The organism is Paenibacillus sp. J22P90 (genome assembly GCF_059692195.1).
In genome coordinates this window covers 460,199-517,869 of the sequence record NZ_JCAUAY010000004.1, presented here as the reverse complement: position 1 = coordinate 517,869, position 57,671 = coordinate 460,199, and the positions used below count along the sequence as shown (strand labels likewise).

The 57,671-nt window shown below is 46.3% G+C and carries 56 protein-coding genes (2 of these 56 running past the window's edge); 44 read left to right on the top strand and 12 right to left on the bottom strand.

Annotated features, from left to right (window positions below; genetic code table 11):
• From AC58UX_RS16725 to AC58UX_RS16715, 3 genes are all read left to right on the top strand, one after another.
• A protein-coding gene (locus AC58UX_RS16725) for an alpha/beta hydrolase family protein (protein WP_497254628.1) crosses the window boundary here: on the top strand, nt 1–765 show its 3' portion. Its footprint begins 66 nt before the window's first position; the window shows 765 of its 831 coding nt (coding positions 67–831); the start codon falls outside the window, past its left edge; its stop codon occupies nt 763–765.
• Between the two features lie 21 nt (nt 766–786).
• Nucleotides 787–1,002, top strand: coding sequence for a YezD family protein (locus AC58UX_RS16720; RefSeq protein ID WP_497254626.1), 216 nt, complete (start codon nt 787–789; stop codon nt 1,000–1,002).
• Between the two features lie 113 nt (nt 1,003–1,115).
• The gene (locus AC58UX_RS16715) at nt 1,116–2,090 is read left to right on the top strand and encodes an alpha/beta fold hydrolase (RefSeq protein ID WP_497254624.1); all 975 of its coding nucleotides are present in this window, start codon (nt 1,116–1,118) and stop codon (nt 2,088–2,090) included.
• Nucleotides 2,091–2,180: 90 nt separating this feature from the next.
• Here the strand turns inward: AC58UX_RS16715 and AC58UX_RS16710 are convergent, their stop codons facing one another.
• Nucleotides 2,181–2,603: an ester cyclase gene (locus tag AC58UX_RS16710; RefSeq protein ID WP_497254622.1), complete on the bottom strand. Its 423-nt coding sequence runs from the start codon at nt 2,601–2,603 to the stop codon at nt 2,181–2,183.
• Nucleotides 2,604–2,772: 169 nt separating this feature from the next.
• Between AC58UX_RS16710 and AC58UX_RS16705 the strand changes: the two genes are divergently transcribed.
• A complete protein-coding gene (locus AC58UX_RS16705) occupies nt 2,773–3,342 on the top strand; it encodes a hypothetical protein (RefSeq protein WP_497254620.1) in 570 nt (189 codons plus the stop codon).
• Between the two features lie 143 nt (nt 3,343–3,485).
• Here AC58UX_RS16705 and AC58UX_RS16700 read toward each other — a convergent pair whose 3' ends face one another.
• Genes AC58UX_RS16700 through fadR form a run of 3 tightly spaced genes read right to left on the bottom strand, consistent with a single transcriptional unit; the run spans nt 3,486 to nt 5,895 of the window.
• Nucleotides 3,486–4,469 carry an electron transfer flavoprotein subunit alpha/FixB family protein gene (locus AC58UX_RS16700; RefSeq protein WP_497254618.1) on the bottom strand — a complete coding sequence of 328 codons (984 nt, stop codon included), beginning with the start codon at nt 4,467–4,469 and terminating at the stop codon, nt 3,486–3,488.
• Between the two features lie 35 nt (nt 4,470–4,504).
• Nucleotides 4,505–5,269, bottom strand: a complete 765-nt coding sequence (locus AC58UX_RS16695; RefSeq protein ID WP_497254616.1) for an electron transfer flavoprotein subunit beta/FixA family protein — start codon at nt 5,267–5,269, stop codon at nt 4,505–4,507.
• Nucleotides 5,270–5,307: 38 nt separating this feature from the next.
• Entirely contained in the window at nt 5,308–5,895 is a 588-nt protein-coding gene (gene fadR, locus AC58UX_RS16690; RefSeq protein WP_497254614.1) for a fatty acid metabolism transcriptional regulator FadR, read from the bottom strand.
• Between the two features lie 274 nt (nt 5,896–6,169).
• Between fadR and AC58UX_RS16685 the strand changes: the two genes are divergently transcribed.
• The 10 genes from AC58UX_RS16685 to AC58UX_RS16640 all read left to right on the top strand — a co-directional run bounded on the left by AC58UX_RS16685 (nt 6,170) and on the right by AC58UX_RS16640 (nt 20,924).
• Complete coding sequence (locus tag AC58UX_RS16685; protein ID WP_497254612.1) at nt 6,170–8,197, top strand: (Fe-S)-binding protein; 2,028 nt, start codon at nt 6,170–6,172, stop codon at nt 8,195–8,197.
• Nucleotides 8,198–8,269: 72 nt separating this feature from the next.
• Complete coding sequence (locus AC58UX_RS16680) at nt 8,270–10,663, top strand: 3-hydroxyacyl-CoA dehydrogenase/enoyl-CoA hydratase family protein (protein ID WP_497254610.1); 2,394 nt, start codon at nt 8,270–8,272, stop codon at nt 10,661–10,663.
• 268 nt (nt 10,664–10,931) lie between these two features.
• The gene (locus AC58UX_RS16675) at nt 10,932–12,119 is read left to right on the top strand and encodes an acetyl-CoA C-acyltransferase (protein ID WP_497254608.1); all 1,188 of its coding nucleotides are present in this window, start codon (nt 10,932–10,934) and stop codon (nt 12,117–12,119) included.
• Between the two features lie 102 nt (nt 12,120–12,221).
• Nucleotides 12,222–13,994 carry an acyl-CoA dehydrogenase FadE gene (locus AC58UX_RS16670; RefSeq protein WP_497254606.1) on the top strand — a complete coding sequence of 591 codons (1,773 nt, stop codon included), beginning with the start codon at nt 12,222–12,224 and terminating at the stop codon, nt 13,992–13,994.
• A gap of 36 nt (nt 13,995–14,030) precedes the next feature.
• A complete protein-coding gene (locus AC58UX_RS16665) occupies nt 14,031–15,701 on the top strand; it encodes a long-chain-fatty-acid--CoA ligase (protein WP_497254604.1) in 1,671 nt (556 codons plus the stop codon).
• Between the two features lie 52 nt (nt 15,702–15,753).
• Entirely contained in the window at nt 15,754–16,170 is a 417-nt protein-coding gene (locus tag AC58UX_RS16660; protein WP_497254602.1) for a PaaI family thioesterase, read from the top strand.
• Nucleotides 16,171–16,387: 217 nt separating this feature from the next.
• Nucleotides 16,388–17,989 (top strand): PucR family transcriptional regulator, encoded by a 1,602-nt coding sequence (locus tag AC58UX_RS16655; protein ID WP_497254600.1) that lies wholly within the window; start codon nt 16,388–16,390, stop codon nt 17,987–17,989.
• A gap of 144 nt (nt 17,990–18,133) precedes the next feature.
• Nucleotides 18,134–18,475, top strand: coding sequence for a bacillithiol system redox-active protein YtxJ (ytxJ, locus tag AC58UX_RS16650; RefSeq protein WP_497254598.1), 342 nt, complete (start codon nt 18,134–18,136; stop codon nt 18,473–18,475).
• A 166-nt stretch (nt 18,476–18,641) separates the two neighbouring features.
• Nucleotides 18,642–19,523: a DMT family transporter gene (locus AC58UX_RS16645; RefSeq protein ID WP_497254596.1), complete on the top strand. Its 882-nt coding sequence runs from the start codon at nt 18,642–18,644 to the stop codon at nt 19,521–19,523.
• 84 nt (nt 19,524–19,607) lie between these two features.
• A complete protein-coding gene (locus tag AC58UX_RS16640) occupies nt 19,608–20,924 on the top strand; it encodes an MDR family MFS transporter (RefSeq protein WP_497254594.1) in 1,317 nt (438 codons plus the stop codon).
• Here AC58UX_RS16640 and AC58UX_RS16635 read toward each other — a convergent pair.
• Entirely contained in the window at nt 20,858–22,021 is a 1,164-nt protein-coding gene (locus AC58UX_RS16635; protein ID WP_497254592.1) for a M20 family metallopeptidase, read from the bottom strand. The genes AC58UX_RS16640 and AC58UX_RS16635 overlap by 67 nt on opposite strands.
• Nucleotides 22,022–22,139: 118 nt before the next feature.
• Between AC58UX_RS16635 and AC58UX_RS16630 the strand changes: the two genes are divergently transcribed.
• The gene (locus AC58UX_RS16630) at nt 22,140–22,448 is read left to right on the top strand and encodes a hypothetical protein (RefSeq protein ID WP_497254590.1); all 309 of its coding nucleotides are present in this window, start codon (nt 22,140–22,142) and stop codon (nt 22,446–22,448) included.
• 69 nt (nt 22,449–22,517) lie between these two features.
• Nucleotides 22,518–23,171: a GDSL-type esterase/lipase family protein gene (locus AC58UX_RS16625; RefSeq protein ID WP_497254588.1), complete on the top strand. Its 654-nt coding sequence runs from the start codon at nt 22,518–22,520 to the stop codon at nt 23,169–23,171.
• Nucleotides 23,172–23,179: 8 nt separating this feature from the next.
• Here the strand turns inward: AC58UX_RS16625 and trhA are convergent, their stop codons facing one another.
• On the bottom strand, nt 23,180–23,806 hold the full coding sequence (gene trhA / locus AC58UX_RS16620; protein ID WP_497254586.1) for a PAQR family membrane homeostasis protein TrhA: 627 nt from the start codon (nt 23,804–23,806) through the stop codon (nt 23,180–23,182).
• Between the two features lie 58 nt (nt 23,807–23,864).
• Between trhA and AC58UX_RS16615 the strand changes: the two genes are divergently transcribed.
• The 3 genes from AC58UX_RS16615 to AC58UX_RS16605 all read left to right on the top strand — a co-directional run bounded on the left by AC58UX_RS16615 (nt 23,865) and on the right by AC58UX_RS16605 (nt 26,474).
• A complete protein-coding gene (locus AC58UX_RS16615) occupies nt 23,865–24,635 on the top strand; it encodes an SDR family NAD(P)-dependent oxidoreductase (protein WP_497254890.1) in 771 nt (256 codons plus the stop codon).
• A 130-nt stretch (nt 24,636–24,765) separates the two neighbouring features.
• The gene (locus AC58UX_RS16610; protein ID WP_497254584.1) at nt 24,766–25,614 is read left to right on the top strand and encodes a DegV family protein; all 849 of its coding nucleotides are present in this window, start codon (nt 24,766–24,768) and stop codon (nt 25,612–25,614) included.
• A 17-nt stretch (nt 25,615–25,631) separates the two neighbouring features.
• Nucleotides 25,632–26,474, top strand: coding sequence for a DegV family protein (locus tag AC58UX_RS16605; RefSeq protein ID WP_497254583.1), 843 nt, complete (start codon nt 25,632–25,634; stop codon nt 26,472–26,474).
• 293 nt (nt 26,475–26,767) lie between these two features.
• Here AC58UX_RS16605 and AC58UX_RS16600 read toward each other — a convergent pair whose 3' ends face one another.
• Complete coding sequence (locus AC58UX_RS16600; protein WP_497254581.1) at nt 26,768–28,930, bottom strand: HelD family protein; 2,163 nt, start codon at nt 28,928–28,930, stop codon at nt 26,768–26,770.
• A 187-nt stretch (nt 28,931–29,117) separates the two neighbouring features.
• Between AC58UX_RS16600 and AC58UX_RS16595 the strand changes: the two genes are divergently transcribed.
• The 6 genes from AC58UX_RS16595 (at nt 29,118) to ung (ending at nt 34,679) form a co-directional block, all read left to right on the top strand.
• Nucleotides 29,118–29,597 (top strand): glutathione peroxidase, encoded by a 480-nt coding sequence (locus AC58UX_RS16595; RefSeq protein ID WP_497254888.1) that lies wholly within the window; start codon nt 29,118–29,120, stop codon nt 29,595–29,597.
• Nucleotides 29,598–29,633: 36 nt separating this feature from the next.
• Complete coding sequence (locus AC58UX_RS16590) at nt 29,634–30,317, top strand: PIG-L deacetylase family protein (RefSeq protein WP_497254579.1); 684 nt, start codon at nt 29,634–29,636, stop codon at nt 30,315–30,317.
• 27 nt (nt 30,318–30,344) lie between these two features.
• Nucleotides 30,345–30,881, top strand: a complete 537-nt coding sequence (locus AC58UX_RS16585; protein WP_497254577.1) for an MOSC domain-containing protein — start codon at nt 30,345–30,347, stop codon at nt 30,879–30,881.
• 321 nt (nt 30,882–31,202) lie between these two features.
• Nucleotides 31,203–31,529, top strand: coding sequence for a DUF1904 family protein (locus tag AC58UX_RS16580; RefSeq protein WP_497254575.1), 327 nt, complete (start codon nt 31,203–31,205; stop codon nt 31,527–31,529).
• A 166-nt stretch (nt 31,530–31,695) separates the two neighbouring features.
• The gene (locus AC58UX_RS16575; RefSeq protein WP_497254573.1) at nt 31,696–33,963 is read left to right on the top strand and encodes a type IA DNA topoisomerase; all 2,268 of its coding nucleotides are present in this window, start codon (nt 31,696–31,698) and stop codon (nt 33,961–33,963) included.
• Nucleotides 33,960–34,679 carry a uracil-DNA glycosylase gene (ung, locus tag AC58UX_RS16570; protein ID WP_497254571.1) on the top strand — a complete coding sequence of 240 codons (720 nt, stop codon included), beginning with the start codon at nt 33,960–33,962 and terminating at the stop codon, nt 34,677–34,679. Before AC58UX_RS16575 ends, ung begins: the two co-directional genes overlap by 4 nt.
• A gap of 359 nt (nt 34,680–35,038) precedes the next feature.
• Here the strand turns inward: ung and AC58UX_RS16565 are convergent, their stop codons facing one another.
• Nucleotides 35,039–35,971, bottom strand: a complete 933-nt coding sequence (locus AC58UX_RS16565; protein ID WP_497254569.1) for a zinc dependent phospholipase C family protein — start codon at nt 35,969–35,971, stop codon at nt 35,039–35,041.
• 192 nt (nt 35,972–36,163) lie between these two features.
• Between AC58UX_RS16565 and AC58UX_RS16560 the strand changes: the two genes are divergently transcribed.
• Nucleotides 36,164–38,344, top strand: coding sequence for a PAS domain S-box protein (locus AC58UX_RS16560; RefSeq protein WP_497254567.1), 2,181 nt, complete (start codon nt 36,164–36,166; stop codon nt 38,342–38,344).
• Nucleotides 38,345–38,403: 59 nt separating this feature from the next.
• Here the strand turns inward: AC58UX_RS16560 and AC58UX_RS16555 are convergent, their stop codons facing one another.
• Nucleotides 38,404–38,634, bottom strand: a complete 231-nt coding sequence (locus AC58UX_RS16555) for a hypothetical protein (protein WP_497254565.1) — start codon at nt 38,632–38,634, stop codon at nt 38,404–38,406.
• 292 nt (nt 38,635–38,926) lie between these two features.
• Between AC58UX_RS16555 and AC58UX_RS16550 the strand changes: the two genes are divergently transcribed.
• The 11 genes from AC58UX_RS16550 (at nt 38,927) to AC58UX_RS16500 (ending at nt 48,450) form a co-directional block, all read left to right on the top strand.
• A complete protein-coding gene (locus tag AC58UX_RS16550; protein ID WP_497254563.1) occupies nt 38,927–39,583 on the top strand; it encodes a deoxynucleoside kinase in 657 nt (218 codons plus the stop codon).
• A gap of 91 nt (nt 39,584–39,674) precedes the next feature.
• Nucleotides 39,675–39,869, top strand: a complete 195-nt coding sequence (locus tag AC58UX_RS16545) for a hypothetical protein (RefSeq protein ID WP_497254561.1) — start codon at nt 39,675–39,677, stop codon at nt 39,867–39,869.
• Between the two features lie 129 nt (nt 39,870–39,998).
• Nucleotides 39,999–40,685, top strand: a complete 687-nt coding sequence (locus AC58UX_RS16540; RefSeq protein ID WP_497254559.1) for a copper homeostasis protein CutC — start codon at nt 39,999–40,001, stop codon at nt 40,683–40,685.
• A gap of 27 nt (nt 40,686–40,712) precedes the next feature.
• Entirely contained in the window at nt 40,713–41,693 is a 981-nt protein-coding gene (locus AC58UX_RS16535; protein WP_497254557.1) for an NAD-dependent epimerase/dehydratase family protein, read from the top strand.
• 86 nt (nt 41,694–41,779) lie between these two features.
• Nucleotides 41,780–42,088, top strand: a complete 309-nt coding sequence (locus tag AC58UX_RS16530; protein ID WP_497254555.1) for a DUF4870 domain-containing protein — start codon at nt 41,780–41,782, stop codon at nt 42,086–42,088.
• Nucleotides 42,089–42,366: 278 nt separating this feature from the next.
• Nucleotides 42,367–42,627 carry a hypothetical protein gene (locus AC58UX_RS16525; protein WP_497254553.1) on the top strand — a complete coding sequence of 87 codons (261 nt, stop codon included), beginning with the start codon at nt 42,367–42,369 and terminating at the stop codon, nt 42,625–42,627.
• A 232-nt stretch (nt 42,628–42,859) separates the two neighbouring features.
• Nucleotides 42,860–43,846, top strand: coding sequence for a ubiquinol oxidase subunit II (gene cyoA, locus AC58UX_RS16520; RefSeq protein WP_497254551.1), 987 nt, complete (start codon nt 42,860–42,862; stop codon nt 43,844–43,846).
• 36 nt (nt 43,847–43,882) lie between these two features.
• Nucleotides 43,883–45,853 carry a cbb3-type cytochrome c oxidase subunit I gene (locus tag AC58UX_RS16515; protein ID WP_497254549.1) on the top strand — a complete coding sequence of 657 codons (1,971 nt, stop codon included), beginning with the start codon at nt 43,883–43,885 and terminating at the stop codon, nt 45,851–45,853.
• Complete coding sequence (gene cyoC, locus AC58UX_RS16510) at nt 45,853–46,467, top strand: cytochrome o ubiquinol oxidase subunit III (RefSeq protein ID WP_497254886.1); 615 nt, start codon at nt 45,853–45,855, stop codon at nt 46,465–46,467. The genes AC58UX_RS16515 and cyoC overlap by 1 nt, the downstream gene beginning before the upstream one ends.
• Entirely contained in the window at nt 46,468–46,797 is a 330-nt protein-coding gene (cyoD, locus tag AC58UX_RS16505) for a cytochrome o ubiquinol oxidase subunit IV (protein ID WP_497254547.1), read from the top strand.
• Between the two features lie 171 nt (nt 46,798–46,968).
• On the top strand, nt 46,969–48,450 hold the full coding sequence (locus AC58UX_RS16500; RefSeq protein ID WP_497254545.1) for a L,D-transpeptidase family protein: 1,482 nt from the start codon (nt 46,969–46,971) through the stop codon (nt 48,448–48,450).
• Nucleotides 48,451–48,532: 82 nt separating this feature from the next.
• Here the strand turns inward: AC58UX_RS16500 and AC58UX_RS16495 are convergent, their stop codons facing one another.
• Complete coding sequence (locus tag AC58UX_RS16495) at nt 48,533–49,648, bottom strand: aminopeptidase (RefSeq protein WP_497254543.1); 1,116 nt, start codon at nt 49,646–49,648, stop codon at nt 48,533–48,535.
• A gap of 175 nt (nt 49,649–49,823) precedes the next feature.
• Here AC58UX_RS16495 and AC58UX_RS16490 point away from each other — a divergent pair, with 175 nt between their 5' ends.
• Nucleotides 49,824–50,366 (top strand): hypothetical protein, encoded by a 543-nt coding sequence (locus AC58UX_RS16490; RefSeq protein WP_497254541.1) that lies wholly within the window; start codon nt 49,824–49,826, stop codon nt 50,364–50,366.
• Complete coding sequence (locus tag AC58UX_RS16485) at nt 50,356–51,513, top strand: MFS transporter (RefSeq protein WP_497254539.1); 1,158 nt, start codon at nt 50,356–50,358, stop codon at nt 51,511–51,513. The genes AC58UX_RS16490 and AC58UX_RS16485 overlap by 11 nt, the downstream gene beginning before the upstream one ends.
• Nucleotides 51,514–51,565: 52 nt before the next feature.
• Here the strand turns inward: AC58UX_RS16485 and udk are convergent, their stop codons facing one another.
• Together udk and AC58UX_RS16475 are read right to left on the bottom strand one after the other, a co-directional pair.
• Nucleotides 51,566–52,201, bottom strand: a complete 636-nt coding sequence (gene udk, locus AC58UX_RS16480) for a uridine kinase (protein ID WP_497254537.1) — start codon at nt 52,199–52,201, stop codon at nt 51,566–51,568.
• A 112-nt stretch (nt 52,202–52,313) separates the two neighbouring features.
• On the bottom strand, nt 52,314–52,631 hold the full coding sequence (locus AC58UX_RS16475; protein ID WP_497254535.1) for a hypothetical protein: 318 nt from the start codon (nt 52,629–52,631) through the stop codon (nt 52,314–52,316).
• 322 nt (nt 52,632–52,953) lie between these two features.
• Here AC58UX_RS16475 and AC58UX_RS16470 point away from each other — a divergent pair, with 322 nt between their 5' ends.
• From AC58UX_RS16470 to AC58UX_RS16450, 5 genes are all read left to right on the top strand, one after another.
• Nucleotides 52,954–53,334: a hypothetical protein gene (locus AC58UX_RS16470; RefSeq protein ID WP_497254533.1), complete on the top strand. Its 381-nt coding sequence runs from the start codon at nt 52,954–52,956 to the stop codon at nt 53,332–53,334.
• Nucleotides 53,335–53,342: 8 nt separating this feature from the next.
• Complete coding sequence (locus AC58UX_RS16465) at nt 53,343–54,878, top strand: sensor histidine kinase (protein WP_497254531.1); 1,536 nt, start codon at nt 53,343–53,345, stop codon at nt 54,876–54,878.
• On the top strand, nt 54,875–56,446 hold the full coding sequence (locus AC58UX_RS16460) for a DUF3369 domain-containing protein (RefSeq protein ID WP_497254529.1): 1,572 nt from the start codon (nt 54,875–54,877) through the stop codon (nt 56,444–56,446). Before AC58UX_RS16465 ends, AC58UX_RS16460 begins: the two co-directional genes overlap by 4 nt.
• Before the next feature lie 77 nt (nt 56,447–56,523).
• Nucleotides 56,524–56,664, top strand: a complete 141-nt coding sequence (locus AC58UX_RS16455) for a hypothetical protein (protein WP_497254527.1) — start codon at nt 56,524–56,526, stop codon at nt 56,662–56,664.
• Between the two features lie 274 nt (nt 56,665–56,938).
• Nucleotides 56,939–57,671, top strand: partial view of a patatin-like phospholipase family protein gene (locus AC58UX_RS16450; RefSeq protein ID WP_497254525.1) — the 5' portion only. Its footprint extends 119 nt past the window's final position; the window shows 733 of its 852 coding nt (coding positions 1–733); it begins with the start codon at nt 56,939–56,941; the stop codon falls past the right edge of the window.

Sequence of the window (57,671 nt, the reverse complement as noted above, 5' to 3'; positions counted from 1 at the left end):
CAGCAAACCTCTGCGGTTCAAGCCGATTGTCAGCGTTGGCCCTTAATCATCATTTGTCATGGGTTTATTGGGAGTCGAATCGGGGTTGACCGGCTTTTTGTAAAGGCAGCTCGTTCTTTCAGTGCGCAAGGTTATTTTGTACTTCGTTTTGACTATGGCGGCTGCGGTGAAAGTACAGGAGATTATGGTGCTGGCGGGCTAGATGCTCTCATCGAACAGACTCGCCGAGTCATTGATTATGGGGTTTCCATTGATTGTGTGGATCTGAGCAGAGTGATTCTATTGGGACATAGCTTAGGCGGAGCCGCGGCAGTCTTAACTGCAGCCAAAGATCATCGTGTGAAAACACTCGTATTATGGTCAGCTGTAGCACATCCACACAATGATATTGTACGAATTGTCGGCAAAAACGAATATGAGAAGCTGCCTCAGGGTGGCTCCATCGATCATCATGGCTATCAACTGACAAGTCGATTCTTCGATTCTTTATCTCAGCATCAACCGTTTGAGCAATTACGTAAATTTACTGGCGATGTACTTGTCGTTCATGGTACCGCTGACGAACTCATTCCAGTTGATTATGCGCCATTATATCAGAAGATGTTTTGGCTTCGAAAAGAAGGTCAATGTGACCTGGAACTGATTTTTCAGGCTAACCATACGTACTCGACGACGCCATCAACGACAGAATTGCTGCAGAAAACAGGGGATTGGCTGAACTATACGTATAAACGTAACAAAGAGTGGAACGATTGGACAATTTAATTTGGACTAGGAGGCATGACGATGGCAAAACCACTGGAGCTAGATGAGATATGGGTAGAGCGTATTAGGCAAATTTTAGATGGATTAGAATATGGATCTGTGCAAATCGTTGTTCACGATGGCAAGATTACACAGATTGATAAGACAGAAAGAAGACGATTCGAGACGGCTGCTGCCCCGCAAGCGCAAGCTACGTTACAAGCTGTGAAATCATCGAAATCAAAAAGTAAAGCATAACCTAGCAATAGCACTTATACCTGGCCCTCATTCCTTTGGAATGGGGGCTGTTTTCATACGACAGAAGACGTATACTAAAGAAGAATACATACGGAGTTTGGAAGGAGAGTCTTATGCGTAAAGGGCACTTTATTTGGGATGATGCGCAGGGAATCCATCACTATGTATACGAGTGGCTTCCTTCGGAAGACGTGAAAGTGAAAGGGATCGTGCAAATTGCTCACGGAATGGCAGAAACGGCTGCCAGATATGAGCGTTTGGCGGTTGAATTAACGAAGAATGGATACGCCGTCTATGCCAATGATCATCTGGGACATGGCCAAACTGCAGGATCCTTGGAAGCTCTGGGCAAGTTTGGCAAGAATAGCTTTCACGCCATGGCTGCTGCGATGGGGCAGACTACGTTGCAGATACGTAAGCGATTTGAAGATGTGGATAACAGGCAGGATCGCCTGCCGCTATTTGTGCTGGGGCATAGTATGGGATCCTTTTTAACGCAGTACTATATGGTTTCTCATATTGGGCAATATCCTGAGGATGTTCAGGGGATTATGTTGTCAGGCTCCAATGGCAAAGAAGGAGCAATGTTAAACGCGGGGATCGCCATTGCGAGCATGGAAGCCGCTTTGCGTGGCGATCATTTCCGGAGCTTGCTGCTGACTGCGCTCTCTTTTGGTAGCTTTAACACGAAATTTAAACCCAATCGTACGCCATTTGACTGGTTGAGTCGAGACGAACGTGAAGTGGATGCATATATAAATGATCCCTATTGCGGGAGGGTTTTTACATCAGGGTACTTTAGAGATTTCTTCAGGGGACTGAAGGAAATTCATCAACCTCAACATCTGGGTCGCATTCGAAGGGATGTTCCGATCTATATTTTCTCGGGCGAAGATGATCCCGTGGGTGGACAAGGCAAGGGTGTACGCAGGCTAATTAAAACCTATGAGCAGTTAGGCATTCAGGACATTAGCTACAAGCTTTATCCTGGTGGCAGGCATGAGATGTTGAACGAAATTAACCGGGATGAGGTTATGGGGGATATTGTGGCGAGGTTAGATAGTTGGATTTTGGGGAGTAGAGTGTAGGAAGTAGAGAGAAGAACGAAGAGCGAAGAGAGCTGTTCCTGCTGGCTGTGATGCTGGTTTGGAGCAGCTCTTTTGGTGTTTTGGCAAAACCTAAGCGTTTCGTTCAAGCTGCGCACGAATGCCTTCGCGATCGATTTGAATCCAGTATTCGACGATATGTTCATGCTCTACACGATAAACGGCGCTTGCGATTTCAATTATCGTTTTGCCTGTTGGCGGGTAGCCATCGACTTCCCCGATATGCGTGCCGGTCTGCTTCCAGCGAACATAAACGCGGTCTTCTTGAGCGATGATCTCCTGCACTTCTACTTGAAATGCGCCGTAAGAGGCGATCATCTCTCGCACATGATCGGCGTAGTTTGCTGGCGTGCGGTGAACGGTGGTTTCATTTTCTGCCGTCATTTGATGAGCTAGAACCTGATCTGCCATATAGTCATGGGCCGCATCGGGCTGCTGACCAGAACGAACGAGTTGGAAGAACTGTTGAACGATTTCTGTTGGTGATAATGGCATCTGGGCTGCTCCTTCTTAGGAAAGAATGGGATATGAGTAGAAAAAGTATAGGGGATAGTAGGGAAAAGTTCAAGCGGTACATATTAAACCTTGAAACATTTGGTAACTCGGGAACGTTTAAGATTTGTGTGAGTTGTTATGTTAGCGGAGTTAGAAGGGGGGAGATAGGGTGAAAAGAGTAATAAGTTTGATGCTGATGACGGTTCTAACATTAAGCTTTGTGACGATCTTCAAGTCTTCGACAGCCTATGCTTGTTCTTGTGCAGCTCCTCAAGCTGTTGAGGCACAATTTAAACGGTCGGAAGCCGTTTTTGCTGGTCGTCTCCTTGACGTAAAAGAGCAAAGAAATTTATACGGAAGTATGACGAAAGCTGCGCTGTTCGAAGTAAGCCGTATATGGAAAGGTGGCGATGAATCACAATTCATTATTCATACAGGAAGTGGTGGCGGGGATTGTGGGATTGATTTTCAAAAAGGCAAAGAATACTTGGTTTATGCTCAACTATCTACCATGTATGGGGACAAAGAGCTTCTGGTCACGATCATTTGCGATCGGACGGTTGCTTTAGACCAAGCGCAGGAGGACCTAGCTGTATTAGGGGAGGGGAAAATCCCAACCAAAAAAGTGAATCTCGAAGGAGAACTGATGAAGAGAGATCCGTATATTTGGGTTGCTGTTGTTGGGATTGCTGCTGTTGGAGTGGTAATTTTCTTGGTTCGACGAAAATGGAGGAAGTAATCATTGAGTGGGACGAGACGCTACTCTAGCGCACAATTTATGTGCGCAAGCATGCGCCTGTCGACGCGTACGCTGCTCTAGCGCACTAAAACGAAGGAGCTTAACGCATATAAGCGCTAAGCTCCTTTACATTAAATATGACCCTACGCCAGCAGCTTCTTAAACTCCGCGGTCAGCAGCGGCACGACCTCGAACAGATCGCCGACAATGCCATAGTCGGCAACTTTAAAGATCGGCGCCTCCGCATCCTTGTTGATAGCGATGATGACGCGCGAAGAGCTCATCCCCGCCAAATGTTGAATGGCGCCGCTAATGCCGCACGCGATGTAAATTTCCGGCGTCACCACCTTGCCGGTCTGGCCGATCTGCATCGCGTATTCGCAGTACCCCGCGTCGCACGCTCCGCGGGAAGCCCCAACAGCGCCGCCTAACACGGCAGCCAGCTCTTCGAGCGGCTGGAACCCATCGGCGCTGCGCACGCCCCGTCCGCCGGAGACGACGATCTTGGCTTCAGCCAAGTCGATGGCGCCGGACGTTTTTTTCACGACCTCCCGGATGATGCTGCGCAGGGAGGGAGCGGGATAAGCAACATCGATGATCGCAGCTTGACGCGAAGCGTCAGGCGCGAGCGCCGCGATGTTGTTCGGTCTTACCGTGACGACCCAAGGCGCGGCAGGGTCGGTAAACGCTTTCTTCTCGACCGCTTTGCCAGCGTAGAGCGGTCGCGTAAACAAAACGTTATCGCCGCTGCGTTCAATGGCGGTAACGTCGGATATTTGACCTGCGGAGAGCGAAGCCGCAGCCAATGGGGCTAGATCTCGGCCCATTGCCGTGTGGCCGAAATAAACCGCGTTAGGTCCCGCGACAGCCGTCACTGCTAGCAATGCACTCAGATAAGCCTCTGAGCTGTAGCTCTCAAGCTGAGCATCTTCAACAACGTAGATGCTTTCTGCGCCATATGCGGCTAGCTCGCCAGCCAACTCTTTCGTGCCAACACCGCCGATCAAGACGGCATGAATCGTATCTCCATCTCCAGCAGAAAGCTGCGCTGAACGTAATGCTTCAAAGGATACTTGACGAAGCTTGCCACTGCGAGCTTCTGCAACTACAAGAAATTGTTTAGCCATCGTTATTGCCTCCCTAATCACGTTGTGGGGTAAAGTTAGATCACTTTGGATTCATTACGCAGTGCTTGAACGAGTTCGGTTACTTGGTTGCTAAGCTCGCCTTTGAGAATGCGGCCGGCTTGGCGTTCTGGCGGCAAAGTTAGAGCCGTGCGAGTGGTTTTGGCAAGAATAGCATCTGCACCCGGAATATCATCTAACGACAAGTGTTGGAAAGGTTTCTTCTTTGCTTTCATAATGCCAGGGAGCGATGGATATCTAGGTTCATTTAAGCCTTGTTGTGCGGTGAAAAGAGCAGGGAGAGGCACCTCGATTACCTCAATATCACCTTCAGCATCGCGATGAACTTCGGCACGGTCACCCGAGATTTCCAGCTTTGTAATAGAAGCAACATGAGGCAAGCCCAGCAACGCGGCCAAACGAATCGCAACTTGACCTGCACCATTATCCACGGAGAAGTTACCGCCAAGTAAGAGGTCAACCGATTGATCTCGCAAATAGGCCGCTAAAATTTCAGCAATTTCGTACTCATCCCCTAAAATCCGGTCATCCGTAATCAAAACAGCTTCATCCGCCCCCATAGCAAGCGCAGTCCGAAGTGCTTCCGCCGTGCGGTCAGGACCGATAGAGAGAAGCGTCACTTTGCCGCCATGCTCATCGCGCAGCTGAATCGCTTGCTCAACCGCATATTCGTCGTACGGATTGATCACGAACTTCGCGCCATCCTCTTGAACAACGCCATTTTGCAAGACGATTTTCTCCTCTGTATCAAACGTTTGCTTCAATAATACAAAAATGTCCATAGCCAAGCTCCCTCCTGAATATAAATGGAATAGAAACCTTATGACTCAATTCCTTTGATGAAAAAATCAAGCGTAGGGCCAACCTGAGCAGTTAACGAATATTTCTGGCCGGAAATCAGCCATGAAGTAACGACCTCATCCATACCGCCAAAAATCAAAAGTCGCACCAGCTTTACATCCAGATCGGAACGAAAGCTGCCGTCATTCTTTCCTTTTTCTAATATATTTTCAATGAGGATAATATATCTCTTAAGAGCAAGACCAATCTCTTTGCGGAGCTCCAAATCACTTTGACGAAGCTCAATTTGCGTAAGGTACGCCATGTGGATATTATTTTCGAGCTCGGTAAAATGAATTTCACAGATTTTGCGCAGCGCCTCTTTTGGGCTTGTGCTCTCGCGGACAGCCTGATTGAACTTGTCAACCAGCTCGCCTAATTTCTCTTGAAAAAGACAAGTTAAAATATCCTCCTTCTTCTTGAAGTAAAGATAAATGGTGCCGTCTGCAACGCCAGCTTCTTTGGCAATACGGGAAACTTGCGATTTATGAAACCCATTTTCCGCAAATACCTTCATAGCACCTTCGAGAATTGCGTAATACTTGTCTGGTTTTTTGCTACTTGTCAAGGAGATCACCTCGGTGTTAGAATACAGATATCGGTGAATGAATACTCATTCATTTTCGTAATTTCATCATAAAATACGCAGTACGCCTTGTCAACGACTTATTCCGCTTATAGAGCAAGTAGGGAGGTTTGTCGGCTTACTCTTCACAATGAAGCACGTTTCTACTCTTGTTTAAAAAGGGACTAATGAAATTTGCTTTTTTGCGATTACTGTATGTAAGCGCTAACAATTAAAATGAAAAGTGAAAAACAAATTCATAAAAGGAGGGTCCTCCATGACCGGTGCACTGATTCAGTTTCTCCTTTTTCTAGCGGTTACGGGTTTGGCGCTCTACGGGTTCGGTAGGGTTGTGTATCACCGATATTTATATATCCAATTGGGGAAATCGGTGAATCTGAAGAAGGAAGCGAGCTTAAGGCTCAAGGAGTTTGCGGTTCAAGTGTTTGGCCAGACGAAGTTATTGAAGGATAAAAAGAGCGGCATTATGCATATCGTGATCTTTTATGGCTTCATAATTTTACAGCTAGGCGCCTTGGACCTTATTTTAAAAGGATTAATTGACCGAGGGTTACCGATTCCTGGTTATGCGTATTTCACCCTTATGCAGGAAGTGACGGTCGGGTTGATCGTGTTGGCCATGGGATATGCGACCTATCGCCGCTACATCGAAAAGCTTAAACGCCTCAAACGGGGCTGGAAGCCAAGTATCGTTGTGTTTTTTATCATGTTCCTGATGTTGTCCGTTGTAATAAGCGGTGGTTTTGAACGGGTTCGTGAAGGTCTCCCGGCTTCAGGCTTCGCCCCGCTGACATCGGCATGGGCGGCGATGTTCGATGGCATGTCGACATCAGCGGCAACGGTGGGCTTCTATGCAGGATGGTGGATGCATCTGCTGATTTTGCTGGCTTTCCTCATTTATGTGCCGCAGTCCAAGCATTTTCACATCATTACCGCTCCGATCAACATTTTGCTGCGACGGACGGAGCCGACAGGCAAGCTGGCATCATTGAACTTGGAAGATGAAGATGCGGAAGAATTCGGCGTCGGGAAGATTGAGGATTTTACGCAAAAGCAGATGCTGGATTTCTACTCATGTGTAGAATGTGGACGCTGTACGAGCGTATGTCCCGCAAATACGACAGGCAAGCTGCTGTCCCCGATGCATCTCATTACGAAGCTGCGTGATCATTTAACGGAGAAAGGTGCGGCCATTACCTCGAAGTCCCCGTGGGTACCAGCTGTGGTGTTCGCTCCAGAATCGCAAGGGAACCCGCTAGAAGTTGATTTGATCGGCGGAGTCATCACCGAGGAAGAGCTGTGGGCTTGCACAACCTGCCGCAATTGCGAGGATCAATGTCCAGTAGCGAACGAGCATGTGGACAAAATCATTGATATGCGCAGGCACTTGGTGCTGACGCAAGGCAGTATGCCGCATGATGGGCAACGCGCGCTGCAAAACATCGAAAGACAAGGGAATCCTTGGGGGATTTCCCGCAATGATCGAGTGAAATGGGTCAAAGAGGTTGACCCAGAGGATGCGCTTGGCGTGCGAACGGTTAAGGAGAATCCTACTTTCGAGTATCTGTTCTTCTTAGGCTCCATGGGTGCCTATGATAATCGCAGTCGCAAAATTACACATGCATTTGTGAAATTAATGAAGGAGGCTGGTATTTCTTTTGCCATATTAGGAAATGAGGAGAAAAATTCCGGCGATACACCGCGTCGCATGGGGAATGAATTCCTGTTCCAGCAGCTATGTGCGGACAATATCGCTACTTTTCAAAAGTACAAAGTCACAAAGATCGTCACGACCTGCCCGCACACGTACCATACGTTCAAAAATGAGTATCCTGAATTTGGCTTAACGGCTCAGGTTTTTCACCATACGGAATTGTTGGACCTGTGGGTAAAAGAAGGGCGTTTGACTCCGCTACATGAAGTTCACGAGCGCATCACGTACCACGATTCCTGCTATTTAGGTCGTTATAACGAGGTGTACGAGGAGCCCCGAAATGTATTGCGTGCGATTCCTGGCGTGGAACTTGTGGAACAAGCGAGATCTCGTGAGAACAGCATGTGCTGTGGCGCAGGCGGCGGCATGATGTGGATGGAGGAAACGGTGGGAACTCGCGTGAATGTGGCGCGTACAGAGCAGCTTTTGAGTGTGAAGCCAACCGTGATCTCCTCGGCGTGTCCCTATTGTTTAACGATGGTTGAAGATGGCACCAAGTTGAAGGAAGTTGACGCTGGGGTAAAAGCACGTGATATCGCTGAAATTCTTGCGCAATCGGTATTTGGCTAGTTTCACTCGAAAACTTTAAGTGATGCTTACGAAGTTAGTTTTTCTATCGAAAAACTTTTAGGAGATGATCTCATGACAACGATTCGTACGGCAGCGGTAATCGGCTCAGGAGTAATGGGTTCCGGTATTGCTGCACATTTAGCCAACGTAGGTATTCCTGTTTTGCTGCTTGATCGTGTACCAGAGCAGTTAACGCCACAAGAGGAAGCGGCTGGACTCACGCTCGATCATCCTAAAGTACGTAATCGATTCGCAGTGGGGGCCATGGAAAAGCTTGTGAAAACAAACCCTGCACCCTTATATAGCGAAGCTTTTGCCTCACGGATTACACCTGGGAACATCGAGGACGATTGGGCGAAGCTGAGCCAAGTGGATTGGATTGTCGAAGTCATTATCGAAAATTTGCAGGCTAAACAAGCGCTTATCGCGCGGATCGAACAGGTGTGGAAGCCCGGTACGATCGTATCTTCGAATACGTCAGGGATTTCCATTAATGCCATGGTGGAGAATGCTGGGGCGGATTTCAAGAAACATTTCTTAGGAACGCATTTCTTTAATCCTCCGCGCTATATGAAATTGTTGGAAATCATTCCGAACGAGCAGACGAATCCTGCAATCGTTGCCTTTATGACTGATTTTTGTGAGAAAAAGCTTGGAAAAGGCGTCGTGCAAGCCAAAGATACTCCTAATTTTATTAGCAATCGAATTGGCACTTATGGGCTTCTTATTACATTGAGAGAAATGCTGGCAAAAGGGTATACGGTTGAAGAGGTAGATGCGGTCACAGGGCCTGCCATGGGGCGGCCGAAGAGTGCGACCTTCCGCACGCTGGATCTCGTGGGTCTCGATACATTCGTCCATGTGGCGAACAATGTGTTTGATCTTGTGACGGATCCGGTTGAAAAGGATGTTTTCGATACGCCGGCCATTTTGAAAGAGATGGTAGCTAAAGGTTGGATCGGCGAGAAGCAGGGTCAAGGCTTTTATAAGAAAGTGAAATCGGCCGAAGGCAAGGAAATTCAGGCATTGAATTTAGAGACGATGGCGTATGCAGCTAGTCGCAAAGTTAGCTCAGCCTCCTTGGAAGCCTCGAAGCAAGCGAAGGGGACAGTTGCAAAGATCAAAGCCTTGTTGGGTGCAAAGGATCGGTATTCTGAGCTGGCGTGGAACATTTTGAAACCCGTTCTGCTGTATGCGGCTGAGAAGCGGGACGAAATTGCAGACAACATCGTGGATATCGATAATGCGCTTAAGTGGGGCTTTAATTGGGAGTTAGGACCTTTTGAGACGTGGGATGCGATTGGTCTAAAACGTTCCGTAGAACGTATGGAGGCAGAAGGCAGCACGGTACCTACATGGGTAAAAGATTGGATTGCAGCTGGTCATGACAGCTTCTATGAGCGAAAAGAGGGTAGAACCTTTGCTATTTTGAACCAGGAGCTACGTGAGGTAGAATCCAGACCCGAGATCATCTCATTGGCTGCGCTCAAACAGCAAAACAAAATCATCCGCTCCAACAGCGGTGCGAACTTAATCGATATCGGTGACGGAGTTGCATGCTTAGAGTTTAATTCACCAAACAATGCAATCGGTGCGGATATCCTGACGATGATACAGCAAAGCGTCGATGAAGTTCGCGCTAACTATCGCGGGCTAGTCGTCGCCAATGAAGGGAAAAACTTTTGCGTCGGCGCCAATCTCATGCTGCTCTTAATGGAAGCACAGGACGGCGAATGGGATGAAGTTGACGGCATCATTCGATTGTTCCAGAACGCAATGCTGAAGCTGAAAAGACTAGATAAACCCGTCGTTGCGGCTCCTCATAAGATGACGCTCGGCGGTGGTGTAGAAGCTTGTATGCCGGCGGATCAAACGATTTTTTCGGCAGAGACGTATTACGGACTCGTTGAGACGGGAGTAGGCCTCATCCCTGCGGGAGGTGGCTGCAAGGAGTTTGCGCTGCTGGCAAGTCAGCAAGTGAAAGACCCGGAAGTTGATCTGCAGCCGTGGATCAATGCGGTATTCGAGACGGTCGCGATGGCTAAAGTGTCTACAAGCGGTCACGATACGAAACGTCTTGGCTTTATGCGAGCTCAGGATTCGGTTGTTGTGAATCCGGACCATCGGATATATGAAGCGAAGCAAGCTGTGCTGCGGATGGATGCAGCAGGCTATACACCTCCAGCACAAGAGAAAATCCGTGTCGTAGGCGAGAACGGGAAGGCGGTTATGCAAGTTGGGGCGTATTCGATGCTTAAGGGCGGCTATATCAGTACGCATGACCAACTGATCGCGAATAAGCTCGCGCATGTGTTAGCTGGAGGTAATGTGCCAGCCGGGACGATGGTAACCGAACAATATATGCTCGATTTGGAGCGCGAAGCTTTCTTGAGCTTATGCGGTGAGGTCAAAACGCAGCAGCGGATGCAGTATATGCTCTCGAAGGGGAAGGCTTTGAGGAACTAGGGGCTTCGAGCCCGAGATGCGGAACGTAGATCCCTTATTTGCGTGAAATTGGCGGTTACCGGGGAGTTACGGAACGTGAGGGCGCTAATTTGTTAAAAACAAAGGTTTCACCGTGATTTCATGGCAAATAGCGGAACGACGTTCCGCAACTTGCGCAGGATCAGGTGAAATCGCTGAAATAGCGGAACCAGGTTCCGCAACTAGCAGCAATCAGGTGGAAAAACAACGAATGGGATGTATACCCAATTACTCGAATGAGGTGAGTTCGATGAAGGAAGCCGTCATTGTATCCATAACACGCACCGCCGTTGGGCGCGCGAAAAAAGGCAGCTTCGCGCAAACACGCGCGGAAGATCTTGGTAAAGCCGTACTCGAAGAAGCCGTACGGCGTGTACCTGGGCTCGACAAAGGAGATGTCGAGGACATCATCATCGGGTGCGCGATGCCCGAAGGCGAGCAAGGGCTGAACTTCGCCCGCACGATGGCGCTATATGCGGGCTTTCCCGTGACCGTGCCTGCGATCACGGTCAATCGCTTCTGTTCCTCCGGCTTGCAAGCCATCGCATATGCGGCGGAGCGCATTATGCTCGGCCACGCCGAGGTGGTCATCGCCGGAGGCGTTGAGAGCATGAGCCACGTCCCGATGACGGGCTTCAAGCTCTCGCCGCATCCGCGGCTGGTCGAGACCATGCCCGAGGTGTACATGGGCATGGGGCACACGGCGGAAGCCGTCGCGACGCGCTTCGGCATCTCGCGCGAAGCGCAGGATGGCTTCGCGACGCGCAGCCATCAGAAAGCAGCGGCGGCCATCGCAGCGGGCCGCTTCACCGACGAGATCGTGCCGGTGAGCACGAGCGTGAAGGGCGTGGACGAACGAGGCAAAGCCTACGTTCGTGAGTATGTGTTCGCCACGGATGAGGGCGTTCGCCCCGATACATCCGTGGAAACCTTATCCAAGCTGAAGCCTGCGTTCAGCTTGGGGGGTTCTGTGACGGCGGGCAACGCGTCACAGACGTCGGACGGCGCAGCGGCGGCCGTGCTGATGAGCCGAGAGCGCGCGGAAGCGCTCGGGCTGAAGCCGATGGCGACGTTTCTGTCCTTTGCGCTTTCCGGCGTAGAGCCGGAAATTATGGGTGTTGGACCCGTCAAAGCGATTCCGAAGGCGCTGAAGATGGCCGGCATTACGCAAGAACAAGTCGATCTCTTCGAGATCAACGAAGCCTTCGCTTCTCAATGTGTTCATATTGTGCGTGAGCTTGGCATAGATGAAGAGAAAGTCAATGTAAACGGCGGGGCGATTGCCCTAGGTCATCCGCTCGGCTGCACAGGCGCGAAGCTCTCGACGAGCTTAATTTACGAGCTGCAGCGCCGAGGCGGCGGGTACGGTGTTGTGTCGATGTGTATCGGCGGCGGAATGGGAGCAGCTGGTGTGTTCCAGGTGCATGCAGCCGAATAAGGCGCGGAATTTCGGAATTCCAGTACTCCAGAAACGCTAGTAATCATCTCGTGAAGCATTCATTTTCATTATATGCATCCACATTTAAAGGAGAGTTGACTCATGACGAATAAAGTCGTTGGCGGAAGCTTTGTGATTTCAGATCTTGATTTTCATTCCATCGTAACACCCGATGATTTCACGGAAGAGCATCGCATGATTGCTGAAACAACGCGTGACTATGTGAATGGGGAAGTCATGCCGAATGATGAGCACTTAGAGAAGCTGGATTATGATTTGACTGTCAAATTGATGCGCAGCGCCGGTGACCTTGGGTTGCTTGGGGCAGATGTCCCTGAAATGTACGGCGGACTTGGCTTGGATAAAGTCAGCTCCACGATCATCAGCGAAAATTTAGCTCGCGCTTCCTCCTTTGCCTTATCGATTGGCGCGCATGTCGGTATCGGAACATTGCCGATTGTGTTCTTCGGAACACAGGAGCAGAAGAAAAAGTACTTACCTGACTTAGCGACTGGGGCTAAGATTGCAGCTTACTGTTTAACGGAGCCGACTTCGGGATCTGATGCGCTCGGTGCGAAAACAACGGCTCGACTTTCGGAGGACGGCAAGCACTACATTTTAAACGGCTCCAAACTTTATATCACAAATGCGGGTTTCGCTGATATCTTCATTGTGTATGCCAAGATCAATGGCACGGATTTCACAGCATTTATCGTAGAAAAAGGCGATCCCGGCTTTACAATGGGACCAGAAGAGAAAAAGATGGGGATCAAAGGCTCATCCACACGTCCACTCTTTTTCGAAGATGTGAAAGTTCCTGTTGAGAATTTGCTCGGGGAAATTGGCAAAGGTCACCTCATTGCTTTTAACATTTTAAACATCGGACGTTATAAATTAGCTGTCGGCTGCTTAGGTGCTTCCAAAGAAACCATTGAGCTTGCTGTGAAATATGCCAATACCCGTCAGCAATTCCAGACACCGATTTCAAGGTTTCCACTAATTGGTAAAAAACTGGCAGAAATGAATATTCAAACGTACATTCTTGAAAGTATGGTGTACCGGACGACGGGCCTTTTTGATCAAATTCTTAAGGATATGGATCACACGAGTCCAGATGCAGGTAAGATTTCTGCCAAAGGGATTTCTGAATATGCATTGGAGTGCTCCATTAATAAAGTATTTGCCTCTGAGGTTTTGGACTTTGTAGCAGACGAAGGCTTGCAAATTCACGGCGGTTATGGCTTTATCCAAGAGTATAAAGTAGAGCGTATTTATCGCGATTCGCGGATTAATCGTATTTTCGAAGGGACGAATGAAATTAATCGTTTGCTTATTCCCGGTACGCTGGTGAAGAAAGCAATGAAAGGTGAACTGCCTTTGCTGCAAAAGGCACAAGAACTGCAAGGTGAATTGCTCTCCTATATGCCAGGTCAAACATTTGAAGGCACGTTGGAGGAAGAAGCTCATCTCGTGAAGATGGCGAAAAAAGTATTCCTCATGGTCGGCGGGCTCGCGGTTCAAAAGTACGGCATGGCGCTGGAGAAAAATCAGGAGGTTCTGAGCTGTCTCGCGGATATTATGATTCAAATCTTCGCTGCGGAAAGTGGACTGCTGCGGACTCAAAAGCTGGTCAACAAGGTAGGAGAAGCGAAGGCGACAAACGCCATTCAGGTTACAACTGTATTTGTGCATGAAGCTTTTGATAAAATTGAGGCATATGCGAAAGAAGCGCTCAGTACGATGGAAGAAGGAGATGTGCTGCGGACTCAACTATCTATCCTCAAGAAGCTTTCTAGACGCAGCAGTATCAATACGGTGGGGTTGAAGCGCGACATCGCCGCACGTGTAATTCAGGGTGAGAAATTCATCGGATGAATCTCGATGTGAGTAACCTGAAGGGGATGGTTTTGTATGAGGGAGACAAAGCCTTGGCTGCGTCATTATCCAGCGGAAGTGGCGCCGACTTACGAGTACCCGAAACATAATCTAGCGCGGTTGTTGGTTGATTCAGCAAGTCAATTTCCCGAACGGTCTGCCTTGTATTTCTTGGGGAAAAAGCTTTCGTATCGTGAATTGCTTCAGGCATCATATCAATTTGCACACGTGTTGACAGATCTAGGGGTACGTCCAGGGGAACGGGTATCGATAATGCTGCCGAATTGCCCTTCGGCGATCATTGCGTATTTTGGCACGTTATTAATGGGTGGAATTGTCGTCATGACGAATCCACTGTATGTAGAGAGGGAGCTGATTCATCAGCTCTCTGATTCAGAAGCCACGGTGATCGTGACGTTGGATTTGCTGTTTGATCGTGTACAAAAGGCGAAATCACGCACATTTATCCGCCATGTCATCGTGACTTCCATTAAGGATTATTTACCGTTTCCGAAGAATTTGTTATATCCAATTAAAATGAAAAGGGATGGCGCCAAGCTGGATGTTACGTATGGTGATGGCGTGTTTGCTTTCAAGAAATTACTGCGAGCAGCTTCTGCTGCGCCTGTTTGTGTAGACGTTAATGCTGATGAGGATATTGCGCTGCTCCAATATACGGGAGGAACGACTGGGCTATCTAAAGGTGTGATGCTGACGCACAGCAACTTAATTGCCAATACGTATCAGACGAGTCATTGGTGCTATCAAGAGCAGCCTGGCGGGGATCGCTTCTTAGGTGCCATTCCTTGTTTCCATGTTTTTGGGTTGACCGTTCTGCTGAATCAAGCAATGCATCGAGCCGGGATGCTCATCCTCATTCCCAAGTTCGATATTGATATGATTCTGGATTCGATTCACAAATTAAAGCCTACGATTTTCCCGGGTGCACCTACCATGTATGTTGCAATCATCAATCATAAACGGGTGAAAGAAATTGATATCTCTTCGATCAATGTTTGTGTAAGCGGTTCAGCGCCGCTGCCACTGGAGGTTCAAGAGCGATTTGAAGCTTTGACCGGAGGTCGATTAATTGAGGGGTATGGACTGACAGAAGCTTCTCCGGTCACGCATGCCAATCCGATCTGGGGTTTCCGTAAAATTGGATCCATCGGCGTTCCTTTTCCGGATACGGTTACAAAAGTAGTGGATTCTGCCACAGGCGAGGAAATGCCGGTTGGTGAAATCGGTGAAATCATTATTAAAGGGCCGCAAATTATGAAGGGCTATTGGAAACGCGAGCAAGAAACCGCCATGACGATCAAGGATGGCTGGCTATACACAGGTGATATGGGACGTATGGATGAGGATGGCTTTTTCTCCATTGTGGACCGCAAGAAGGATCTAATTATTGCTGGCGGCTTTAATATTTATCCTCGGGATATTGAGGAGGTTCTGTTCGAGCATCCGTCAATCCTTGAGGCAGCCGTAGCCGGCGTTCCTGATGAATATCGTGGGGAAACTGTGAAAGCTTTTATCGTGTTAAAAGAAGGTATGACACTAACGGAGAAGGAGTTAGATGTCTGGTGTAGAGAGCGCTTAGCCGCTTATAAAGTACCTCGCAAGGTTGAATTCAGGCAATCTCTTCCGAAGACGATGATTGGAAAGGTGCTAAGACGTCAATTACTAGAGGAAGAAGTGAAGAAGTAAAGAGCTGATCTATCAGGCGTAGGGCAGCCCTTACAGAGAAGGAGGGAGTCCAATGGATGATGGAAATGATCGTATCATAAGGAAATTGCAACAGCTCGCTGCCTCAGCGGAATCCACCTTCTGGGGCTTTCTCGGATGTGAATTTGTTGATTTTAAGAACGGTGTCATCACGATTGCCCTGGAGGCTAAGTCTCAGCATTTGAATCCGATTGGCATGGTTCATGGCGGTGTGACTTCCTCCTTGCTGGATACCGCAATGGGGATTATAGCGATGATTGCTAGGCCGGAGGAGAAGGTCGTGACGACCAATCTGAATGTGCATTTCGTGTCTCCTCTCTATGCCGGTCGGCTGTTGGTAACGGCGGAGCTTGTTCATCAATCGCGTAAAATGATTACGGCACAAGGTCGCGTTGAGGACAGTGAAGGCAATTTGGGGACGATGGGGACAGGATCGTTTCGGGTGATATAAGCGGCTGGGCTTCTCAGAGGACCTTCATAACCACAAGGAAAGTGGTTGTGAGGGTTCTTTTTATTCTTTGGTGTCATATAATCTAACATTAATTATGAAAAACGTCATGAAAATTTCATAAATAGGCAGTTTGTGTTATATTATATAACACAAACTCATTGACTGAACCCATAAGGTCATCCTATAATCGATAAAAAGGCATAGGGGGGGGAGCACGATGCATCTTACCATTCGTGAAGCGTTGGCGATTTATCCTTTAACGGAAGCAAAATTGGTCGCCGGGAAACAAGGGGAATCCCGTATCGTTAAATCTGTTAACGTCATGGACGCGCCTGACATTGCGGACTGGACCAAATCAGGTGAAATGCTGTTCACGACAGCTTTCGCAATGAAAGATAGCCCGCAAGAAACCGTGAACCTCCTGCGCAAGTTAAATGACCGCGGAGCCGCTGGACTAGGGATTAAGCTGGGGAGATTTTGGACGGAGCTGCCGCAAATTGTGATGGACGAAGCCGATCGGTTACATTTTCCAATTATTGAAATGCCATTTCAGTTTACGTTTTCAGATCAGATGAATGCACTGTTTAATGCGGAATACCGCCGGAATACAGAATTGCTGCAAATGGTACTTGAGAAACAAAAGAAGCTGATGCAGTTTGGTTTGAAGCAGGATAATATGCAATCGATGTTTCAGCTCGTAAGTGAGATCTTAGGCTATCCCATGGCGGTCGTCGGTGCTAGAGGACAAAATTTATATAATACGAGTACGTGGAGTTCGGAGCAGCTAGCTCAGAATTGGCCGCGTAAACGTAAATCAGGCTGGGTCTACGCAGGGAAAGAACGAGCGTATCGTGTGGGTTTGCAGCAACAGGATGACGAGCCGTTAGGCCAGCTGTTAATTATCCCTGATGTGGTGCTGCTGTCGACGGTAGAGGAAGGTTTGTTCCAGCAAGCGGCCGATATCCTAACCTTTCACATGAGCTATACATTCCGTTCCCAAGTGGAAGCGTCAGCGGAGCGGGATATGCAGAATAACCTGATCCGTTATCTGGAAAAGGGGACGTCCCTGGAGGAATTTATGGCGCAGGCGGAAGCGAGGGGCTTATTCATTTTCACAGGCGCCTACCAATGTGTCATTGGGAAGAGTAGGAAAGACTCGTCGGCAGCAGAAGTTGCCCAAGAGAAGCTGAAAGATTTAAAACAATACATGGAGTCACACTCGAGGTCAAGCAACCTGCGTGGACATCATTTCATTCTGAAGGATCACATGTTCTCGATCTACTCAACGACACAAGCGGATGGCTTCCCGGAAGAGGAGTTGTCACAGCTTCTAAGTAAGTATGATGGCGATGCAGCTCGTGCAGCCGGTGGAGATAGCATGGTGTTCTACACCTCAGCACTGAAGGTGAAGCCAACGGCGCTTCGCGAAGCGTACTTGGAATGCGGCGAGACGGCCCGAATGGCAGAAAAGCTCTGTTTGCCAGACCGTGTGCTGCATTATGAAACGATCGAATTTGCTCATCTTTTTCAACATTTGTCTTCACCGGTGATGGAGGATTATTGTGCTAAGATTCTACGTCCTCTACTTGAAAAAGATCCTGAATACGCGCAAGAGATGATTCGTACACTTGAAGTGTTTATTCGCAACGATGGCCAAGTTAGTGAGGCGGCTAAGCAATTATTCATTCATCGGAATACGGTCACGTATCGTTTGGAGAAAATTAGTGATCTTTTACAGGTTGATTTCAAAAAAGTCAATGATTTATTGAAGCTAAAGGCTGTCTTCTTATTCCGTCAGTTCTTGCATGTGAGATCTTAGATGAACCTGAACCCGATGCGGCCTTTGAAGGCGCTGAGGGTTTTTTTGTTTGTTCTCGCGGTGCCGTCGCATCCAATAAGTTGCATAAGCCCATTAGTTCCCTTATAATTTTGATGAGATTGTAGTGAAAAGGAGATGTGAAACATGTCTGCATGGAAAGAGCTAACGACGTTATCTGAATGGCAGGAAGTGCTTGAACGTTCCACCGAAAAGCCTGCTGTCGTTCTAAAGCACAGTACAACTTGTCCAGTAAGTGCTAGCGCACTTGATGAATACGAGCAATACTTGTCCGGTACACACAATGAGGGTGTTGATTATTTCTTGGTGAAAGTGATCGAGTCGCGCCCGGTGTCCAATCAAATCGCAGAAGACCTAGGCATTAAGCATGCATCCCCGCAAATTCTTTATTTCAAAAATAAAGAGTCCATCTGGAATACATCCCACTGGTCTGTGACGAACAAACATATGTCCGCGGTATTGGACTAATTTACAGCCCTTCGTTTTGTCTACGTGATGTAGGTGAAACGGAGGGTTTTTTCATGCCGATCGATTTATTGAACGTTGTTTAAAAAAGATTGGCAAGCCGTACATCCTCCTATATACTTACTGGATGACAACAAGAAGGACATTTTCAATTAAGGAGTTACGTAACATGAATGCAATGAATAAAACAAAAATACCGATCCCGATCTTCCTTTTAATCGGCATTATTGCGATTTCTTTTTCCTCTATTTTTGTAAAATGGTCGGATGCGTCCGCTGCTGTTATCGCCATGTACAGGCTGTTTATAACGAATGTGTTGATGCTGCCGTTTCTATGGAATTATCGCAATGAATTTAAGAAAATCAAGCTGAGAGATTGGCTTCGCACCGCGCTGTCTGGTATTGCGCTTGGGTTGCATTTTCTATTCTGGATGGATTCGCTGCGCTATACGACTGTGGCGAGCTCAACGGCGATTCTGACGCTGGAGCCGATTTTTGTGCTTGTTGGCGCCTTCCTGCTGCACGGCGTTCGTACCAATCGTACGGCATTGCTTGCAATGTGTATCGCGATCGTGGGGGCCATTTGCATCGGATGGGGCGATTTTCAATTTTCAGGAGAAGCCCTTAAGGGAGATGTGTTGTCCTTCGTAGGTACCATCGCGGTTGCTTTACATATGCTGCTAGGTAAAAGCTTGCGAGAGCGCATTTCAGCTTACGTGTACAGCTTTCTCGTTTTCTTATTCGCGGGGTTAACGCTTGCGGTTACGAATGTTTACGAGGGTGAAGCGTTCAATGGTTATCCATTAAAGGAATGGGGCATCTTCTTCCTTTTGGCTTTTGTGTCAACGATATTCGGTCACTACGTCTTTAACTGGCTGCTGAAGTATATGAAAGCATCCTCCGTTTCGATGACAGTGCTTGGTGAGCCGCTGGGCGCGTCAATTTTAGCCTACTTCTTACTTGGTGAAACGATTACGACGATGCAACTGTTGGCAGGTTGTTTGTTGTTGGTTGGTGTCGCGATGTTCTTGCGCAGCAATGAGAAACATTAACGGTTTCTTGTTGTGTTTAATTGAACGAAGGTAAATAAAATAGGCTGCGAATCAATTGTTTTTGAGATGGGGGCAGGGGACGGCATGAGGTTTCGAGATTTTCATCGTAATGTCAAATTAAGAATCGGCTTATCCTTCTTATCAGGCACAGCCAATAATATGGTGCTTCCTTTTATGTCGATTTATTTTTCGGGGAAATTAGGGGACACGCTGGCCGGGTTGGTTGTTATTTTGGGTATTTTGGCCGGCGTCGTTGCCGGAATTATCGGCGGGTACTACTCCGATCGATTTGGTCGAAAAAAGCTCATGCTAGCCGCAGAAATCGGCTGGATGCTCTGTTTCCTGCTAATGGCAGCAGCGAATTCGCCTTGGTTTGAGTCAGCGGGTAGTACTTTCGTGTTGATGATTGTGGTCAGCATTTTCTGGGGAATCCATGGACCTGCGAATGAAGCCATGCTGCTGGATGCTACGGCGCCAGAGGAGCGTAAATTCATGTATGCCATCATGTACTGGATGAATAATTTATCCTTCGCTATCGCGGGTATGGCAGGTGCATTTTTATTTAAATCGTATTTGTTTGAATTGTTTATTGCCCTGTCTGTGATCGGTTTGATTACTGGAATCATTACATATGTCTTTATCCAGGATGATTATAAGCAACGAATAGTCGGAAAAGGCGAGACAACGAAAAAGAAAAGTCCTTCGATTTGGTCCAATTACGGCATGGTTCTGCGCGATAAGACGTTTCTGATTTTCACAATCGCTTCCTTATTGCTAGTTTCAGTCGAGTTTCATTTGGGCAACTATGTGGCTGTTCGGTTGGGGAAAGAGATGGTGGATACGCCACTCCTGCCATGGTTAGCGGATGCTTGGCGGATTGATGGTTTTAAAATGTTAGGATTCATGCGTACGGAGAATACGGTTCTCGTGGTTGTGCTCTCGGTCTTTATGGGGGTTCTGATGCGTAGGTATCCTGATCGGAAAGTGCTTTTTATCGGATACACCTGTTATATCGCTGGCTATAGTTATTTGGCTTACAGCAATCAACCTGGCTTACTCTTGCTTTCGATGCTCATTGCAACGGTTGGGGAGTTGATGTATGTCCCGATTAAACAAGCCTACCTCGGCAATATGGCACCTGACCATGCACGCAGCTCCTATATGGCCGTATACGGCATGGTATATAGAGGAGCTACGTTTCTAGGCGGTCTAGGTGTTATCCTTGGCGGCGTGCTGTCTTCGTGGCTGATGGCTACCTTGATCGCGCTCAGCGGCGTGATTGGGATGGCGATGTTTTATACCATCCTTGCACAGCTGGAAGAACGCAAAAACGGTTATTTTGCCGCAGCGAATTCTTCTTTTATGGAAGATAATAAGTCAGGTTTAGAGAGCACTTCATAAGCGGTGTAGGCTAGCGCCTTCGCTGTGAGGAGCATGCTGTCTAAAGCTGGCTCAGTCATCGCGAGATCACGGAATTCCTTTGTATGAAGCAGGTGTCGCTCATTAACCACCTTCACAAAAGGGTGAATGGTTGGGCATTGCGTCGAGACATTGCCAAGATCCAAGGAACCGTGGTCTTTGCCGATTTCGATTTCCTTCGGGTTGATGCCTAGCTCGAACAATTGCTCCGTAAACACATCGGATAAAGCTTCATTCGTACGGAGTTCGTCGTAGGAGTACTCGTAGAACGATGTTTTCAGCGTGCAACCCGTTTGAAGGGCAGCGCCTTCTGCGCAGCGAAGAACCTTTTGGACGAGTTCGTTCGTATAAGTGCGAGTAGCCGATCGAACGTAAAATTGGGCAACCGCGTAGTCCGGAATGATGTTAGGCGCTTTGCCGCCTTCGCTGATGATGCCGTGAATACGAGCATCTGTTTTGAGCTGCTGGCGCAGCGCATTGATGCTGTTGAATAGCTGCAATACCGCGTCCAGCGCATTGACTCCTTCGTACGGTTGGGCTGCGGCATGCGCGGAGCGACCGAAGAACTCATACTGGATGGCATCCATCGCCAGTGATTCGCCTGATTTTTCATAGGCATAATAAGGATGTGCCATGAGGGCAATGTCAACATCGCGGAACAGGCCAGCCGCAGCCATAGGGACTTTGGCGCCTTTGGTTTCTTCGGCAGGTGTGCCGTATACACGGATGCTGCCGCCAGTTTCGGCTAAGGCCGCTTTAAGGCCGATTGCAGCCCCGATACTCATCATGCAGATGAGATGATGGCCGCAGGCATGACCGAGCTCAGGAAGGGCATCGTACTCCGCCATGAACGCGACGACAGGACCTGGTTTGCCAGAGTCGTAAGTTGCGATAAACGCGGTAGGAATATCGAGTACACCTCGTTCGATCGTGAAGCCATGATACGTCAATTCTTCTGTTAAGCGAGCAAATGCAAGAAATTCTTCATGCCCTAGCTCTGGATTTTCCCCGATATATCGGGAGATGTCCTTAAATCTTGCAGCGTTGCTTTCTATGGTTTGAGAAATGGTTAATTTCATGGGATGTTAGCTCCTTTGTTGAATGGTTCTTATGTCCATTGTAGTATAAAGAAGCGAGAACTACCAATTGCAATGACGCAATGTAATAAATATGAGTAAGAAATCGGAGGGATCTACGATGATGAAATATGGGGCCGAGCATGTGGAGCACCGGTTTAGTTTATCTTTTCTTGAAGAGGAGAGCCGTGGTCAATGGCGGGATTTCTTCTTAGGCATCGAATTGGCAGAAGGGGAAGAGCTTCCTGCAGGCCTGATTGATCCTTCTATCCTAGTCATTTGCAATAAGATTGGGGAGATTGTGCAGATTGTGCTGCACGACGAAGGCTGTGATTGTGAATATCAATTCACCTATGCAGAGAAAGCGCAAATCGAAGATTATGTCAATCAGCTTGAAAGCGTAAAAAAAACGACGAATGAACCCCTGTAGGTATCCCTTCCCAAACTGGGCGGTGACGCATATAGTAATATACGTCATGCTTTAGGGGAGAGGATAGCGATGGAAAAAAGAATTCAATATTTGGCATTTGGTGATTCTTTAACCGTTGGATATGGTGCTGAGGAAGGTCGAGGCTTCGTTTCGTTGTATCGCCACAGGTTGGAATGTCTTCTAAATGTACCTGTTTCCTTGCGACATGCTGGCACCAATGGTGCAACGACTGCACAATTGCTGGAGACGATCGAATCTGATCCGGAGCTGCAGAAGGATATTCAAGAAGCGACGCTTATTACCATTACCGCAGGCGGGAATGATCTCATTCAAGCGGCGATTCCTTTCTTTTATGACGGCGACAATTCGGTGCTGAAAGCAGCGTTGCAAACGTATGAGTCCAACTATCGTAAGCTCATTGCACAAATTGAGAAGCTGCGGCAAGGTGTGCAAACCCCGTATTTACTAGCCTTGATTGGTTTGTACAATCCGTTACCGCAGATTCCAGATGCTGCCTATTGGGTGCAGCGGTTTAATTTGTTTTTGCGTAAATTAGAGCAGCCGCATATTCAAATCGTGCAGGTATATGATGCGTTTGTAGGTCAAGCGACGCGTTTTCTTTCTGAGGATGCCATCCATCCCAATGAACTAGGCTATGAAAAGGTAGCTAATCAATTAGAGGTAGCCGTATCCTTGCAGCAATTGCAGCAGTTGTTTCTATAAGATGAAACTTATCTCACATAACCGAAAATGGAAAAGAAATGACAGGCGCTGCCAGCCAGCACGAATAGGTGCCATATGGCATGGTGATAGGGAATGCGCCTCCATACATAAAATATCGAGCCAAGTGTGTAAAAAAGGCCGCCTACAACGAGCCAGACAATGCCGCCAAAGGGCAACTCGACGTAGAGTGGCTTAAACGCGATTACGATTAACCAACCCATGACGATATAACACAAGGTCGAGGCCAGAATAAATCTTTTTACGAAAAAAAGCTTCAAAACGATGCCAACGAGGGCTAAGCCCCAGATGACACCAAAGAATGACCAGCCTAATGTACCCCTTAACGTAACGAGCAGGTAGGGGGTATAGCTGCCAGCGATTAGCACATAAATAGCGGAGTGATCGAGGATTTCGAACACATCCTTTATTTTTGTCCGGGTAACACTATGCAGAAGTGTGGAACAAGTGTACAGAATGACAAGCGCTGCTCCAAAAATACTAAAGCTAACAATATGCCAGGCATTCCCGTATTTATAAGCTTGAACGACGAGCAATACTAGCGCTGCGATGCTTAAAAGAACACCAATACCGTGGGTGAGCGCATTAGCTCGCTCTTCTTTGATGGAATATTGCATATCAATCCCTTCTTTCTTTGTGAGAATGGAACTCCTATATAGAATGGACGATGAATCGATGTATTTACCCTCATTTCAACTAAACAATAAAATCGCGCTGGTGACCGGCGCCGGTAGAGGCATTGGACGAGCACTCGCTATTGGCTTAGCAGAGGCTGGGGCTGATGTCGCAATCTTCGCGCGCACAGCTTCGGATTTGGAAAATGTTGCGATGGAAATTCGCGCTTTAGGCAGACAAGCCTACCCGTTTACCGTGGATGTTACGAGTCGTGAACAAATTGAAGGCGCGGTTGCTGCTATTATTGAGCAGACTGGCCGCATTGACATTCTCATTAATAATGCTGGTATGAACATTCGTAGTCAAGCTTTGGCCGTCACAGATGAAGAGTGGGATACGATTATGCAAACGAACTTGAAATCCGCATTCTTGTGCTCTCAGATCGTTGGTCGGCATATGCAGCAGCGGGAGTACGGACGAATTATTAATATTGCGTCTGTTGCTGGGCAAGTGGCGTTGCGAACAGGCGTTGTGTATGCCGCGACGAAAGCGGCGATGATCCAGATGACCAAGGTACTTGCGTTGGAATGGGGAAAACATGGCATTCAGGTGAATGGTATCGGTCCCTGGTATTTCAAAACGCCTCTGACAGAGAAAATTCTTAGTCAGCAGGATTATTTAGCGGAAATTATTGCGCGTACCCCGCTTCGCCGCGTAGGTGAGTTAGAGGAATTAGTAGGTCCTGCCGTATTCTTGGCATCCGATGCGGCTAACTATATCACTGGCCAGACGCTTTTCGTAGACGGCGGTATGACAATTTACGGATTTTAGCGAAATTTGTCTAAAAATATAGGGTGGAGCTTTCCTAATAGTTCTAGTTCTATTATACTATTCACAAACATGGACAATTGATAGTGGGCTTATGCCCAAGGTAACATGTAGATAAGGTGGTTAGAACAAGATGTCTCGAGTTCGAATTTTTACAGATAGTACATGCGATTTGAATGAAGAACTTTTGCAACGCTGCCAAATTGAAGTTGTTCCGTTATATGTCGTATTTGATGAACAAACGTATCAGGATCGCGTAAATATAAATGCCAATCAACTGTTTGACTTGGTTGCACAGACGGGGAAACTGCCCAAAACAGCTGCGCCTTCGCCAATCGATTTTGAGCGTTCGTTTGCACCGAGCATCGAAGCGGGAGAGGACATCGTTTATATAGGCTTGTCCTCTGAGTTATCTTCGACGATTCAGAATGCGACGATCGCAGCGGGGAATTTTCCCGATGGTAGAATTAGGGTGATCGATTCTCGAAACCTATCAACCGGTATTGGCGTACTACTAGTTAAGGCAGCGCAAGCTGCAGCAGAAGGGCGTAGTCCATCGGAGATTCAAGCGATTGTGGAAGCTTTGATAAGCAAAGTAGAAGTTTCCTTCATTATTGACACCTTGGAATACTTGCATAAAGGCGGCAGATGTTCGAGCGTCCAGGCTTTTATTGGCAGTCTTTTGAAAATTAGACCGATTGTGCAAGTTATTGATGGTTCTATGCAATTAACGGACAAAGTTAGAGGCAAACGCGAGAAAGCATTGAAGCAACTTATGGACAATGCACTAGCTTTTAAAGATGACATGGACACGGATTTCATGTTTATCACACATGCTCAGGCACATGAGGAAGCTGCTTTTGTTAAAGAGCAATTTGAATTACTTACAAATGTGAAAAACGTATTTTTGACGGAAAACGGTTGCGTCGTTTCGAGCCACTGCGGACCCCAAACGTTAGGTATTGTTTTCGCCAAAAAATAAGAAATGAGTGGACCACCATGACGACAATCAAGATTATCACGGACAGCAGTTGCGACCTCCCAAGGACTATTGTAGATGAAATAGGAGTAGGGATCGTTCCCTTATCTGTACAATTCGGCGAGGAATGCATGCCGACAGATATGGAACTTGCCGAGTTCTATGCAAGAATGAAGCGGGAGAGCGCGTTGCCGAAGACTTCAAGTCCGTCGCCTGGGCATTTTCTAAGCGAGTACCAGAAGGCTGGTTCTGACCAGGATATTCTCGTGATTTGTCTCTCATCGGCGTTAAGCTCTACGTATCACCATGCGGTTATGGCAAAAGAAATGCTGCTTGAAGATGGCTATACTGGCCGAATCGAGGTCATTGACTCTAAAACAACCTCATTAGGATTAGGTGTTCTGGTGTATCGGGCGACGCAGATGGTTGCTAGCGGATTGCCATATGAAACTGTCGTGTCTACGATGCAGCAAGAAGTAAAGAACTCAGGGACCTTCTTCTTCCTAGACACATTGGAAAATGTTATAAAAGGCGGAAGACTCGACAGAGTGCGTGGCACTGTGGCTTCTGTTTTAAATATTAAGCTTCTCATGAAAGCTAGCGAAGAAGGCGCGATTGAAGTCGTTGAGAAGATTCGCGGCACTCAGCAAGCCTTGAAGCGGTTACTCTTGTTTCTTAGCGATAAGAAGCATGACTACGAGAAAGACGTGATCGCGATTGCACACAGCAACTGTGAAGCGAGGGCGCGCGAATTTATGGCCCAGCTGTTAGAAAAGCATCCGTTCCGCCATGTGCTGTTCTCCAATATGGGAACCGTGATTGGTACTTATGCGGGTGAGGGCGGCGTGTTGGTCGCTTACTAGTCGCAAATAAATGATAAAGACCGCTCTCTCCATTTTGGAGAAAGCGGTCTTTATTCGTATAACGTAGCAAAAATGCAAAAGAGCATCCTTTTCAGGGGGATTCACTCTGGCGTTTTAAATAGATGCAAAAAGGCATCTTTTTAGGTCGAAAAAGTCTAAAATAGGCTAAAAACTCCTAAATTGATGCCTTTTTGCAATAATATCAGCTGAAATCATGAAATTGCTAGATAAAACTTGCACTTTTGCATCTTTCAGCAGATGGAGAAAATGCTGGGCAGGCGCTGCATCCGATGTTACAGCGCAAACTCCGTCGTCGTAACCTCCGGTTGATCCAAAGTAACAAGCGGCGACATGTCGCCGGTGATGAGCAACCAGAGCTCATGCAGCGCACGTGTGCAACCCACATAGAGCAGCTTCGCATCCATGAGGGATGCTTCATAGTGCTCGGCTGTGACATCCATTAAGATAACAGCATCGAATTCTAAGCCTTTGGTCAAATACACTGGAACCACGGATATGCCACCACGATAAACACGCTGCTTCGAGGTGATCAGATTCGTCTCGATCCCGACGAGGGTCAAAGCCTCGTGCAGCTCTTGAGCTTGCTTCTCCGTTCGAGCAACGACTGCAATGGTACTTGAAGTACCTGATTGTAAGCTGCTGATCGCCTTCTGCAGGAGCGGCAGTCGCTCTTTCAACGACGTCTTCAGTACGCGAACTTTGTTGCCGCTGCGGAAGACGGGGACGGCCAGCAAAGGATTGCTAACGCCGCGCTGGAGCACGAGATTGGCAAACTGGATGATTTCCATCGTGGAACGATAGCTACGCTCCAATTCGAAATATCCAGTTTCCTCTTCTTTAAACAGACTGGAAAATTCTTTCCAGTCTTGAATCCCTTGATACGCATGAATCCCTTGCGATAAATCACCAAGTATCGTGAAGGAGCTATTACGCGTATACGCATCTAGCACCGCGACTTGGAAAGGAGAGAAGTCCTGCGCTTCATCGATGACAACATGATCGAACAATTGCTCCGACGAAACACCATGGAGTCGTGTATGGATATAGAGAAGGGGAGCAAGATCTTCTAGTTGAACTTCTTTCTTTTTAAAAAGCTTTGCAGATGCGGTCACGATGGATTCTGGCAACTGCTGGAGAAGCTCTGCCGGCAAGAAGTCGGGTCGACCTTTGTCTGTGAATAGCATTTTATAGAAGCTGAATGCCGTGTACTCTGGCCAAGCTGTCAGGTAGGTGCGAAGCTTTTGAGCTGATTTTTTCTTCAGCTCTTTCTTCAAACTTTGCTCCCAAACCTTCTCGAGCTGTATCTCCATCCAGCGCTTGATGCGCGCAACGACGCGTTCGCGACGCTTCACCATCGGGTAATGCTTGTTCTCGACGAAGAACCATTCACGAATGGTGGCAATAGGCAGCTTGACGCCTTCCCAAGGTGAGAAGTCCGCAGTAGGGACGTAGGATTTTTCTAGGCGATTTAGGCAGTCATCCAAGAGGTGCTTGAAAGCAATGGCTCCCTTAAATCGTCCTGGGGCTTGATCATCAACCGGCGGTCGTTTACTGCCGAGAGCGAACCAACGCTGCAGCGTGGCCTCTTGATCTGCAAGTTGCACCTCATGGTCGAGCACCTCTATGGCCCAATCCGTGAAGGTGCTTTGCTGAATATTGCCGACACCAAGCTCAGGCAATACGCCTGATATATAGTCCAAGAACATCGAGTTAGGCGCGAAAATAATCATGCGTTCCGCCCGGACCTGTTCGCGGTATTGATATAGTAGGAAAGCGAGTCGGTGAAGAGCTACGGTTGTTTTACCACTGCCTGCGACCCCTTGAATGATAAGTGCGGTATTCTTGGCGGCACGAATAATGCGATCTTGCTCTGCTTGAATCGTGGAGACGATATCGCGCAGTTTGTTATCTTTATTTTCGCCCAATCGGTAGAGCAGGAACTCATCCCCGACGGAGAGGGAGTCTTCATTTCGATCATATGTATCGACAACACGCTGGAGAATTTGTTTGCGCACAACAAGGTTTCGCTTCAAATAGACTAAGCCGTTGATTAGACCGTCCGGTGAATCGTAGGAAGTTTCGTCCAAGCCGCCCGTAAAGGAATAAAATAGGCTTGCAACCGGAGCGCGCCAATCAATCACAAGAAGTTGACCCGTTCTTTCGTCTTCCACGCCGGCTTTACCAATATAAAGCGGTACTGGTGAGCCAGTTCCTGTCTCTTCAAAATCAAGACGGCCGAAATATGGTTCGTCAATGGCTTTCGTTAAGTTGTGTCTGCCGTTCTCACGTAAAACTTCAAGCGCCTGCTCAGTTAAATCGGGACCGTAATAAACCGGAGTTGCTCGCAGCCGCTCCAGCTGTTTATCGATTTCCTTATTCGTCTGTTCGAGCCGATGAAGTTCTTCTTGATAGGCACTTTGAGTCTTTGTGTCCAAGATCAGTTACCTCCTAAGATTAGATGTTGTCTATAGATTTAACATAAACAGGTAAACACTATAACACACCTGACTAGAGATAGAAAGCGATTCTGGGAAAAATGATGACGATACCATTTGGGCTTCCGTGGAAAGGAATGGTATACTCAGGAGGTATGCATTTTATTTGATGGAGGCGAAGGAATTCATGTCGATTTATGATATCGAAGTCACAACAATTACAGGTGAAACACAAACCCTTTCTGCCTATAAAGGAAAGGCTTTGCTCATCGTGAATACGGCAAGTGCTTGCGGACTTACTCCTCATTATAAGGGTCTTCAAGCGTTGTATGAGCAATACCAAGATAAAGGCCTAGTCGTACTCGGTTTTCCATGTAATCAATTCGCTGGCCAAGAGCCAGGTACGAATGAAGAGATTCAAGCGTTTTGCGAGTTAAACTATAAAGTGACTTTCCCGTTATTTGATAAAATTGATGTTAAAGGCGAGCATGCTCACCCGCTGTACACGTACCTGCTTAGCCATACACCTGAGCCTTATCGCACGGGAGACATTGAGTGGAATTTCGTGAAATTTTTAGTTGATGGCAGTGGAATTGTCGTTAAACAATATGGCGCACGTACAGAGCCGGCGGTTATTGCTCCGGATATTGAAGCCATTTTGGCATAATTGGCATAGATGATTGAATTGAAGGGAGGACGTGCAATGGGGATTCGAAACGGGTTTGTGTATGCCCATCCAGATGATGAAACGTTCTTAAGCGGATGCCTCATTCGCCGTCTTGCTGACGAAGGGGAACCGCCAGTTCTGCTGCTAGCCACGCGTGGCGATGCGGGTAGACAAGGTTTAGAACGAGCGACGAATCGCGAAGAGCTGGCTGAATTAAGAGAGCAAGAAATGCAAGTCGCTGCTGAAATTCTGGGAATTTCTTCGGTTGAGCATTTGAAATATCCCGATGGTCGGCTAGACGAAGTTGACTTTCAGACGTTAGTTAACGGTGTGATTTCCTTTATTCAAAGGTATGAAATCGAGCATGTGTTTACGTTCGCGGAAGATGGAGGCAATGGTCATCGCGACCATATTGCGATTTCTAAAGCAACGACAGCTGCTGTACATAGTGGTAATTGTCCGAGTGTCAGGAAGCTGTATTATGCGGTATCACCATTAATGCGTGCCCAAGGTCATCAACCATCAATCATCGTGGATACAGAAGCGATGTGGCACGTCAAGGCCGCAGCACTTAAAGCGCATCACACGCAGCATGTCACGATCGGGAGACATTTTGGGAATTTGGTTGATTTTCCAGAAGAAAGACGCTGGGAAGCTTTTGTGCTAGGTTGGGAAGATGGCGTACATTGGCCGCTGGCGCAGTCTGCTGAGCGAGTGTAAGTTTTAAATGAAAGGCGGGGAGTAGAAATGCCCATTCGAGCGCGAGTTGAAGCGATCCTCATAGCGGATGATCCATCGACTTTTGTGACGAGAGAGCTTGAGCAAGTTGAGCTGAGTTTTGGCGGGATCGAGGGAGATCGCCATTTCGGTATTTTTGCCAAAGCAGATGTGCGTCAACCGATGTATAAACGTGGTCAGGAGATCATGAATCGACGACAGCTCAGTATTGTTTCAATAGAAGAGTTGCAAGGGATTGCCGAGCGTATTGGTGTGGATGAAATTAAGCCAGAGTGGCTAGGCGCGAATATCGTTGTTAGCGGTGTGCCAGAATTGACTAAGCTTCCAATGGGGATACGGATGATGCTCCCTAGTGGCGGCGGGTTAGTATGTGAAGGCGAGAATGAGCCTTGCTCGGGTCCGGGTCGGATCATTGCAACTCATTATAACGAGCCGATTTTAACCAAGTTATTTGTGCAAAAGGCGCAGCAAGCAAGAGGCATTGTCGCATATGTCGAGCGTCCTGGCGAGCTCAAGGTTGGCGATGTCGTAGAAATTTTAAATTAATTTTCGGATGTACCCCCTGAAACCGAAATGGCTTTACGAAAGAGCTTAGGGAGTAGGTTATTCATCGTTTCTAGGGGAGTGTCGGGATGTCTCTATGCAATTGTGATAAATGTGGACGTGTATTTCTAACGAAATGGGAAACCAGATGTACAAGCTGTTCGCAGCTCGTTCTGAACGATTCTCATAAAGTAAAGGATTTTGTCCGAGCCCATCCACGTGCGACATTGATTGAAATTTACCATCAAACAGGGGTTTCCCTGCAAACGATAAAAGAATTAATGAGAGCTTAACCGCCACCTGTACATAAAGGAGCTTTTCAGCATGCCGCATATGATTATAAGAGGAATAAGCGTTCCTCGCATCCAATCCATTAGTACGGCGCTAATTGCCGATTTAGCTGAAGTCTGTTCTTGCGGCATTGACAATTTTATGTTGGAGTGTCTGCCTACCGTCTCCATTTTTCAAGGGGAAATTTGTGAGACCTATCCATTTGTTGAGGTAGGCTGGTTCGAGCGCGGGCAGGAGATTCGAGATGCCTATGCGCAGGTTTTGACCAAGCATATCTTGTCACTCGGCGTACCTGAAGTGGAAATTGCTTTCAAGGTATATCGCGAGGATAGTTACTATTGGAATGGAAAGCTCGTTTAATAAAATAAATTTTTACCTCAGGAAGCCCAATTTAGGGCTTTTTTTCATGCCAAAAGTCGTATTTTGCGTGATCGATATTGCAGGCGCTTATAAAGTGGGATACACTGAATCGACAGAATCTGATTTCCAGCGGTGTAGGGAATCACATGTTAGGAGCGATTTGTGTTTGAAGACATTAATTATTGCGGAAAAACCCGACATGGGGCGAAACATAGCTGCCGCAATAGAGCCAAAAGCCAAAAATATGAGGTCTCACCTGGAAGGTGAGCAATATATCATCACATGGGCAATCGGTCATTTGATTGAGTTGGCTGAACCGGATCACTATGATGAAAAATATAAAAAGTGGAATATCAGTCATTTGCCAATCATTCCCTCCGAGTTTAAATTGATTCCTAATCCGCGTACCTATGATCAACTCAAGGTGATTGCGGAGTTAGCCAAGAAATGTAATCAACTCGTCAATGCTTGCGATGCGGGGCGGGAGGGGCAGCACATTTTCTCTCTTATTCAACGTCATCTTGGGCTAAATCAGCCTGTGAAGCGGCTATGGATTTCCGATTTAACATCTGAAACGATCCGTAATGGCTTTGCAACGTTAAAAGATGGTGCAGAATACGAGAATTTGACGCGTGCCGCGCGATCTCGCAGTGAAGCCGATTGGTTAATCGGGATGAATGGTTCACGTGCTTTTACAACAAAACATAATGTGCTGCTGTCCGTGGGACGCGTTCAAACGCCGGTGCTTGCGTTAATATATGATCGGCAGAAGCAAATCGAGGCTTTCTCTTCACTTAAGTTTTATGAGCTGGAGGGGCATTTCGCGCAAGGTGAAACACCTTACAGAGGGATGTGGCAGGGCGAGCGATTTACAGATGGCGAAAAGGCGGCTGCACTTGCTGCCAAAGTGAAAGGGAAGCAGGCGCGCATCCAGTCTTATGAAGTGAAAGAAACAAAAGAATTCCCATTTAAATTGTATGATTTGACCTTGCTGCAGCGTGAAGCAAACGGTAAATATGCGTTTTCCGCTAAGAAGACACTGGATACTGCGCAAGCGTTGTATGAGAAGCACAAAGTCATTTCATACCCAAGAACGAATTCCAACTATGTAACCGAGCAAAATATTCCGGACATGCATAAGGCGTTAAATGCCTTGCAGGGAACGGCTTATCATGAGCTTGTGCAAGGCGCCAATCGCAATCTTGTGCATGTGAATAATAAATTTATTTGTAATCCATCTAAGGTAGAGGATCACCATGCGATTTTGCCTACCAATAAGAAGGCATCGGGTTTAAGTCCAGACGAGCAAAAGCTGTATGATCTCATCGTCAGGAGATTTCTTTCCCAGTTCTACCCGCCAGCGGCCTACAAGGTTCACACGGTGATGACCGAAGTGGAGCAGGAGCTTTTTAAGACAACGGTGAAAGAGTTGCTGTCACTAGGCTGGAAAGTCATTTACGCTGACCAGAAGAAGGAAAAAGCGAAGGCGACCAAAGGGAAAGAAAAGGAAGACGCTGATGACGAGGAAGAAGTTGAGGTCAACGAGCCCTTTTCTATTGATGCCAACGGAGATGTGCTTTGTACGGATGCGATTGTCAAAGAGAAGGATACGCAGCCGCCTAAGCATTTTAATGAAGGTACCTTGCTGAAGGCGATGGAGAGCGCAGGAAAGCAGATTGAAGATGAAGAGCTGCGCGATGCGATGAAAGATTCCGGTTTAGGGACGCCAGCGACGCGAGCAGCGACGATTGAACGGTTGAAGAAGGTCGGGTACATCGACATGCAAGGGAAGAAAATCATTTTGACTCAGAAGGGCAGAATGGTTGTTGAATTAATTCGCGGAGCGGGAATCGAGCTGTTGACATCACCGGAAATGACGGGGCAATGGGAGCGCAGATTGAATGAAATTTCCCGTGGAACGGCGTCAGATGAACAGTTTATGCAAAATGTGAAAAAATTTGCGACACTGATCGTCGATAAGGTGCGTCGGCAAGCTAGAGCTTCGAAAACGGATTTCGAAGGTGAAAATGCTCCGGAACCGAGCGGTAAACGAGGCTCCGCTTCAGCGAAGTCGACTTCGCGCGGGGATGGCGCTGCAAAAGCTCCGGCAAAGAAGAAGGCTCCAGCTTCTGCTGCTACTGCGAAACCGGCAGGCGACGGAACGAGCACGTTCATTGCGACCTGTCCGCGACCCGGTTGCGGAGGCTCGCTTTTCATGGGCCGCAAGGGCTACGGCTGCTCGCATTATAAGGAAGGCTGCGGCTTCGTCATTTGGAAGGAAAGCTTCGGACGAAGCTTAACGGAAACGCAGGTGCAGGCACTCGTCCAAAAAGGGAAAACGACGAAGCTGAAGCTGGTTTTGCCTGATGGAACAGAGACGGACGGGAAGATTGTGTTAAAGGATGTCGCTACAGGTGCACTCGGCACCGAATGAGCGAATGGGGGAACGACCGTGTGAAGTCATTAACGAACGATTGGGCGAGTGTGTTGGCTGATGAATTTCAGGCACCGTACTTTGTAGAGCTGCAACAATTTTTGCAAGAGGAGTTTGTGCAGCATACGATTTATCCACCCGAGGATGAGGTGTTTAGTGCGCTGGCATTGACTTCATTTGCGAATACGAAGGTTGTTGTTCTGGGGCAAGATCCTTATCATGGCTGTGGGCAAGCTCATGGACTCAGTTTTTCAGTGAAGCCTGGGATGGCGATCCCTCCCTCTTTAAGGAACATGTATAAGGAATTGGCGTCAGATATCGGGTGCACTGTGCCTGATCATGGTTATTTGAAATCGTGGGCAGAACAAGGGGTTCTCTTGTTAAATACGGTGTTAACTGTCCGCGAGGCGCTGCCTAATTCCCATAAGGTAAAAGGGTGGGAGCGATTTACGGATCGCGTCATTCAAGTGTTAAGCGCAAGGGAGGAGCCAGTCATCTTCCTGCTGTGGGGAAGTCATGCACAGTCGAAAGCGACATTCATTGATACGTCGAGACATGTTATCATGACTTCTGCGCATCCAAGCCCTCTGTCGGCGTATCGCGGATTTTTTGGCAGTAGGCCGTTTTCGCAGGTGAACACCGTGTTGAATCGACTTGGCAGGAAAGAGATTGATTGGGAGATTCCATCGCAAATGAATAGCAAAAACCATGAATGAGAGCATTCATGGTTTTTTTGTTCATATAGGTGCTATGTGTAACTCGATTTTATCGAGTTACAGTACTGCTTTCGCCGTTTTTGCTACGCGTAAGTCGAATTTTTCGAATTACGTAGCTCCTTTTGCCATGTTCGCCAGGCGTAACTCGATATTTTCGACTTACACAGCTCCTCTCGCCATGGTTGCCACCCGTAACTCGATTTTATCGACTTACGGCACCCCATTAGCCGTTTATGCTGCATGTAACTCGATTTTATCGAATTACGCTACAGCTTTCGCCAAAATCGCCACGCTACAGACCGAAATCCGATCTCCATTTCGAATACTATGAATAATCCTTGTCCTAAATAGCAGTTATCCTACAGAATCGGCTGTACGTAAGTAATGGGTAACCCTAGCTCGCAGTCTTTCCCGGTTTCATACGAGCGATTTCCTAGCACTGTGCGAAATGCATCGTAATCGGCCTCAGTACCTCGCTGCAAAACTTGAATAGCAGCACGAAGCACAAGAATCGCATCTTGCATGGCCATATCCAACAATTCCCATACACTATACGTGTAGGTTTCGTGAAGATCGGTAGGACAATTCCAAGTCGTCTTGGCTTCATTAAAATAATCGCGCGGAGCGGGATGCTTCGTAAAGACCAAAGGTGTTATTTGACCAAGTGTTAATACACGTTTGATTCCACTTGGATCATGAAATAATCGTTGTGCACGGATCATGTCCACATAGGCATCATCCCAGTCGGAATCGCGCATCTGCGAGGCGATCTCGGGATAATGAATCGCTGCAGCAGCGGAGAGCGCCGGAACGATGCCAAGGGGAAACTTTTCGCCTACATAAATTTCTTTCCATACCGGCGTGTTCCACGTTTGAATATCACGCTCATGCTTGGCGTAAATGGTATCCATGATGATTTCGAAGCGTTGATGATCCCATTTCTTAAAGCCTGACTTATAGAATACATAAGGATGTAAATTACGATCGAGCACATGGTGTGTCAAAAATCCGAGCACATAGAGAACAGCAGGATTATATAAGCCTCTTCCTTGTACCTGACGAACAAGATCAAGCAAGAATGGCCCACAGGCGTCTTTGTGCATCAGGCTTCCGAGTTCATTTAAGGTTTTGCTTTTTTTCCAGGGAAGAAAGTTGTGATAGAAAAGAAAATCAGGTCCTTGACAACCGAGTGAAAAAATGTTGCGTTGCTGTTTATCATTCAGGACCGATGTATGTCCTAATTCGTTCATGACTTTTTGACCGAAAATAAAATGTGTCCAAGTATTAGGCAAGGAAGCATTCCTCCTACAACTAGAAATAATGAATAACGAACCCTTCCATTCTATCATACCAGAGGGAACACAGGGCACATATTGTGGATGAATTTCTCCGTAAACGAGTAAAGGCAGGATTACAACGGAAGTTGTCGAATGTTTCGTACGGAGATATTCGCCATTCAAGCACGTACCATGGGGGAAAAACATATGAATATGCACTCGAAACAGGAGCCTTCATTTGATTCGATTTTTGAATTCACGACGATGGGGATGGCTCTTATTTCGCTCGAGGGTCAGTGGCAAAGAATAAATCGCAGTTTCAGCGGCATTCTGGGGTATTTCGAGCAGGAGCTGCTCTCTGCACATATAAAGACGCTAATGGAACCGCAACAAGCTCGACACATAGATACCATTATGGAAGATTTGATGAGCGGCAGGCTTCCTTCTTATCAAGCTACGTTCCAGCTTCGACATCAAGATTCAACTTTTAAAAGAGTGAACTGGCTAATGTCCGTAATCCGAGGTTGTGATAACGAGTCACAGGCTTTCATTGTTCAACTTAAGGATCTTTCTAACCAAACGGATATGGAGCGAAAGCTTGCGGAAAGCGAGCAACGCTATAAATCTTTGATAAAGCATAACCCCGCTGGTATCTTAACAAGTGATATGCAGGGGTGTATTCAATTTCTCAATCCAGCCATGGAACGGATACTCGGCTATGCTGAAAATGAACTGGAAGGCCAGTTCATTCATCATGTATTCCAAAAAGCCGACAAGGATCTCATTCGTTCAGAAGACGTACTTTCGCGAACGGATAATTACATGTTGGTATTTCGTCATAAAAATGGTGAAAGCATTGAATTAGGTGTGAAAAATGTACCTATTATTGTGAATGATCACTTGGATGGTGTGTATCTGATCGCAAGGGATATTACGCAATATAATAAAGATCAGGAAACTTTACGGACAGCGAGGCAGGAGCTTCATGATACCGTGAGAAGACAACAAGGGATGACCTTGAAGTTCAAAGAAATTGGAGGGCAATTCATCCACACCATGTGTGATGGTGAACTGCTTTATCGTCTGGGCTCTGAACCAGCGCAAATAATAGGGAATGGACTTTATGACATTTGGCCGGCTTCCATGGCGAACTTCATTGAAGTGTATTACCGCCGTGCTTGGAACGGGGAAGAAAATGTGATGTTCGAGGCCACCATCAACGGCAATACATATTTGACTTCATTAAGACCAATCCTCGAGAATGGTCGTGTAACGGAAGTTATTGGATCGTGTACAGATATTACGGAGCGCAAAAGAATGGAGACAGAGCTTCGAGAGACGAAGGAGCTGCTCGAATCCGTTATTAACAACACCTCCGATGCGATATGTGTGCTTGATTTGAATGAGAGAGTGATTTCTGTGAACGCGGCACATGAGCATATTTTTGGCTGGACGCAAACGGAATTAAAGGGGCAGCCTTTGCCGACTTACCCAATACATATGGAAAAAGAACGGGAAGAGACGTATCAGTTACTCAGGTTAGGAAAGCAAATATCAGGTAAAGAATCGGTTCGTATTCGCAAAGATGGCCAATTGATTCATGTGAGTATGACGAAAACGCCGATCAAAAATGAAAAAGGTGAGATTTTCGGGTATGCAGGCATCACGCGGGATATCACGGAGCGTAAGCAAACGGAAGAGCTGCTGCGGAAGTCAGACAAGCTGTCAGTCGCCGGTCAGCTCGCCGCGGGACTCGCACACGAAATTCGCAATCCGCTCACCTCGCTGCGCGGTTTCTTACAATTACTTCAGCACGATCTGAAGGGCAAAAAGCACTATTTTGACATCATGTTATCCGAGTTGGATCGCATCAATTTCATTGTAAGTGAATTCCTCGTTATCGCTAAACCTGAAGCCATTACCTATAAAAAGAGTGATTTAGGTGCGATTCTGCAATCGGTCATTGCGCTGTTGGATACACAAGCTGTGCTCTGTAACGTGCAGCTTCAATTGGAATTGCAATCTGATATCCCCGAAATCATTTGCTCTGAAATGCATTTGAAGCAACTATTCATTAATCTGATCAAAAATGCGATGGAAGCCATTTCTAAGGGCGGACAGATTAAGATGAAAGCTACGTTAGAAGGGAATCTTATTCGAGTTCGGACGCAAGATAACGGATGCGGTATTCCGGAGGATCGATTGAAGCAGCTAGGGGAGCCCTTCTATACGACCAAGGAAAAGGGGACTGGACTTGGATTGATGATGTGTTTCAAGATTGTAGAAGCGCACAAAGGTACCATGAGTATCCAAAGTCAGGTAGGGTATGGGACGACGATCGATGTGTTCTTGCCTACGTTTACCGAAGTGGAGAATCTTCTTACTTAAGCATTATACAAAATAAAACCGCCGTCCTCGAAACCAGGAACGGCGGTTTTCTCATTTTATTAGAAAGCAATACTAAATTCGTTTGTTTCTCTTGAAAACCAAGTTGATGCTGTAGGGTTATTTTCATTGTAAATTTGAACATAATCTGGCGTGTATTTGACGATAATTCCTGTAGTTACCTGGTAATAAACGCCTAACTGATCGAGCGACCATACATAAACAGGCGTTTTCGAGAGAGCTGCGGTGAATAATTCTAAATCTGTGTCAAGTAGCTGCGTTCCGTAAATCATCGATACACCTCTGTCTTATGGATAGTATTGTAAGGCACTTACTAATAGAGACAGCATGACGAGTGAAAACATCACACTGTGAATTTAAATTTTTTGTGGCGGTATTCTGAGGATTACCTAAAATTTGTAGAATATAAGCAGTCGATGCCGAAATTTTACATTACTACGATCTCGGACTCGATATAAGGAAAAAAAAGAGGGTTCCCACACGTTTGAATTCCTTGTATAATAGGTAAGCTTTGCAGAATTGACAGTAGGTAAATTATGATTGGGTAGAAGGAGAAAGGGGTCAATGGCAGTGATTGTGGTTGGGGGAATGATCGGTCTTGGTAAGACATCTGTATCCACTTTGCTTGGACAAGAACTAAATTCGAATGTTTTTTATGAGAGTGTCGATGATAATCCGATTTTACCGCTTTTTTATACAGCATCACCAGAAGAAATTGAGAAGCAGCGGTATCCATTCCTACTGCAATTGCACTTTTTGAATACGCGTTTTAAGGCCATTAAACAGGCGTTGGTACATAACCGAAATGTACTGGATCGAAGCATTTATGAGGATTGGTACTTTGCCAAAGTGAATCGTGAGCTAGGTCGTATTTCACAATTGGAATTTGATGTATATGAAGGCTTGGCTGACAATATGATGTCGGAGCTGGCGGAGCTTCCAAAGAAAGCCCCTGATCTTATGGTTTATTTGAAGGCCTCCTTTGAAACGGTCATGCATCGCATTGGGCTTCGCGGCCGCAGCTTTGAACAAGATCAATCGTTGGTCGACTACTATCGTCAGTTATGGACAGGCTATGATGACTGGGTCATGAACCATTACCATGCATCTGAAGTATTAATCGTTGATATGGATCGTGTAGATGTTGTAAACCGCAAGGCAGATGCTGTTCAACTTGTGGAAGAAGTTCGAGCGAAGCTGTCTGAGCTGGCAATCGTATAGTATATATGTATTAAGCGAAAATTGTCGAAATGTCGAAAGACCCCCTCAAAGATGAGGGGGTCTTTCGAATGTTATAGCATAACTAAATCCCTTGATACAATCGGAATCCAAGAAAGAGAAGGTGATGAAATTGTTGTTTATCGTGTGTTACAAAGGCAAGCCTATGAGTGCAGCACTGCCGAAATTAGCAGCAACAGAGAAAATGTTGAAGCTTAGTCGATCATTTGCCAATCTGGAGCTCGTCGAAGTGCAACAAGAACCATTGCAGAAAGCTTCGAATATCTAGGATCAATATAACGCATACATAACGCATACATAACTCCTCAATCCATGTGGTTGACGGAGTTTTTTGTGTTGTCCACTTTATGATAGAGTAGGAGAGAGGTTATGTTCATAGAAAGGGGTTTGTTGAACCATGTTATTGGAAGTCATCGCAACTTCGCTAGAAGATGCTAGGCGTGCTGAGGCAGGCGGTGCAGATCGATTAGAGCTTGTTGCAGATTTGCGGCAAGGTGGATTAACACCTGATATCGCACTTGTGAAGCAAATAACGTCATCCGTAAGCATCCCTGTTCACGTGATGATTCGGCCGCATGCTCGTTCATTTGAAATGTCAGAGCATGACGTAGCCTGTATGGTTGAATCCATTCAACAGGCAGAACAAGCTGGTGCTAGCGCCTTGGTGTTTGGGGTTCTAACGCATAAGCAAGAGATTGATCGTCCCACGCTTGACGTTCTTATGGCAGCCTCTTCGTTGCCTGTGACGTTTCATCGGGCTTTTGATGAGATTGAGCAACAAGCAGAAGCGTTAAAGCTGCTTCTTACATATAAGCAAATTCGTTCCGTGCTCACTTCGGGCGGCGCCGCCAGTGTGCTGCAAGCTATTGAACAAATTCGCGTGCTAGACGCAATGACCCGCGGCAGTCATTTGCATATTTTACCTGGTGGAGGACTGACGTTGGAGAGCTTGGCTTCATTTGTCCAATCGACAGGTGTGCAATGTGTGCATTTGGGCACCGCAGTAAGAGAAAATAGTTCTGTTGACGGCGCTGTTGAAGAAAATAAAGTGAAGCAAGCAAGATATTTGCTAGATGGACTATAGAATAATCCACTCATCCAGGAGGCATATATGAATATTTTAATTTTAGGCGGCACCAAATTTCTAGGTAGGGCCTTAACGGAAGCGGCGTTATTGAAGGGTCACGAAGTAACGCTATTTCATCGTGGACAACATGATGCACAAGCATTCCCACAGGTGCGGCATATACTTGGGGACCGTAATACTGATCTGGCTAAACTGGGTGACGGCGAGTGGGATGCGGTGATCGATACGAGCGGCTTTCAGCCAGAGGCGGTCGCGGCATCAACGGAGATCCTCAAGCAATGCGCGAAGCACTACACATTTATTTCTACCGTATCGGCGTATGCCAATCTAAAGCAGCTGCATCTGGATGAATCCGCTGCAGTGTTGCGGGTAGAGGATGCAGCGGATCCAGGACAACGCTATGGGGCGCTTAAAGCAGAGTGTGAGACGATCGTTCAACAGGCATTCCCGCAAGGCGCACTCATTATTCGGCCTGGCCTTATTGTAGGACCCTATGATGCATCAGATCGATTCACTTATTGGCCTGCACGCTTGGCGAGAGGGGGGCAAGTCCTTGTTCCACTGCCGAAAGAGCGCAGACTGCAATTCATTGATGTTCGTGATCTCGCTGCTTGGACAGTGGAATTAATCGAACAAAGCGTGACGGGTACCATTCATGCGAGTGGCAGTGAGGTTTCGATGGAAGAGCTTGTAGAAGCATGTAGATCTACGCAAAAAGAAACGACTCTGACATGGGTATCGGAAGCTTTCTTGGTCGAACACGAAGTAGGACCATGGATGGAACTGCCTCTATGGCTGCCTAGCGATAGTTTGATTGGCATGCTGCAGTTAAACAACGTGAAAGCGTTCCAATCCGGTTTACGTACAAGGCCGCTCGCGGATACAGTAAAGGATACTCTGGCGTGGGACCAAAGTCGTGATCCGGGCATTGCGCGGCTTGCTGGCTTGAAGCCAGAGCGTGAGGAACAATTGCTGCGGGACTGGGCGGCAAGTGGACAAAAATAATTTGAGTTTTGTCCGGGCTTAGGCGAATAGGCGCAGGAATCTGAATATAATGGAAGAGTAAACTTTGAGAAGAAGAGGTGCTCTCTATGTACGATTCCACGGATATTCAAAACAACAAGGGAATGGCTATTGTTGCGTACATCTTGTTTTTCATCCCGCTAATTGCCGCGAAGGACTCCAAGTATGCGTGGTACCATGCCAATCAAGGGCTAACGTTGTTTCTGGCATGGGTCATCGTAAACGTTGTCCTCGGTATTATCCCGTTCATCGGGTGGTTTCTGCAGCCGTTAGCTAACTTGGCCTTGGTCATTTTGGCGGTGCTGGGCATCGTTGCAGCGGCTCAAGGTCAAGTCAAACCGCTTCCGTTTATCGGCAGCTACACACTTCTGAAGTAGCACATACATAAAAAGAAAGGGCTGACTCTAGGTAGTTTTACTACCTGAAGTCAGCCCTTATTTCAATTCGATCAAAATGGGGAACTTACTAGCCATGAATATAAACATCGTTATTAAGGAATTATAAAACAGGCAAAGAATTCGCGGAAGCTCATCTGGTTTTGAAAACATATTTGTCCAAATTTTGATCATCGTGTGAATAAAATATGAACAAAATTTGTTTTTTGTGTTATACTAGGATTAAAGCACTTACAATCAAGTCAGGAGTTGTGATGACCATGTCAAATAGAGCTGTATCTGCCAATCCAATTGAGCGCGTTGAACGAGATGTCATGCCTTTAGTGAAATTGATGACTTTTGCTGCGTGGGCGTTGCTTGCTATAGGTTTAGTACTAAGCTTAGTTAGTTTAGAAAGCTTCAATGATACGAATACGACTTTAATGGTGGGTATTGGTTTCATGGTGGGTAGTGTCTTCATTTATGTAATTCGTACGGCAATTCATTTGGTACATTCTCGTAATGTTGCCAAAAGTGAATGAGAACTAGGGTTCTAAGGAATACTATGCAAGCCTTTCAAGGTAAACACTTGGAAGGCTTTTTTGCTGTTCATATTTTTCCAGCGGAGTCAACAAACGTTCTGTGACATTTGTTTTACATTCCAACGTCGAACCTTTGACGTATTTGTTAAGTCGAGTTTTGCTATGGTGCAGTTTGGAGAACAAGATGATATGTTGATATTAAGTTAGTGACGTCGATTAGGAGGTAAATAAAATGAAGAAGAGAAAGCTTAAACAAGCATCGTTGATCTTCATGATGGTCGCCATCATCTTAGTATTGTCAGGATGCAGTCAAGCTATGGTTTTGGATCCAAAGGGACCCGTGGGTGCTGAACTAAAAGATTTAATCGTCATTACAACTGTATTATGCGGCATAATCACCTTACCTGTTCTAGTCTTAACGGCTTGGATTGTATGGCGATATCGCGATAAAAAAGGAAATAAAGCGAAGTACGACCCGAATTGGTCACACAGTACGAAATTGGAAACGATTTGGTGGGCCATTCCCATCATTATTATTGGCGCGATCGCTGTCATCACTGTGAAATACACTTATGCAACAGAACCTTCTAAACCTTTAGAGTCGGATAAAAAACCGCTAACGGTTCAAGTTACTTCACTTGATTGGAAATGGTTATTTACTTATCCTGAGCAAGGGATTGCGACTGTTAATTATTTGCAAATCCCTGAGGATACGCCAATTAAGTTCGAATTAACGTCAGATGCACCAATGAATTCCTTCTGGATTCCGCAGTTAGGCGGTCAAATCTATACGATGTCTGGTATGGCGATGACACTGTATTTACAAGCGGATGAAATTGGTCATTATTTCGGAACGGGTGCGAACTTTAGCGGCGAGCATTTTGCTGACATGACCTTTGATGTGAACGCAACATCACAAGCGGATTTTGATTCCTTCGTTGCCAAAACGAAGAATGTTCCTACGAAATTGACCAAAGAAGGCTATGAAGAATTAGCGAAGCCTGGCAAGTCCGGCGTGAAGTATTTCTCTGCGATCCCAGACGGACTCTTCGAGCAAATTGTGACGAAATATACGAAGGGTCAATCTATTCATAGCGGGCATGCTTCGAGGGCAACTTCAGTTGAGAAGAAAGAAGCCTCTAAGGAAACCTCGATGAGTCAAAACGGCATGAACCACAGCGAAATGGACCATAGTCAAATGCATGGTGCAAGTAAATAGTAATAGATCAAAGTTTCACGAAAGGGAGATCATCTCATGCTCGATAAAATAAAAGATTTCGCATCTGAGTTTTTCGTTACAGGCGATCCGATGATTCTAGGGGCCCAAGTTAGTATTGGGCTCACGCTGGTGGCGATTGTATTCGTTCTGACCTTCTTCAAAAAATGGGGATGGCTCTGGCGCGAATGGTTAACCAGCGTTGATCATAAACGAATCGGGATCATGTATATCGTTTGTTCGATTCTGATGCTGTTCCGCGGTGGTGTTGATGCTCTGCTCATGCGTGTGCAGCTTGCTATGCCGGACAGTCAGTTCTTGCAACCGGATCATTACAATCAAATTTTTACCACGCACGGCGTTATCATGATTTTGTTCATGGCCATGCCGCTGATGTTTGGGTTATTCAATATCATAGTTCCGCTTCAAATCGGGGCGCGTGACGTTGCGTATCCGTTCTTGAATTCACTCAGCTTCTGGATGTTCTTCTGGGGAGCGATGCTATTCAACGTATCCTTCATTATCGGTGGTTCACCAGATGCAGGTTGGTTAAGCTATCCGCCATTATCTGAAATGTCACATAGTCCAGGTGTGGGAGAGAACTTCTATATTTGGGGGATCCAAATTTCCGGGATCGGAAGCTTGGCGACGGGGATTAACTTTATTGTGACCATTTTGAAAATGCGTACACCTGGCATGAAATTGATGAAAATGCCAATGTTCTCATGGTCCGTATTTTCAAGTTGTATCATTATCATTTTCGCATTCCCAATTTTAACGGTTACACTTGCATTGCTATTCTTGGATCGTTTCTTAGGTGCGCACTTCTTCACCCTAGACGGTGGCGGTAATCCGATGATGTACATCAACTTAATTTGGATGTGGGGTCATCCGGAAGTATATATCGTTGTCCTGCCTGCCTTTGGTATTTTCTCTGAAGTGGTAGCAACCTTTGCCAAGAAAACGCTTTTTGGGTACAAATCAATGGTATTCGCCATGTTGATTATTAGCTTATTTTCTTTCTTTACGTGGGCACATCATTTCTTCACAATGGGATCTGGCGCTGATGTGAACGCGTTCTTCGCGGTTAGTACAATGCTCATTGCGATACCGACAGGTGTCAAGGTGTTTAACTGGTTGTTCACGATGTTCAGAGGTAAAATTAAATTTACGACGCCAATGTTATGGACCATCGCGTTCATCCCTTGCTTCGTCGTTGGCGGGATGACGGGCGTACTGTTGTCAGTAGCGCCAGCAGATTTCCAATTCCACAACAGCTATTTCTTAATTGCGCATTTCCATCAGGTTTTGATCGGTGGGGTAGCCTTCGGTTACTTTGCGGGACTCTACTACTGGTGGCCGAAGATGTTCGGGTTTAAACTCAATGAGCATCTGGGTAAATGGGCTTTCTGGCTGTGGAACATTGGTTTCTACGTTTGTTTCATGCCGCAATATTTCCTAGGTTTGGACGGGATGACTCGTCGTACGTACACATATAGCTGGGATATGGGTTGGGGACCGTTAAACGTCGTTTCGACCGTAGGCGGCTTCTTGATGGGCTTAGCATTCCTCTTCCAAGTGTGGCAAATCGCGCACTCCATTAAGTTCCTTAAAGAGCACAAAGTCGGTGGCGACCCGTGGGATGGTCGTACGTTGGAATGGTCGATTCCTTCACCAGCGCCAATTTATAACTTTGCGGTGCTGCCGAAAGCAGAAGTGGCTGATGTTTGGTGGGAAGAGAAGCAAGGTACTGTTAAAAAGCAACCAACACCAACCAACTATGAACCGATTCATATGCCAAAAAATTCAGGAATTCCATTCATTATGTCGGCGTTCTGGTTCTTCGCAGGCTTCGGCTTCGTATGGGATTGGATGTGGCTAACGATCCCTTCGTTAATTGGTGTTGCCATCTGTATGATTGCTCGTTCCTTCAGCTATGATACGGATTATTATATTCCAGCGGAAGAAGTGAAAGCGACGGAAGACGCATGGAAAGGAGTGAAGGTGTAATGGCACATACAGCTGCACATCATAATCACGGCCATGAACACGATCATGAACATGATCACGAATCGCTCAAAACGTTCGGGTTTTGGATATTTCTGATCACTGACGTCATATTATTCGGATCTTTATTCGCAACCTATATGGTCCTTCATCAAAATACAAATGGAGGACCAACGCCGGAAGAATTATTCAAAATGCCCGGCATCATTGCGGAGACCTTCATTTTGCTTACGAGCAGCTTTACGAGCGGGTTAGCCTTGCTTGGTATGCACAAAGGGAATGTGAAGCAACTTATCGGTTGGTTGATCGTGACGGTGCTCCTAGGGGCCTCATTCATTGGCTTAGAGCTTGCAGAATTCATTAGCATGGTTAATCATGAAGGAGCAACGATCAGCACCAGCGCCTTCTTATCTGCCTTCTTCACGTTGGTAGGAACGCATGGTTTGCACGTCTCTGTTGGTTTAATCTGGATGATTGGTTTGATCTTTCAATTGAAACGCCGCGGGATCACAACGGTAACGAAACGTAAAGTGGCTATCATTTCGCTGTACTGGCATTTCCTGGATGTAGTTTGGATCTTCGTATTTACAGTCGTCTATCTCATGGGGGTGATGTAAGTGAGCCAACCGCATACAGAAGCACATCACAATCATGAGTCTCATGGATCATTGAAATCGTATATTATCGGTTTTGCACTGTCGATCATTTTGACGATCATTCCACTTGTCGTCGTGATGAACCACATGCTGAACAAAACCGGGACATTAATCTTAATTTTACTCATGGCAGTTCTGCAATTCGCTGTACAATTGTTCTTCTTCATGCATATCAAAGATGGTGAGAATGCACGATGGAACATCATGGCACTGCTCTTTGGCCTAGTTATTCTACTGACCATCGTTGCAGGTTCGATCTGGATCATGACATACAATACTGTAGCTCATTAATTGCACGGCAGCAGGCATTCAAAGACGTTCTCAACCCAGTAAGTATGGGGGGAGGGCGTCTTTTTTTGGTCTTGTCTTTCCATTTATGTCGTGATACATTATGTATCAGAGATACTATATGTATCATTCATCTGGTGAGACAAGCTATATCACTGAACGGAGAGGAGCCAAATGATCCGACCAAACCAACGATTCCGTAGCCAACTCGATGATCACCTCGTCCATTTGCACAAAAACTTGTTCATCAGTCATGCTGACCCCCTCTATCATGAGAAGGTTATTCGTTATTTAGATGCGAATTCACCGGAAGCGCACTTCAATTTGGGGCAGAAATTTCGCGAAAATGGGAATTGGAAACGTGCCCGTTTCCACTACACGGAAGTACTTAAAACCTATCCCTCGCCTTTCTATTCTGCAGCGAATCGTGCTATTCACATGCTAGACCAGCAGCAAGCCTCGCACATGGCAAATCTGGAACAGACATTGCCTGTGAAGCCAAAGCCGTTATTGCCACCATTTATGAAAATGCTGTTGCTCGTTTTGCTGATTCTCAATGTGCTTTTGGTCTTGTTCTTTGTTGGCGATCATTCGATCTCTCGGACGATTTCTAAAATGAAGATTTGGGGAGTAGGCACACAAGTCACCTACGAAACGGTGGACAAGCCCTTTATCCTGTATCTCTCGCCAGAGACAGCCCGTTCAGAAATTGAAAAGAAGCTCCATGATCAAGCCTTGGTTCTGGCCAAGGAAATACCGAATGCGAATATTATGATCTATGGGATTGTCTCGGAGGATAACAGGGAAAAAGGGAAAACTATGCTACTGACGAAAGAGGAGGATATCAAGCGTGCTTTTGTCGTAGCAATGTATCAGCCTGAGGCAGACGCTCTCGTTCATATCCGGTTTTTGAACGCTGAATTTGAAGAGCACCAACCGCTTAGCGCGATTGGTGCTAATTTAGTTCGAACCGCTTTGGAATCCTATCAGAAGACTGCGGGACACGCTCCCACTCAAATAGATCAATTGCTGCAGAATTATCCAAATAATTATCTAAGCTTCATTCCCAATGAAGCGGCTTCAGGCTCCAATGAGATTACAACAGTCTATAATGGGGATGGGGGTTGGGTTTATGATCCCAAGGCGCCAGATGTCGCGCACATGTTTTATGCGAATACAACGGGTGGAGTCGGTGTTCCATATGACCCCATCCATCTCGAAGTGAATCAAGATGAGTATCAGTTGAAACTAGTCAGCGGCCCATATGTCCTATGGGAGAAGGAAGTCGGACTTGGAGCAGGCGGGAGCACGCCAGAAGGCGTATTTAGGGTCGTAGAGCGCGTACAACAGCCAAAAGGGAAGACAACTCAAAGCTATGGTGATGCAGGCTTAGGACTAGGCGCAATCGCGTTACACGGGACGTATGATGAAAGCTCCATCGGAGGTAATAAATCTCTGGGCTGTATTCGCCTGACGAATGCAGACATTCAGCAAGTGTTTCCTTTTGTCCCTAAGGGTGCTGAAGTACAAATACTTTCCACGGGAAATACCTCGAATCCAGCTAGTTTGGTGAAGGATACCTCTCGACTCATCCCGCCTATTAAGCCGCAACATTCTGAATCCGCAGATCAGGTTACTTTCCATTGGCTAGGTTAAAAAAGCAGCTGAAGCTTACCGAGAGAATGTTCTCGGAAGTCTCAACTGCTTTTTGTGTTCACACGATTATGTTAATCGTTAACTACATTAAGTTTTCTGGGTTGAGCTTCTCCAGCTCAGGAATGACGAAACGGCCGTCTTTGCGAATGAGCACATCATCAAAGTAAATTTCGCCGCCGCCATACTCAGGTCGTTGAATTAGAACCATATCCCAATGAACGGAAGAACGATTGGTGTTATCCGCGGTTTCATAGGCTTGACCTGGCGTGAAATGGATACTGCCGTCAATTTTCTCATCAAACAAGATATCTTTCATCGGATGTTGGATATAAGGGTTCACACCGATCGCGAATTCACCGATAAAGCGAGCGCCATCATCCGTATCCAGAATCTCATTCAGCTTCTTGGTATCGTTACTAGTCGCGTTAATAATGCGGCCGTTCTCGAACGTGAGCACGATGTTTTCGAAAGAAGTGCCGGAATAGATCGTTGGCGTATTGTAGCTGATGACACCGTTCACCGAGTCTTTGACAGGGGCTGTATACACCTCGCCATCAGGGATGTTGCGAAGTCCGGAGCAAGGAACCGCTCCAATACCCTTGATTGAGAAGCTAAGATCGGTGTTTTTCGCAACTAAACGAACGCGATCCGTGCGATTCATGAGATCAACAAGGGATTCCATCGCTTTTGCCATCTTGCTGTAATCCAGGTTACATACATTGAAATAGAAATCTTCAAATGCTTCCGTGCTTTTTCCAGCTAGCTGGGCCATAGAAGGATTCGGGTAGCGCATAACGACCCATTTAGTGTTATTAATACGCTCGTCGAAGATAGGACGCTGGAAGTACTTCAGGAATAGCTTCATCTGCTCATCAGGCACATCGGAGGATTCCGTAATGTTATCTCCGCTTCGAACCGCCACGTAAGCATCCATTTGTTTCATTCGGGCAAGCTCGATGTCTGACCATGCGCTGAATTGGGCTTGCGTGCCTTTCATCTGCAGGCTCCGCGTAATCGCGGGATCGCGCAATTCGATGAATGGGTTGCCTCCAGCAGCATAAACTTCCTCTATCAAGCATTTCGCCAGTTCAGGATCTTTAACGCCAATCATTTCAATCAATATGTTTTCGCCGGGCTGAAGACTCACGGAATAGCGAATAATGTTTCGGGCAAAAGTTTGTAATCTTGGATCTCTCATTTCAGTAAGTCTCCCTTATCTTAATAAATAATACGTACCCCCAAATTATAACGCAACGTGTTCACGTAATCCAATCGACCCAATGGCTTCATGGAGGTGGAACGGGTATACTACGTAAAGGAGCAAGAAAATTTAACATGTCAACATGGCAGAATGACAACTAGAGGAGGACGTTATGGCAAGAGAGCAAATCAAAGTACCCTTCGGCTATGAACCCCCGGCAGAAACACAGAAGGGAACTGTCATCGTATTCGAAACGTTTGAAGACTGGACAGAGCACGAGATGAGTGCTTGTATCGCTTGGGCGGAGGAAAGAAAATTCGTACGCGTCATCTTTTATCCCCAGCATGAAGAAACACTTCGCCGGATGGATATCCGAACGGAAATGCCTTACTATGCCCGTGTGAAGCATATCGAAGAGCTTTTGGAGGATGTAGATACAACTCTTCAGGTTGAAGTGGATAAATGGGAAGGAAAGCGTAAGAAATACACGCCGCTAGACACGTCGCTAAGCTTCTTAGCAGAGAAGTCTCCCGGACCTCACTTTATTTGCATGAGTGATCGTTACGCCAACCTATTCGTTACATACCCTTCCTTCAAGGAATGGATTAAAAAAGCAAGACTCGTCATATTTACGCAGTTCCGTGTTCCTCTTCATGGCAAGCTAAATGACTATGCCGAGAGATGGGAAACGGTGGATTTCGGGAATGGCGCTTAAATTAGTACGGCCTAATTATCAATTAACGACATTAATTATGGTGATCATCGTGGCAGGGATGAGTCAAGGTATGCTCTTGCCGCTGCTGACCATTTTGCTTGACCGAATGGGTGTTTCAACCGATGCCAATGGAGTGAATGCCGCAGCGCTATATATCGGCATTTTTGCGACGATGTTTTTCATTGAGAAGCCTGTTCGAAAATATGGCTACAAGCCTGTCATCATGGTTGGAATGAGCATTATCATTATCGCCAATTGCTTGTTCCCTGTATGGCAGCAGGTTGGCTTTTGGTTCGTGCTGAGACTCCTTGTGGGGATTGGCGATAGTGCTTTACACTTTGCCACACAGCTATGGATCGTATCCTCCAGTCCGAAAGAGAAGAGAGGGCGCAATATTTCGCTCTATGGGATGGCTTATGGCATTGGGTTTAGTATAGGGCCACTAGGCATTACGTTGCTAAAAGCAGGGATTTGGGCGCCTTTTATGGTGACAAGCATCTTCTTTATTCTCGTATTCATTCTCTTGAGCACACTTAAGAATGATAAGCCAGAGCGATCCGAGCGAGCAGAGGCTGCTCATAAACGTGCTACGACAGTTATTTCACTCGCTTGGTTCCCGCTTATTACATCCTTGCTATTCGGGTATATGGAAGCGGCGATGAATAGCAACTTTCCGCTTTACGGTATTCGGATCGGTCTTTCTGAGTCCGCGATCGGTCTTCTCCTGCCCGTAACTGGGATCGGAGGGCTCATTATGCAGCTGCCGCTGGGGGTATGGAGTGACCGTATTGGTCGCAAGCCAATTCTAATGGGAACTGCCATTGTTGGGGCAATAGCGTTCTGTTGTGTGCCTTTTGTTGGTACAAATCTATGGGGCCTTGGGCTTTGCTTAGGCGTAGCAGGGGGCATGGTAGGCTCCTTCTTCTCGCTGGGGCTTGCGTATGCGGCGGATATTTTACCGCGTCATTTGCTGCCAACCGCCAATATTATTGCTTCAATTCAATATAGCGTAGGGAGTATTATCGGCCCTTTAGTTGGCGGGATGGCGCTTCATTATTTGAACGTAGTCAGCATATTCTACTTCCTCGGACTTGTGTATTTGTTATTTGGACTGTCGGGATTCATATTCAGAGCTCGTGCAACATGAAAAAAGCCACTTTCCTTGTGATAAGGGAAGTGGCTTATTCGCATGTACTTATTTAGCCAATTTCATAATTAGCTGCTTGATCCGTCATATAGCGTTCAGTCAAAATGGTAAGGAGTGAGATGCCGATTTGATTCTCTCCGCCTTCAGGAATAATAATGTCCGCGTATTTCTTCGATGGCTCGATAAACGCATCATGCATGGGCTTCACCGTCGTCAAATATTGATCAAAAACGGATTGAAGTGATCTGCCGCGCTCATTAATATCACGAGATAGACGACGAAGGATACGCACATCTGGATCTGTATCAACAAATACTTTGATATTGAGTGCGCCGCGTAGATCTTCATCCGTTAGAACGTGAATGCCTTCAAGTAGCACAATCGGCTTTACGTTAACACGGATCGTTTCTGTCGAGCGTGCATGCGTCGCGAAATCGTAGACAGGAATGTCGACGGGCTGGCCACTTCGGAGCGTGTTCAAATGTTGAAGGAGCAATTCATTTTCAAAAGCACGAGGATGATCATAATTAATGCGTTCCCGTTCCTCGAAGGTCAGACCGCTATGATGAAGATAATAATTATCTTGTGAAATCAAAGTCACATTCGTAGAACCGAGCTTTGTAATGATAGATTTCGCTACTGTTGTTTTACCTGAACCGGTACCACCGGCAATTCCAATCACGAGCATGTATGTAGTGCCTCCCCAAATAACTTGAAAACCTTCCTACGTAGTTTAACATATTGTGCAGCTAAAAAGAAAAAGTGATCGGGAAACGATCACCTTTTCGTCGAGGAAGCCGTTATCGAACCTGCTTCGGTGTATGAAATTTCTCTTGATTGGCCTCAATATCCTGAGCGGCTTGGTTCAATTGCTCGAAGGTTTGCTTGATTTGCTGCCCAAATTGATCGTTTGCAAACTCTGCTAACTGTCTTTGTGCTTGCGAAACCTGTTGATCTGCTTGAACAAGTGCGGCTTGCGCCGATTGGATGGCATGAGGATTAGCTTCCGTTATGGCGACTTGCAGCTTATGCTGGGCGGCTTGTGCTTGTAGAATGGCATGATCTGCGGCGTCAATGGCGTGCTGAACCGGCTGTTGATGTTGATTGGTTCCTGTCATGGGGGAGACCTCCTGTAGGTTCATAATGCTAATGGAGAAGCTATGAAAAGCGACTTTACTACATTGCGCCAAAACTGGGGAAATCATTCGGTTTCGGGAAATGAAATTATTTCCTGGGTAAGCGCAAAATGTGAGCGTTATCATGAAGATTCGACAACAATTGTCAGACAATTTTGAATAAAAAAAATATTCGCAAAACCGTGTGCATTCTTACACTTGTTTCCAAAATAAAAGTGGACAAAAGTAATGATTATTCTTAAGCTAGAGAAGATAGTTTTTTTCGGAAAGATTCGACTAAAAACATCTTCACGGAGGATGAAAAATGAATAAGTTTAACGGTTTTTGTTTGTTAACTGCATTAACAATTATGATTTCCGGTTGCGGTTCTGCTAAAACCACCACGACCACAACAGCTTCGTATACACCAACTTTAGAGGTCTCATCGGTTGTGAAAGACGACACCGTGACTCTAGATCTGACAACGGATCTCAAGATATCAAAGGATCATTACGGACAACAGCGTGTTCAAGGCGAAGGTCATGTTCATATGTCGTTGGACAAAGGTGAAAAGATCGTTGTTACCTCGAATCAAAAGGTATTGGACCATTTAGGCAAAGGACCACATGAAGTGAAGATCTCCTTACATAATAATGACCACACCCCGTACGATGTCAGCAAAACCGTTACCTTCGAAGTGAAGTAGGAGTGACTATGCCATTTCTTCAGAAGAAGCTCAGTTTGCAAAGACGTATTGTGGTACTTGTCACTGCGGTTACCGTTGCTATGATTTCAACGATGATGGTGTTTGACACGATCAGTTTAAATCAAGCGATCCGTGAGGCATATGTAAGCCAAATTAGCGGCATGACCATAGCCATTAATGGACGCTACGAAGAATCAAGATCGATCACATCTATTCAACAAATATTTGATTATATCCAATATAAGAATAATCGTGTTGTAGATATGAAGCTGTATGACAAACAGGGGAAAGTCCTAGCAGCTTCAGACCGTAAGGAAATAGGCACGATCTTGAACTCGGCTAGTGTGGTCATTCCTGAGCAAGACCACACCATTGTAGACCGCATTCCAATGGCACAGAGTGACAGGCCGATTGTTCGGTTGACGGCCCCCTTGCAAGAGGATGGTGCAGTTATTGGGGCAGTGGAGGTTATTTTCGACTCTTCGGAAGAAGAGTTGCTGCTTAAAAAGAGAACAAAACTCATTGTGATCGTTGGTCTGAGCATTGCTGTTGTTTTATCTACATTGCTATGGCTCATTCTACGGGTTATCGTCATCCGCCCATTAAGTAAGCTGCGAGAGGCGGCTGTTATTGTCAAACAGGGCGGGGAATTGCCCAAGCTGCAGTTCAAAGCGTCACCAGAGATCGATGAAGTTTCGGAAGCTTTCAATGATATGGTTACTAATTTGGATGAACGCTATCAGGAGCTTGGGCAGGCACTGCATACGCTGCAAGTTACGCAAGATCAGCTCGTTCATTCAGAGAAAATGGGCGCACTGGGCAATCTAGTTGCCGGTGTGTCGCATGAAATTAACACTCCGATTGGCATTGGTGTGACCGCTATATCTTATCTGGACCAGAAGACGAAGCAATTTCAATCGTTGTATGAGTCCGGGAAGATGAAAAAATCGGATCTAGAACAATTCCTCTCGATCACCCATGAGACGAATGCGATGGTTCAATCGAATTTGGAACGGGCCTCATCGTTGGTAAGAAGCTTCAAGCAAATTTCTGTGGATCAAAGTGTAGAGTTGAAACGGACTTTTCTTTTAAAAGATTATCTTGAAGGTATTTCTGCTAGTCTAAAGCCAGCGCTCAAGAAATCACATATGTACTTGGACGTTGTCTGCGACGAAAAACTCCAACTATTCACGTATCCTGGGGCCTTATCTCAAATCATTACAAATTTAGTTATGAACTCATTAAATCATGCTTATGAAGCTGAGGATGAAGGTCATTTAAGTATCCGTGTCATCGCCCAACCCGACCATATTCAGATTGCCTACTCCGATGATGGCAAAGGGATGACGGAAGAAGTATTGGATCGCATTTTTGATCCGTTCTTCACAACGAGCCGCGGGCAAGGCGGGACAGGCTTAGGGATGAATATCGTATATAACCTCGTAAAAGAATCTTTAAATGGCACCATTCAATGTTCCAGTGTATTGGGACAAGGCAGCTTGTTTATGATAACAATCCCCAAAGAGGAGGAAGCCGAACTATGACGAAGGAAGTGGAGTCTGTCGATGAGGATGAGCTTCTTTTTGCTGCAGAGGAAGATGATGTAGATGTAATTGCGAATCAGCGATCGGTGGAGCAGGATCCGTGGATCGTACTTATTGTAGATGACGAAAAACAAATCCATCAGGTTACGAAAATGGTGCTGCAGGATTTCGAATTCGCTGGTAGGAAATTGAAATTTTATAGTGCGTACTCAGCGGTGGAAGCCAAACAACTACTGAGAGAGCAGCCACAAACGGCCCTTGTTTTATTAGATGTCGTCATGGAACATGAGGACGCGGGTTTACAAATCGTTAAATTTATTCGTGAACAATTGAATAATCAGGCTGTGCGCATTATTTTACGTACGGGTCAGCCTGGTCAAGCGCCTGAGCGTACTGTCATCATGGATTATGACATTAATGATTATAAAGAAAAGACCGAGCTGACCTCTCAGAAGCTATTCACCACAGTTGTTACAGCGTTGCGATCCTTTCGGGACATCAAAACGATTGAAAAAAGCAGAGTAGGCTTAGAAGAAATTATTAAGTCATCGGCGACATTATTTGAATTACAGTCGATGAAGAAATTTGCGTCAGGTGTTTTGACTCAAATGACCTCCATCGTTAATTTGCATAAGAATGCGATTCATTGCAGCTTCGCTGTGACCAAGGGTGTTGAAGATATTTATATTCTCGCGGCAAGCGGGGATTATGCGGCGAATCAAGATGCGAGAGCGCGTGATGTCGTTCCTACGGATGTGCTCGAGGAAATTGAGTTAGCCTTTCAGACTCGAAAAAGCAGCTTTGGGGCGGATCGTTTCGTTATCTATTTCCAGAGCAAGATGGGCATGGAAAATGTGATATTCATGAATGGATTCAATGCTCTCAGCGAATGGGAGCACTATCTCGTAGACATTTATTGCGCGAACGTGTCTGTTGCCTTTGAGAATATTTATTTGAACAACGAGCTCGAGAGCACGCAGCAGGAAATCATTTATACGATGGGTGAGATTACAGAGACTCGGTCACAAGAGACGGGTCATCATGTGAAAAGAGTGGCCGAATATTCGCGGTTGCTAGCGCTGAAATATGGCTTGTCTGAGCAGGAAGCAGAAATTATACGACTCGCCACGCCAATGCATGATGTAGGCAAGGTTGGGATCCCTGATGCGATCCTGAATAAACCTGGCGCTCTAACCGCTGAAGAATTCGATATCATGAAGACCCATTCTAATTTAGGCTATGAAATGCTTAAGCATTCGAATAAAAAAGTACTTCACGCCGCGGCGATAATTGCACATCAGCATCATGAACGGTTTGACGGGACGGGATATCCACAAGGCCTTAAAGGGGAGAACATCCATCTATACGGCCGGATAACGGCTTTAGCAGACGTATTTGATGCTTTGTGCAGCGATCGGGTCTATAAGAAAGCATGGGAATTAGATCGTGTGCTGGATTTATTGAGATCTGAACGCGGTAAACATTTTGACCCGGTTATTGTGGATCTGTTTCTAAGCAATTTAGATGAATTTATGGTCATCAAAGAGTTGTATAAAGAAAATCGTTAATCACCTTAAGGATTTCTGAGGGCATAAGATCAGGATCACCTTCTCATACTACGGTTGAGATGATGGAGGTGAAAGTAATGCCAAAAGTTAATCGACCTGATAAGAAAAATAATCAACAAAATGCCGCTCACTTCACGGAGGAAGCACAAACGCTAAAGGCACAGAACGCGGCCGAATTTCCACCAAGCCTTAATAACATTAGTAAAAACAAATCTTAATTTTACCAAATGCTTACTAAACCCTTGTTCCTTCTCTGGAACGAGGGTTTTTGGCATTCTATGTAAGTGTCAAAGCGTTCGGATGGAAAAGTTGACGTACACGTTAAATTTCGGCAAAATAAAGGTTGAACTGGGATTTCCCTCAATTAGTCTTGGAAAGCAGGATGAATTCTACGTCTTTGTCTCATTTTCGAAGAAACAAAGCCATTTATTTTAATTTACAATTCCTGTATGCTAAAAAGGGGCTTGAGATAGACAGAAAGAAGGTGTCACCATGGAAGGCATTGGACTCGTACTGGAAGGCGGAGGTATGCGAGGCGTATACACCGCAGGAGTCTTGGAATACTTTATGGAAAATAATTTATATTTCCCTTATGTGGTTGGTGTTTCGGCGGGGGCATGTAATGCCGTTTCATATATTTCTAAACAACCTGGGCGGAATAAGAAAGTGACGATCGACTATGTCGCGGATCACCGTTATTTAAGCTATCGAAACTTATTGCGCAGTAAAAGCATATTTGGTATGGATTTTATTTTTAATGAGATCCCGAATCGATTAGTGCCTTTTGATTATGATACGTTTTATGCTTCTTCCCAACAATTTGCGATAGGAACGACGGACGCACATACAGGGGAGCCGATTTATTATACGAAGCATGAGCTGCAGCTGCAAACGATGCCGATCGTACAAGCTTCCAGTTCATTGCCTTTTGTAGCTACACCGATTCATTTTGATGGCAGAACATTATTTGATGGCGGATTGGTGGATCCGATCCCTGTTCAAAAATCGGTCGCTGACGGCAATAAAAAACATATTATTGTCTTAACGAAGGAGCTTGGCTACCGCAAACGGCCATTTAAGCAGCGCTGGTTAGCGAAAAGCTTTTATCCGAAATACAACGGTTTAGTGGATGTGCTTGTCAATCGAAGTGAGATTTATAACAGCACGTTAGAAACGATTGAACGGATGGAAGCAGATGGCAGTGCGCTCATTATCCGACCTTCAA

Coding starts and splice junctions, on each gene's coding strand:
- AC58UX_RS16720 (WP_497254626.1), top strand. CDS start 787: ATGGCAAAACCACTGGAGCTAGATGAGATATGGGTAGAGCGTATTAGG.
- AC58UX_RS16715 (WP_497254624.1), top strand. CDS start 1,116: ATGCGTAAAGGGCACTTTATTTGGGATGATGCGCAGGGAATCCATCAC.
- AC58UX_RS16710 (WP_497254622.1), bottom strand. CDS start 2,603: ATGCCATTATCACCAACAGAAATCGTTCAACAGTTCTTCCAACTCGTT.
- AC58UX_RS16700 (WP_497254618.1), bottom strand. CDS start 4,469: ATGGCTAAACAATTTCTTGTAGTTGCAGAAGCTCGCAGTGGCAAGCTT.
- AC58UX_RS16695 (WP_497254616.1), bottom strand. CDS start 5,269: ATGGACATTTTTGTATTATTGAAGCAAACGTTTGATACAGAGGAGAAA.
- AC58UX_RS16685 (WP_497254612.1), top strand. CDS start 6,170: ATGACCGGTGCACTGATTCAGTTTCTCCTTTTTCTAGCGGTTACGGGT.
- AC58UX_RS16680 (WP_497254610.1), top strand. CDS start 8,270: ATGACAACGATTCGTACGGCAGCGGTAATCGGCTCAGGAGTAATGGGT.
- AC58UX_RS16675 (WP_497254608.1), top strand. CDS start 10,932: ATGAAGGAAGCCGTCATTGTATCCATAACACGCACCGCCGTTGGGCGC.
- AC58UX_RS16670 (WP_497254606.1), top strand. CDS start 12,222: ATGACGAATAAAGTCGTTGGCGGAAGCTTTGTGATTTCAGATCTTGAT.
- AC58UX_RS16665 (WP_497254604.1), top strand. CDS start 14,031: ATGAGGGAGACAAAGCCTTGGCTGCGTCATTATCCAGCGGAAGTGGCG.
- AC58UX_RS16660 (WP_497254602.1), top strand. CDS start 15,754: ATGGATGATGGAAATGATCGTATCATAAGGAAATTGCAACAGCTCGCT.
- AC58UX_RS16655 (WP_497254600.1), top strand. CDS start 16,388: ATGCATCTTACCATTCGTGAAGCGTTGGCGATTTATCCTTTAACGGAA.
- ytxJ (WP_497254598.1), top strand. CDS start 18,134: ATGTCTGCATGGAAAGAGCTAACGACGTTATCTGAATGGCAGGAAGTG.
- AC58UX_RS16645 (WP_497254596.1), top strand. CDS start 18,642: ATGAATGCAATGAATAAAACAAAAATACCGATCCCGATCTTCCTTTTA.
- AC58UX_RS16640 (WP_497254594.1), top strand. CDS start 19,608: ATGAGGTTTCGAGATTTTCATCGTAATGTCAAATTAAGAATCGGCTTA.
- AC58UX_RS16635 (WP_497254592.1), bottom strand. CDS start 22,021: ATGAAATTAACCATTTCTCAAACCATAGAAAGCAACGCTGCAAGATTT.
- AC58UX_RS16630 (WP_497254590.1), top strand. CDS start 22,140: ATGATGAAATATGGGGCCGAGCATGTGGAGCACCGGTTTAGTTTATCT.
- AC58UX_RS16625 (WP_497254588.1), top strand. CDS start 22,518: ATGGAAAAAAGAATTCAATATTTGGCATTTGGTGATTCTTTAACCGTT.
- trhA (WP_497254586.1), bottom strand. CDS start 23,806: ATGCAATATTCCATCAAAGAAGAGCGAGCTAATGCGCTCACCCACGGT.
- AC58UX_RS16615 (WP_497254890.1), top strand. CDS start 23,865: ATGTATTTACCCTCATTTCAACTAAACAATAAAATCGCGCTGGTGACC.
- AC58UX_RS16610 (WP_497254584.1), top strand. CDS start 24,766: ATGTCTCGAGTTCGAATTTTTACAGATAGTACATGCGATTTGAATGAA.
- AC58UX_RS16605 (WP_497254583.1), top strand. CDS start 25,632: ATGACGACAATCAAGATTATCACGGACAGCAGTTGCGACCTCCCAAGG.
- AC58UX_RS16595 (WP_497254888.1), top strand. CDS start 29,118: ATGTCGATTTATGATATCGAAGTCACAACAATTACAGGTGAAACACAA.
- AC58UX_RS16590 (WP_497254579.1), top strand. CDS start 29,634: ATGGGGATTCGAAACGGGTTTGTGTATGCCCATCCAGATGATGAAACG.
- AC58UX_RS16585 (WP_497254577.1), top strand. CDS start 30,345: ATGCCCATTCGAGCGCGAGTTGAAGCGATCCTCATAGCGGATGATCCA.
- AC58UX_RS16580 (WP_497254575.1), top strand. CDS start 31,203: ATGCCGCATATGATTATAAGAGGAATAAGCGTTCCTCGCATCCAATCC.
- ung (WP_497254571.1), top strand. CDS start 33,960: ATGAGCGAATGGGGGAACGACCGTGTGAAGTCATTAACGAACGATTGG.
- AC58UX_RS16560 (WP_497254567.1), top strand. CDS start 36,164: ATGAATATGCACTCGAAACAGGAGCCTTCATTTGATTCGATTTTTGAA.
- AC58UX_RS16555 (WP_497254565.1), bottom strand. CDS start 38,634: ATGATTTACGGAACGCAGCTACTTGACACAGATTTAGAATTATTCACC.
- AC58UX_RS16550 (WP_497254563.1), top strand. CDS start 38,927: ATGGCAGTGATTGTGGTTGGGGGAATGATCGGTCTTGGTAAGACATCT.
- AC58UX_RS16540 (WP_497254559.1), top strand. CDS start 39,999: ATGTTATTGGAAGTCATCGCAACTTCGCTAGAAGATGCTAGGCGTGCT.
- AC58UX_RS16535 (WP_497254557.1), top strand. CDS start 40,713: ATGAATATTTTAATTTTAGGCGGCACCAAATTTCTAGGTAGGGCCTTA.
- AC58UX_RS16530 (WP_497254555.1), top strand. CDS start 41,780: ATGTACGATTCCACGGATATTCAAAACAACAAGGGAATGGCTATTGTT.
- AC58UX_RS16525 (WP_497254553.1), top strand. CDS start 42,367: ATGTCAAATAGAGCTGTATCTGCCAATCCAATTGAGCGCGTTGAACGA.
- cyoA (WP_497254551.1), top strand. CDS start 42,860: ATGAAGAAGAGAAAGCTTAAACAAGCATCGTTGATCTTCATGATGGTC.
- AC58UX_RS16515 (WP_497254549.1), top strand. CDS start 43,883: ATGCTCGATAAAATAAAAGATTTCGCATCTGAGTTTTTCGTTACAGGC.
- cyoC (WP_497254886.1), top strand. CDS start 45,853: ATGGCACATACAGCTGCACATCATAATCACGGCCATGAACACGATCAT.
- AC58UX_RS16500 (WP_497254545.1), top strand. CDS start 46,969: ATGATCCGACCAAACCAACGATTCCGTAGCCAACTCGATGATCACCTC.
- AC58UX_RS16495 (WP_497254543.1), bottom strand. CDS start 49,648: ATGAGAGATCCAAGATTACAAACTTTTGCCCGAAACATTATTCGCTAT.
- AC58UX_RS16490 (WP_497254541.1), top strand. CDS start 49,824: ATGGCAAGAGAGCAAATCAAAGTACCCTTCGGCTATGAACCCCCGGCA.
- AC58UX_RS16485 (WP_497254539.1), top strand. CDS start 50,356: ATGGCGCTTAAATTAGTACGGCCTAATTATCAATTAACGACATTAATT.
- udk (WP_497254537.1), bottom strand. CDS start 52,201: ATGCTCGTGATTGGAATTGCCGGTGGTACCGGTTCAGGTAAAACAACA.
- AC58UX_RS16475 (WP_497254535.1), bottom strand. CDS start 52,631: ATGACAGGAACCAATCAACATCAACAGCCGGTTCAGCACGCCATTGAC.
- AC58UX_RS16470 (WP_497254533.1), top strand. CDS start 52,954: ATGAATAAGTTTAACGGTTTTTGTTTGTTAACTGCATTAACAATTATG.
- AC58UX_RS16465 (WP_497254531.1), top strand. CDS start 53,343: ATGCCATTTCTTCAGAAGAAGCTCAGTTTGCAAAGACGTATTGTGGTA.
- AC58UX_RS16460 (WP_497254529.1), top strand. CDS start 54,875: ATGACGAAGGAAGTGGAGTCTGTCGATGAGGATGAGCTTCTTTTTGCT.
- AC58UX_RS16455 (WP_497254527.1), top strand. CDS start 56,524: ATGCCAAAAGTTAATCGACCTGATAAGAAAAATAATCAACAAAATGCC.